Source organism: Corynebacterium sp. HMSC036D02 (assembly GCF_001836165.1).
Taxonomy (GTDB): Bacteria; Actinomycetota; Actinomycetes; order Mycobacteriales; family Mycobacteriaceae; genus Corynebacterium.
This window is the reverse complement of sequence record NZ_KV827677.1, coordinates 57,672-113,912: the sequence shown is the minus strand read 5'-3', so window position 1 is coordinate 113,912 and position 56,241 is coordinate 57,672. Positions and strand designations below refer to the sequence as shown.

54 protein-coding genes and 3 tRNA genes (2 of these 57 running past the window's edge) are annotated in these 56,241 nt (G+C 60.9%); 33 read left to right on the top strand and 24 right to left on the bottom strand.

What is annotated here, in order from left to right; all coding sequences use genetic code 11:
• Positions 1–199 carry the 5' portion of a transposase gene (locus tag HMPREF2743_RS13035; protein ID WP_371325906.1) on the bottom strand. It extends 221 nt beyond the left edge of the window, so 199 of the gene's 420 nt are visible here — the first part of the coding sequence; it begins with the start codon at positions 197–199; its stop codon lies beyond the left edge, outside the window.
• On the opposite strand from HMPREF2743_RS13035, the gene HMPREF2743_RS12940 reads away from it, so the two are divergent.
• The gene (locus HMPREF2743_RS12940) at positions 176–676 is read left to right on the top strand and encodes a hypothetical protein (RefSeq protein ID WP_070511642.1); all 501 of its coding nucleotides are present in this window, start codon (positions 176–178) and stop codon (positions 674–676) included. The two genes, HMPREF2743_RS13035 and HMPREF2743_RS12940, sit on opposite strands and share 24 nt — an antisense overlap.
• Positions 677–851: 175 nt before the next feature.
• Here HMPREF2743_RS12940 and HMPREF2743_RS06075 read toward each other — a convergent pair whose 3' ends face one another.
• From HMPREF2743_RS06075 to HMPREF2743_RS06065, 3 genes are read right to left on the bottom strand one after another with little or no spacing between them, the layout of a single operon-like run.
• Positions 852–2,120, bottom strand: a complete 1,269-nt coding sequence (locus HMPREF2743_RS06075; RefSeq protein ID WP_070818390.1) for a glycosyltransferase family 87 protein — start codon at positions 2,118–2,120, stop codon at positions 852–854.
• Positions 2,121–2,131: 11 nt separating this feature from the next.
• Positions 2,132–3,985 (bottom strand): dihydroxy-acid dehydratase, encoded by a 1,854-nt coding sequence (gene ilvD, locus HMPREF2743_RS06070; protein WP_070818389.1) that lies wholly within the window; start codon positions 3,983–3,985, stop codon positions 2,132–2,134.
• A 2-nt stretch (positions 3,986–3,987) separates the two neighbouring features.
• On the bottom strand, positions 3,988–4,521 hold the full coding sequence (locus tag HMPREF2743_RS06065; RefSeq protein ID WP_046648103.1) for a PH domain-containing protein: 534 nt from the start codon (positions 4,519–4,521) through the stop codon (positions 3,988–3,990).
• A 314-nt stretch (positions 4,522–4,835) separates the two neighbouring features.
• On the opposite strand from HMPREF2743_RS06065, the gene HMPREF2743_RS06060 reads away from it, so the two are divergent.
• The 10 genes from HMPREF2743_RS06060 (at position 4,836) to HMPREF2743_RS06015 (ending at position 17,356) form a co-directional block, all read left to right on the top strand.
• Positions 4,836–6,656 (top strand): acetolactate synthase large subunit, encoded by a 1,821-nt coding sequence (locus HMPREF2743_RS06060; RefSeq protein WP_070754709.1) that lies wholly within the window; start codon positions 4,836–4,838, stop codon positions 6,654–6,656.
• A 5-nt stretch (positions 6,657–6,661) separates the two neighbouring features.
• Positions 6,662–7,177 carry an acetolactate synthase small subunit gene (gene ilvN / locus HMPREF2743_RS06055; RefSeq protein ID WP_010186907.1) on the top strand — a complete coding sequence of 172 codons (516 nt, stop codon included), beginning with the start codon at positions 6,662–6,664 and terminating at the stop codon, positions 7,175–7,177.
• A 109-nt stretch (positions 7,178–7,286) separates the two neighbouring features.
• The gene (ilvC, locus tag HMPREF2743_RS06050; RefSeq protein WP_046648105.1) at positions 7,287–8,300 is read left to right on the top strand and encodes a ketol-acid reductoisomerase; all 1,014 of its coding nucleotides are present in this window, start codon (positions 7,287–7,289) and stop codon (positions 8,298–8,300) included.
• A gap of 132 nt (positions 8,301–8,432) precedes the next feature.
• Entirely contained in the window at positions 8,433–10,226 is a 1,794-nt protein-coding gene (locus tag HMPREF2743_RS06045) for a GmrSD restriction endonuclease domain-containing protein (protein ID WP_070744030.1), read from the top strand.
• 28 nt (positions 10,227–10,254) lie between these two features.
• A complete protein-coding gene (locus HMPREF2743_RS06040; protein WP_083321611.1) occupies positions 10,255–11,139 on the top strand; it encodes a hypothetical protein in 885 nt (294 codons plus the stop codon).
• 44 nt (positions 11,140–11,183) lie between these two features.
• Positions 11,184–12,770, top strand: coding sequence for a phosphoglycerate dehydrogenase (serA, locus tag HMPREF2743_RS06035; protein ID WP_070818388.1), 1,587 nt, complete (start codon positions 11,184–11,186; stop codon positions 12,768–12,770).
• 134 nt (positions 12,771–12,904) lie between these two features.
• On the top strand, positions 12,905–13,924 hold the full coding sequence (locus HMPREF2743_RS06030) for a 3-isopropylmalate dehydrogenase (RefSeq protein ID WP_070818387.1): 1,020 nt from the start codon (positions 12,905–12,907) through the stop codon (positions 13,922–13,924).
• A 17-nt stretch (positions 13,925–13,941) separates the two neighbouring features.
• A complete protein-coding gene (locus tag HMPREF2743_RS06025; protein WP_070818386.1) occupies positions 13,942–15,810 on the top strand; it encodes a DUF294 nucleotidyltransferase-like domain-containing protein in 1,869 nt (622 codons plus the stop codon).
• Complete coding sequence (locus tag HMPREF2743_RS06020) at positions 15,811–16,428, top strand: exonuclease domain-containing protein (RefSeq protein ID WP_070744037.1); 618 nt, start codon at positions 15,811–15,813, stop codon at positions 16,426–16,428.
• Between the two features lie 118 nt (positions 16,429–16,546).
• Positions 16,547–17,356, top strand: coding sequence for a fumarylacetoacetate hydrolase family protein (locus HMPREF2743_RS06015; protein ID WP_210383650.1), 810 nt, complete (start codon positions 16,547–16,549; stop codon positions 17,354–17,356).
• Between the two features lie 8 nt (positions 17,357–17,364).
• Here HMPREF2743_RS06015 and HMPREF2743_RS06010 read toward each other — a convergent pair whose 3' ends face one another.
• The 8 genes from HMPREF2743_RS06010 to HMPREF2743_RS05975 form a co-directional block, all read right to left on the bottom strand.
• Positions 17,365–18,468, bottom strand: coding sequence for an isochorismate synthase (locus HMPREF2743_RS06010; protein WP_070528591.1), 1,104 nt, complete (start codon positions 18,466–18,468; stop codon positions 17,365–17,367).
• An 83-nt stretch (positions 18,469–18,551) separates the two neighbouring features.
• Positions 18,552–19,895 carry a choice-of-anchor M domain-containing protein gene (locus HMPREF2743_RS06005; RefSeq protein ID WP_070528586.1) on the bottom strand — a complete coding sequence of 448 codons (1,344 nt, stop codon included), beginning with the start codon at positions 19,893–19,895 and terminating at the stop codon, positions 18,552–18,554.
• Positions 19,892–20,788 carry an anchored repeat-type ABC transporter permease subunit gene (locus tag HMPREF2743_RS06000; protein WP_070528583.1) on the bottom strand — a complete coding sequence of 299 codons (897 nt, stop codon included), beginning with the start codon at positions 20,786–20,788 and terminating at the stop codon, positions 19,892–19,894. Before HMPREF2743_RS06000 ends, HMPREF2743_RS06005 begins: the two co-directional genes overlap by 4 nt.
• Positions 20,785–21,513: an anchored repeat-type ABC transporter ATP-binding subunit gene (locus HMPREF2743_RS05995; protein WP_070528580.1), complete on the bottom strand. Its 729-nt coding sequence runs from the start codon at positions 21,511–21,513 to the stop codon at positions 20,785–20,787. Before HMPREF2743_RS05995 ends, HMPREF2743_RS06000 begins: the two co-directional genes overlap by 4 nt.
• Positions 21,506–22,405, bottom strand: a complete 900-nt coding sequence (locus HMPREF2743_RS05990; RefSeq protein WP_070818385.1) for a choice-of-anchor M domain-containing protein — start codon at positions 22,403–22,405, stop codon at positions 21,506–21,508. The genes HMPREF2743_RS05995 and HMPREF2743_RS05990 overlap by 8 nt, the downstream gene beginning before the upstream one ends.
• Positions 22,406–22,413: 8 nt before the next feature.
• Entirely contained in the window at positions 22,414–23,898 is a 1,485-nt protein-coding gene (locus HMPREF2743_RS05985) for an anchored repeat ABC transporter, substrate-binding protein (protein ID WP_070818384.1), read from the bottom strand.
• A complete protein-coding gene (locus HMPREF2743_RS05980) occupies positions 23,898–24,962 on the bottom strand; it encodes a choice-of-anchor M domain-containing protein (protein WP_246824469.1) in 1,065 nt (354 codons plus the stop codon). Before HMPREF2743_RS05980 ends, HMPREF2743_RS05985 begins: the two co-directional genes overlap by 1 nt.
• 54 nt (positions 24,963–25,016) lie before the next feature.
• Entirely contained in the window at positions 25,017–27,386 is a 2,370-nt protein-coding gene (locus tag HMPREF2743_RS05975; protein WP_070818382.1) for a choice-of-anchor M domain-containing protein, read from the bottom strand.
• A 162-nt stretch (positions 27,387–27,548) separates the two neighbouring features.
• On the opposite strand from HMPREF2743_RS05975, the gene gltX reads away from it, so the two are divergent.
• The 4 genes from gltX (at position 27,549) to HMPREF2743_RS05955 (ending at position 30,045) form a co-directional block, all read left to right on the top strand.
• The gene (gene gltX / locus HMPREF2743_RS05970; RefSeq protein WP_070818381.1) at positions 27,549–29,048 is read left to right on the top strand and encodes a glutamate--tRNA ligase; all 1,500 of its coding nucleotides are present in this window, start codon (positions 27,549–27,551) and stop codon (positions 29,046–29,048) included.
• A 174-nt stretch (positions 29,049–29,222) separates the two neighbouring features.
• A tRNA-Gln gene (locus tag HMPREF2743_RS05965) sits at positions 29,223–29,294 on the top strand.
• Positions 29,295–29,350: 56 nt separating this feature from the next.
• Positions 29,351–29,426 (top strand) — tRNA-Glu (locus HMPREF2743_RS05960).
• Positions 29,427–29,481: 55 nt separating this feature from the next.
• Entirely contained in the window at positions 29,482–30,045 is a 564-nt protein-coding gene (locus HMPREF2743_RS05955; RefSeq protein WP_070528560.1) for an RBBP9/YdeN family alpha/beta hydrolase, read from the top strand.
• Here the strand turns inward: HMPREF2743_RS05955 and HMPREF2743_RS05950 are convergent.
• Positions 30,040–30,369 (bottom strand): transcriptional regulator, encoded by a 330-nt coding sequence (locus HMPREF2743_RS05950; protein WP_070528553.1) that lies wholly within the window; start codon positions 30,367–30,369, stop codon positions 30,040–30,042. The genes HMPREF2743_RS05955 and HMPREF2743_RS05950 overlap by 6 nt on opposite strands.
• Positions 30,362–30,766 carry a hypothetical protein gene (locus HMPREF2743_RS05945; protein ID WP_070528551.1) on the bottom strand — a complete coding sequence of 135 codons (405 nt, stop codon included), beginning with the start codon at positions 30,764–30,766 and terminating at the stop codon, positions 30,362–30,364. Before HMPREF2743_RS05945 ends, HMPREF2743_RS05950 begins: the two co-directional genes overlap by 8 nt.
• Before the next feature lie 635 nt (positions 30,767–31,401).
• On the opposite strand from HMPREF2743_RS05945, the gene HMPREF2743_RS05940 reads away from it, so the two are divergent.
• A tRNA-Glu gene (locus HMPREF2743_RS05940) sits at positions 31,402–31,474 on the top strand.
• A gap of 76 nt (positions 31,475–31,550) precedes the next feature.
• Here HMPREF2743_RS05940 and HMPREF2743_RS05935 read toward each other — a convergent pair.
• On the bottom strand, positions 31,551–32,165 hold the full coding sequence (locus HMPREF2743_RS05935) for a hypothetical protein (protein ID WP_070528549.1): 615 nt from the start codon (positions 32,163–32,165) through the stop codon (positions 31,551–31,553).
• Positions 32,166–32,374: 209 nt separating this feature from the next.
• On the bottom strand, positions 32,375–32,665 hold the full coding sequence (locus tag HMPREF2743_RS12430; RefSeq protein ID WP_083299015.1) for a hypothetical protein: 291 nt from the start codon (positions 32,663–32,665) through the stop codon (positions 32,375–32,377).
• Positions 32,666–32,832: 167 nt separating this feature from the next.
• Here HMPREF2743_RS12430 and HMPREF2743_RS12425 point away from each other — a divergent pair, with 167 nt between their 5' ends.
• Positions 32,833–33,636, top strand: coding sequence for a chymotrypsin family serine protease (locus HMPREF2743_RS12425; RefSeq protein ID WP_083321610.1), 804 nt, complete (start codon positions 32,833–32,835; stop codon positions 33,634–33,636).
• A gap of 50 nt (positions 33,637–33,686) precedes the next feature.
• On the opposite strand, the gene HMPREF2743_RS05925 is transcribed toward HMPREF2743_RS12425, so the two are convergent.
• Positions 33,687–34,400 (bottom strand): IclR family transcriptional regulator, encoded by a 714-nt coding sequence (locus HMPREF2743_RS05925; RefSeq protein ID WP_070528547.1) that lies wholly within the window; start codon positions 34,398–34,400, stop codon positions 33,687–33,689.
• Positions 34,401–34,448: 48 nt separating this feature from the next.
• Here HMPREF2743_RS05925 and leuC point away from each other — a divergent pair, with 48 nt between their 5' ends.
• From leuC to HMPREF2743_RS05910, 3 genes are all read left to right on the top strand, one after another.
• Positions 34,449–35,891, top strand: coding sequence for a 3-isopropylmalate dehydratase large subunit (gene leuC / locus HMPREF2743_RS05920; protein ID WP_070528544.1), 1,443 nt, complete (start codon positions 34,449–34,451; stop codon positions 35,889–35,891).
• Positions 35,892–35,907: 16 nt separating this feature from the next.
• Entirely contained in the window at positions 35,908–36,498 is a 591-nt protein-coding gene (gene leuD, locus HMPREF2743_RS05915; RefSeq protein ID WP_070528542.1) for a 3-isopropylmalate dehydratase small subunit, read from the top strand.
• Between the two features lie 75 nt (positions 36,499–36,573).
• Positions 36,574–37,434 (top strand): hypothetical protein, encoded by an 861-nt coding sequence (locus HMPREF2743_RS05910; RefSeq protein ID WP_070818380.1) that lies wholly within the window; start codon positions 36,574–36,576, stop codon positions 37,432–37,434.
• A gap of 50 nt (positions 37,435–37,484) precedes the next feature.
• Here the strand turns inward: HMPREF2743_RS05910 and HMPREF2743_RS05905 are convergent, their stop codons facing one another.
• Positions 37,485–38,483: an NUDIX hydrolase gene (locus HMPREF2743_RS05905; protein WP_070818379.1), complete on the bottom strand. Its 999-nt coding sequence runs from the start codon at positions 38,481–38,483 to the stop codon at positions 37,485–37,487.
• Positions 38,484–38,631: 148 nt separating this feature from the next.
• Here HMPREF2743_RS05905 and HMPREF2743_RS05900 point away from each other — a divergent pair, with 148 nt between their 5' ends.
• Together HMPREF2743_RS05900 and HMPREF2743_RS05895 are read left to right on the top strand one after the other, a co-directional pair.
• Complete coding sequence (locus tag HMPREF2743_RS05900; protein ID WP_070818378.1) at positions 38,632–39,630, top strand: NAD(P)H-dependent glycerol-3-phosphate dehydrogenase; 999 nt, start codon at positions 38,632–38,634, stop codon at positions 39,628–39,630.
• Positions 39,631–39,651: 21 nt separating this feature from the next.
• Complete coding sequence (locus HMPREF2743_RS05895; protein WP_070818377.1) at positions 39,652–40,722, top strand: D-alanine--D-alanine ligase family protein; 1,071 nt, start codon at positions 39,652–39,654, stop codon at positions 40,720–40,722.
• Between the two features lie 52 nt (positions 40,723–40,774).
• Here the strand turns inward: HMPREF2743_RS05895 and HMPREF2743_RS05890 are convergent, their stop codons facing one another.
• Positions 40,775–41,689 (bottom strand): DUF3515 domain-containing protein, encoded by a 915-nt coding sequence (locus HMPREF2743_RS05890; protein WP_070818376.1) that lies wholly within the window; start codon positions 41,687–41,689, stop codon positions 40,775–40,777.
• Between the two features lie 92 nt (positions 41,690–41,781).
• On the opposite strand from HMPREF2743_RS05890, the gene HMPREF2743_RS05885 reads away from it, so the two are divergent.
• Genes HMPREF2743_RS05885 through HMPREF2743_RS05850 form a run of 8 tightly spaced genes read left to right on the top strand, consistent with a single transcriptional unit; the run spans position 41,782 to position 49,686 of the window.
• Positions 41,782–42,747: a thiamine-phosphate kinase gene (locus HMPREF2743_RS05885; RefSeq protein WP_141761399.1), complete on the top strand. Its 966-nt coding sequence runs from the start codon at positions 41,782–41,784 to the stop codon at positions 42,745–42,747.
• A 35-nt stretch (positions 42,748–42,782) separates the two neighbouring features.
• Positions 42,783–43,391, top strand: coding sequence for a uracil-DNA glycosylase (locus HMPREF2743_RS05880; RefSeq protein ID WP_246824471.1), 609 nt, complete (start codon positions 42,783–42,785; stop codon positions 43,389–43,391).
• A 10-nt stretch (positions 43,392–43,401) separates the two neighbouring features.
• Positions 43,402–44,820 (top strand): DAK2 domain-containing protein, encoded by a 1,419-nt coding sequence (locus HMPREF2743_RS05875; protein ID WP_070818374.1) that lies wholly within the window; start codon positions 43,402–43,404, stop codon positions 44,818–44,820.
• 3 nt (positions 44,821–44,823) lie between these two features.
• Positions 44,824–46,920: an ATP-dependent DNA helicase RecG gene (locus HMPREF2743_RS05870; protein ID WP_070818373.1), complete on the top strand. Its 2,097-nt coding sequence runs from the start codon at positions 44,824–44,826 to the stop codon at positions 46,918–46,920.
• A 42-nt stretch (positions 46,921–46,962) separates the two neighbouring features.
• Positions 46,963–47,565, top strand: a complete 603-nt coding sequence (rsmD, locus tag HMPREF2743_RS05865; protein WP_070818372.1) for a 16S rRNA (guanine(966)-N(2))-methyltransferase RsmD — start codon at positions 46,963–46,965, stop codon at positions 47,563–47,565.
• Positions 47,566–47,567: 2 nt separating this feature from the next.
• Entirely contained in the window at positions 47,568–48,044 is a 477-nt protein-coding gene (gene coaD / locus HMPREF2743_RS05860) for a pantetheine-phosphate adenylyltransferase (RefSeq protein ID WP_070818371.1), read from the top strand.
• Between the two features lie 6 nt (positions 48,045–48,050).
• Positions 48,051–48,806, top strand: coding sequence for a sulfite exporter TauE/SafE family protein (locus tag HMPREF2743_RS05855; RefSeq protein ID WP_070818370.1), 756 nt, complete (start codon positions 48,051–48,053; stop codon positions 48,804–48,806).
• A 25-nt stretch (positions 48,807–48,831) separates the two neighbouring features.
• Positions 48,832–49,686, top strand: coding sequence for a PPK2 family polyphosphate kinase (locus tag HMPREF2743_RS05850; protein ID WP_210383649.1), 855 nt, complete (start codon positions 48,832–48,834; stop codon positions 49,684–49,686).
• A 3-nt stretch (positions 49,687–49,689) separates the two neighbouring features.
• On the opposite strand, the gene HMPREF2743_RS05845 is transcribed toward HMPREF2743_RS05850, so the two are convergent.
• The 5 genes from HMPREF2743_RS05845 to HMPREF2743_RS05825 are packed head-to-tail and all read right to left on the bottom strand — an operon-like array spanning position 49,690 to position 53,205.
• Entirely contained in the window at positions 49,690–50,220 is a 531-nt protein-coding gene (locus tag HMPREF2743_RS05845; RefSeq protein ID WP_070528501.1) for a YbjN domain-containing protein, read from the bottom strand.
• On the bottom strand, positions 50,217–50,753 hold the full coding sequence (locus HMPREF2743_RS05840; RefSeq protein WP_070528499.1) for a hypothetical protein: 537 nt from the start codon (positions 50,751–50,753) through the stop codon (positions 50,217–50,219). Before HMPREF2743_RS05840 ends, HMPREF2743_RS05845 begins: the two co-directional genes overlap by 4 nt.
• Positions 50,750–51,271, bottom strand: coding sequence for a YbjN domain-containing protein (locus HMPREF2743_RS05835; protein WP_070818369.1), 522 nt, complete (start codon positions 51,269–51,271; stop codon positions 50,750–50,752). The genes HMPREF2743_RS05840 and HMPREF2743_RS05835 overlap by 4 nt, the downstream gene beginning before the upstream one ends.
• Positions 51,264–51,779: a YbjN domain-containing protein gene (locus tag HMPREF2743_RS05830; RefSeq protein ID WP_070818368.1), complete on the bottom strand. Its 516-nt coding sequence runs from the start codon at positions 51,777–51,779 to the stop codon at positions 51,264–51,266. The genes HMPREF2743_RS05835 and HMPREF2743_RS05830 overlap by 8 nt, the downstream gene beginning before the upstream one ends.
• A gap of 28 nt (positions 51,780–51,807) precedes the next feature.
• Entirely contained in the window at positions 51,808–53,205 is a 1,398-nt protein-coding gene (locus tag HMPREF2743_RS05825; protein ID WP_070528491.1) for a TIGR01777 family oxidoreductase, read from the bottom strand.
• Positions 53,206–53,365: 160 nt separating this feature from the next.
• Between HMPREF2743_RS05825 and pyrR the strand changes: the two genes are divergently transcribed.
• The 3 genes in view from pyrR to HMPREF2743_RS05810 are tightly spaced (at most 44 nt apart) and all read left to right on the top strand, a layout consistent with a single transcriptional unit that may run on beyond the window.
• The gene (pyrR, locus tag HMPREF2743_RS05820) at positions 53,366–53,956 is read left to right on the top strand and encodes a bifunctional pyr operon transcriptional regulator/uracil phosphoribosyltransferase PyrR (protein ID WP_070532978.1); all 591 of its coding nucleotides are present in this window, start codon (positions 53,366–53,368) and stop codon (positions 53,954–53,956) included.
• Complete coding sequence (locus HMPREF2743_RS05815) at positions 53,957–54,928, top strand: aspartate carbamoyltransferase catalytic subunit (protein ID WP_070818367.1); 972 nt, start codon at positions 53,957–53,959, stop codon at positions 54,926–54,928.
• Between the two features lie 44 nt (positions 54,929–54,972).
• Positions 54,973–56,241 carry the 5' portion of a dihydroorotase gene (locus HMPREF2743_RS05810; protein ID WP_070818366.1) on the top strand. The gene runs 90 nt beyond the window's last position, so the window shows 1,269 of its 1,359 coding nt (coding positions 1–1,269); it begins with the start codon at positions 54,973–54,975; its stop codon lies off the right edge, out of view.

Below are 56,241 nucleotides of genomic sequence, written 5' to 3'. Positions count from 1 at the left end.
TGACAAAGGCCCGCAACTGCGGGTTGGTATCGAGTTTACGGGGTTTAGGCCTGGCTAAACGGTCTACAGCCCGCTTTTGCGCCACGAGGGCATCGTAGCCATGCTCAGTCATCCCACGGGCGATTTCCCTGCTAATCGTCGACTGATTCCGGCCAAGGTGGGCTGCAATCTCACGGTGAGTAAGACCCTGATCAAGCAGATAGGCTATCGCTATTCGGTCATGGCGGATAAGACGCTTTCCGCGTCCTACCTTCGATTCGGATTCAGTGGGATGATCATTGAGTATCCAACGCTCATACATGCGATTATGGTGCCACGTTTTCACCGTGGCAGTGCAGCGATCAACAACCTGGCCGGCCTGTTTATAGCTTTTGCCAGCATCCACAAGTTTCAAAGCTTGGGCAATGCGATCCCGCTCGTGTTGTATGGCTCCACCGCGACTGGTATTGGCGAGTTCGATACCGTCTTGCGCAAGGTATCGGTAAGCGGTCTGTGGGAAACCTGTCTCTTTCAGTGCACTATGCGCAGACCGACCGCTTTCTACAATAGCAATGATCTTTTGGTATTGATCTTTGTACTTATCCTCATTCAGGCTCCGACGGCGCTTGCCACGGCTAAGGCCCTCAGCCTGGCGCCACACCTTCGCCGTAGCCTTCGAGCCCCCCCAACTCCTTGAGGATCACCGACATCGGACGCGCATCATGCAGATACGCCTGCACATACCGCTCACGTAGCTTTCTATCGCCTAACATCTACACAACCTCCTAGCTGTATAGATGCATTCACCACCTGAGCCCGCCGCAGGCGCGGCGAACAACTTTGGCAGAACAGGCAGTTTTGCGTTTCGGGGCTTAGTTGGTTTGGGCCGCAGCGAGCTCAGTATGTGGCTTGTCGGATTGAGTGCCTCGAGCCTTGAGGCAGATGGCGTAGAGAATCCAGCTGAGTAGTGCCAGCCACACGAAGTCATCGACCAAGAACTTCTGGTACAGCGGCATCGCGTGGACATCGATGCTGTCACCAAACCACCACTTCGGCGGAACGGTCAGCAGCATGCCCACCCAAGCGGCGAGTACAGCCAGCAGGCTGCCGGCGACCCAGGTGGAATTGCGCCAGGACCAGGCGCGGTAGACCAGAACCGGCACGATGAGCGACAGCCACACCCAGTGGTGCGACCACGAAACAGGCGAGATGAGCAGCATGATGGTGGCGGTGGTGAGGTGGGCATCGACAAGCAGGCTTCGCCGCATTTGCGCCAGGATGAGGGCTGAGCCAAGGCCGATGACTGCGAGCGCAGCCACAAGCCACAGCACGTTGATGAGCGTGCCGTGGTTGTCCATGGCCTCCTGGGAGGTGAAGAGGCGCTGGATGACGCCCTTGAGCGAGGAATTGGACTGATAGTCAGTAGCCACGCCGAAGTCTGCGCCCTTGCCCATATCGAGAAGCTTTGAACTGAAGAACTCGACAAAGGCCTGCCATCGGTAGGCCGCGGCCAACAGCGTCGCCACGACGGCGGAGGCGAAGGCTGTGAGGATCGGCTTCCACTCGCGGCGCAGCAGGAAGTAGAGCAGCATGGCCAAGGGGGTGATCTTGATGGCCGCCGCGAGTCCTATCAGCCAGCCTTGCGGAAGCTTGCGCTTGCGCGGGACCAGATCGAAGATGACCAGCGCCATGATGACGATGTTGATCTGTGCAAAACCGTTGTTGAGGCGGATGGGTTCAAAGAACATGGCCGCGGCCCACGCGATCGCCACGGTGGGCCACAGGTGCGGCACCTTGAGCGCGCGGAAGATCGTGTAGAGGCAGGCAAAGACCAGGGCGTCCGAGAGGACGATCATGATGTCGCCGGCGAGCGAATCGCTCATCCAGTCAAAGGCAGTCAGCGGCACCATGACCAGCGCCCCGAAGGGCGGGTAGATAAAGGGGAGCGCCAAGTCCCCGGCGTACATGGGCTCCGAGTAGACCGAGCGGCCCTCCATGAAGGCGCGCACGCCCTCTCGGTAAATGATCATGTCCACCGGGAAGTCCGTGTGGAGGACGTGGCGGATGACGCCCACCAGGCCAATGATGAGCCCGGCGGCGGTCAGGAGTGTGCGCCTTGCGGCGTTAGTGGCGAAATTCATCGCCCCATACTCTAATTGACGTAACTATCCACCACGCGCACCGCACCACGGTCAGCAGAGGTGGCCATGTTGGCGTAGGCGCGCAGGGCCTTGGTGACCGGGCGGTTGCGGTCCTTCGGCGTCCAGGGCTTCTCACGCTGCTCCTCGATGGCGCGGCGGCGTTCGAGAACGTCCTCGTCGACGTCGAGGGTGAGCTGGCGCTCGCGGATGTTGATGGTGATGGGGTCACCGTTTTCCACCAGGCCGATGAGACCGCCGTGGGCAGCCTCGGGGGAAATGTGGCCGATGGAAAGGCCGGAGGTGCCGCCGGAGAAGCGGCCATCAGTAATCAAGGCGCAGGCCTTGCCCAGGCCGGATCCCTTGAGGAAGGAGGTCGGGTGCAGCATCTCCTGCATGCCGGGACCGCCCGCGGGGCCCTCGTAGCGGATGACGATGACATCGCCGGGCTGGACTTCCTTCTTGAGGATGATGGAGACGGCCTCCTCCTGGGACTCCACCACGCGGGCCGGGCCGGTGAAGGTCCACAGCTCTTCCTCCACACCGGCGGCCTTGACGATGGCCCCGTTGGGGGCGAGGTTTCCGCGCAGGACAACCAGGCCGCCGTCGGAGGAGAAGGCATGCTCGGCGTCGTGGATGCAGCCATTGGCCGCGTCGGTGTCGAGCTCATCCCAGCGGTTGGACTGGCTGAATGGCTCGGTGGTGCGCACACCGCCGGGTGCGGCGTGGAAAAGTTCGAGAGCGGCCTCCGTGGCCTTGCCGCCGCGGATATCCCAATCATCAAGCCATTCCTCTGCGTTGTCGTAGAGCGCGGTGTGGACCTTGAGGTTCAAGTGGCCGGCGCGGCGCAGCTCGCCCAAGATGGCAGGGATGCCGCCGGCGCGGTGCACGTCCTCGATGTGGTAGGTGCCGTTGGGCGCCACCTTGGACAGGCAGGGCACGCGGTAGGAGATCTCGTTGATGTCCTCGAGCGTGAAGTCCACCTCGCCCTCCTGCGCGGCGGCCAGCGTGTGGAGGATGGTGTTGGTGGAACCACCCATAGCCATGTCCAAAGCCATGGCATTGCTGAAGGCTTCCTTGGTGGCGATGGAGCGCGGGAGGACAGCGTCATCTTCGTCGCCGTAGTAGCGCTGGCACATCTCGACGATGGTGCGGCCAGCCTGTTCGAAGAGATCGCGGCGGGCGCTGTGGGTAGCCAGCGTGGTGCCATTGCCTGGAAGGGCCAAACCGAGCGCCTCGGTGAGGCAGTTCATGGAGTTGGCGGTGAACATGCCGGAGCAGGAACCACAGGTGGGGCAGGCGGATTCCTCCACCTGAGCCAGGCCCTCATCGGAGACGGCATCGCTGGCCGACGCCGTGATGGCCGTAATCAGATCCGTCGGTGCGTGTGCTACACCGTCGACGACGACGGCCTTGCCGGCTTCCATCGGGCCGCCAGACACGAAGATGGTAGGGATGTTGAGACGCAGCGCGGCATTCAACATGCCCGGGGTGATCTTGTCGCAATTGGAGATGCACACCAAGGCGTCGGCAGTGTGCGCGTTGACCATGTACTCGATGGAATCGGAGATGATCTCCCGCGAGGGCAGGGAGTAGAGCATGCCGCTATGGCCCATGGCGATGCCATCGTCAACAGCGATGGTGTTGAATTCCTTGGGCACGCCGCCGGCTTCGCGCACGGCGTCGGCCACGATGTCGCCGACGTTTTTGAGGTGGACGTGGCCGGGAACGAACTGGGTAAAGGAGTTGGCGATGGCAACGATCGGCTTGCCAAAGTCGCTCTCCTTGGAGCCGGTAGCGCGCCACAGTGCGCGTGCACCGGATGCCTGGCGGCCAACGGTGGTGACTTTAGAGCGGAGAGGGTACATGGTTAATCCTTCAGTTCGGGGTGTTTCTTGAGGTACTCGGCGTATTCCTCCTTGGTAAGGAGGATTTGTTGGCCATCGCGGTGGACGATGACCACCTTGTCATCGGCGGCTTCGCGGCCAGCGGTCAGGGCGTCGGGGATGCGGCCGTTGGAAGCGGCGGCAAGGCGGGGGAGAGAGTTAAAAGTCACGCCCGGCAGGTTGAGGTTGTCGCCGCTGGTGGTGCGAGCGTAGGCCTTCGAGCGCTGGAATCCGATGCCTTTAAAGTCCTTCCACGCGATGTCCTTGGGGCCGCGGAAGCCATAAGTGATGTGGATGCCTTTCGCGTCCACGGTGGTGTGGGCCCGCAGGACCCACCAGATGGCCAACACCGGGAAGATGAGGATCCAGAAGAGGTATTTCGGGGCCCAGCCAATGCTGAGAAAAGCGATGGCGGCGAGGATGCCGATGCCGAGGAGGTGTTCGCGGGTGGGCTTGAACGTTTCGGCCGTGGGGTGTTCGGCGCGAGAAGATGCGTTCTGCGGGTGTGAGGACGTCATAGTGGGTCATCGTAATTGACAGCGTGGCGCGGTGGCGAACCGCCCCACCTGTGCAATCTCGCAAAATGAGAAAAAGATCCCAAAAATGGGGGTAAATGCCTGCGGTGGCGTTTCTATCAGTGTACAGTTTAGCCCATGATCATTATTCGACTTCACCTCGTAGTAGTCCCCGGGCGGCGCGAGCCGTAGCGAGTCCACTAGTGACGTCGACCAGCAAGCGCCCCCGTTACCTTCACACCCAGGAAGGACAGCGGGGGCGTTATTAGTTGGATGATCTCTCCGATATCCATCCCCACTGAAGGAGCACAACAACCGTGACAGCTTCCACTCCGCCACAGCGGGCGCCCGAGCGCATCACGGGCGCACACGCCATTGTCCGTACCCTCGAAGATTTGGGCACCGAGCTTGTCTTCGGCATTCCGGGCGGCGCCGTGCTTCCGCTGTACGACGCCCTCTTTGAATCCACGAAGCTGCGCCACGTGCTCACCCGCCACGAGCAGGGGGCCGGCCACGCCGCCGAAGGTTATGCCCAGGCATCCGGAAAGGTAGGCGTCATGATTGCCACCTCCGGTCCGGGTGCTACCAACCTGGTGACCCCGCTGGCGGACGCCAACCTGGACTCCGTGCCGGTCGTGGCCATCACCGGTCAGGTGGGCAGCTCCTTGCTGGGCACCGACGCCTTCCAGGAGGCCGATATCCGCGGTGTGACCATGCCGATTACGAAGCACAACTTCATCGTCACCAAGGCAGAGGACATCCCGGGAGCTATTGCTGCCGCGTTCCACCTGGCGTCCACCGGACGGCCGGGCCCGGTCCTCGTGGATATCCCGAAGGATGTCCAGAACGCCCTGATGGAGTACTCCGGCCCAGTCATGCCGGACCTGCCGGGGTATAAGCCCACCACGACCCCGCACCCGCGCCAGATCACGCAGGCTGTTCGGCGCATTGCTCGCGCGGAACGCCCAGTGCTCTATGTTGGCGGCGGCGTCATTAAGGCGGAGGCTTCCCGCGAGCTGCGCGAGTTTGCTGAGCTGACCGGCATCCCGGTGGTGACCACCCTCATGGCGCTCGGCGCCTTCCCGGATAACCACCCGCAGCACATGGGCATGCCCGGCATGCACGGCACGGTGCCGGCGGTGGCGGCGCTGCAGCGCGCGGATCTTATCATCGCCGTGGGCGCGCGCTTCGATGACCGCGTGACCGGTGATACCGATACCTTTGCTCCGCACGCCGAGGTCATCCACGCCGACATCGACCCGGCCGAGATCGGCAAGATCCGTGAGGTAGCTGTTCCCATCGTGGGTGATGCCCGCGAGGTGCTTCTGCGCCTGACCAAGGCTTATGCCAATGACGCGGAGTTGGACGCCCCGAACCTCGGTGACTGGATGGAGTACCTGGGAGATTTGCAGCGCCGCTACCCGCGCGGTTTCGAGCCGACGTCGGACGGGCTGCTCAATCCGCAGGAGGTCATCCAGCAGCTCAGCTCCATCGTGGGGCCGGAGGCTATCTACTGCGCGGGCGTCGGCCAGCACCAGATGTGGTCGGCACAGTTCCTCGACTTCGAGCACCCGCGCAGCTGGATCAACTCCGGCGGTGCCGGCACGATGGGCTACGCCGTACCCGCAGCGCTGGGCGCTAAGGCCGCATGCCCGGAGCGTGAGGTTTGGGCGATTGACGGCGATGGCTGCTTCCAGATGACCAACCAAGAGCTCACCACCGCCGCGGTGGAGGGATTCCCCATCAAGGTGGCTGTCATTAATAACGGAAACCTGGGCATGGTGCGCCAGTGGCAGACGCTCTTCTATGAGAACAAGTACTCCCATACCAAGCTGCGTGAGCACGATGAGTACGTCCCGGACTTCGTCAAGCTCAGCGAGGCCCTGGGGTGCGAGTCCATTCGCGTCACCACGGCAGAAGAGATTGGCCCCGCGATTGAGCGCGCGCGCTCAATCAATGACCGCCCGGTGGTCATTGATTTCATCGTGGGCCAGGATGCCCAGGTGTGGCCGATGATTGGTGGCGGCGCCTCCAATGAGGAAATTCAGTACGCCCTGGGCCTGCGCCCGCTGTTTGATGAAAACGAGTCCGCGGCCGAGGATCCGGCCGACATTCACGAATCCCTCGAGGAGGCCTAAGAACAATGGCTAAAGACGACATCACCCGACACATCCTGTCCGTGCGGGTCCAGGACATTGAGGGCATCATCTCCCGCGTGACCGGTATGTTTACCCGCCGCGGCTACAACCTCATCTCGCTGGTCTCCGCGCGGACCGAAACCGAGGGGATCAACCGCCTGACCATCGTTGTGGACGCCTCCGAGGTTGTCATCGAGCAGGTGACGAAGCAGCTCAACAAGATTGTTCCGGTGCTCAAGGTGGTGGAGCTGGAGGAAGAAAACACCATTGCCCGCGCCATCATGCTGGTCAAGGTGGCCGCGGATAACTCGAACCGCCCCCAGGTGGTCGACGCGGTGAACATCTTCCGCGCCCGCATCGTGGACGTATCGCCGGAGTCCGTGGTGGTGGAGGCCACCGGTACGCCGGGCAAGCTGCAGGCGCTTCTCGACGTCCTCGAGCCCTTCGGTATCCGTGAGCTGGTGCAGTCCGGAAACGTCGCGCTGGGTCGTGGCCCGAAGGCGATGGCACCGAGCAAATAAATAATCTCACATTGTGGGCATCTTGTCCCAAAATGTGATACAAATTCAGTAGACCACGTCACTATTCGCTGAGTAGTGACGACGAACCACAGAGAGAAGGAACAACAACATGGCTATTGAGACTCTGTACGATTCCGATGCCGACCTGTCCATCATCCAGGGCCGCAAGGTCGCCATCATTGGCTATGGCTCCCAGGGCCACGCCCACGCAATGAACCTGCGTGACTCTGGCGTTGAGGTGGCGATCGGCCTGCGCGAGGGTTCCAAGTCCCGCGAGAAGGCGGAAGAGGCTGGCTTTAAGGTCCTGAGCAACGCTGAGGCTTCCAAGTGGGCTGACGTCATCATGCTGCTAGCCCCGGATACATCCCAGGCGACCATCTTCACCGAGGACATTGAGCCGAACCTGGAGGACGGCAATGCTTTGTTCTTCGGCCACGGCCTCAACATTCACTTCGAACTGATCAAGCCGGCGGAGAACATCACCATCGGTATGGTTGCGCCGAAGGGCCCGGGCCACCTGGTCCGCCGACAGTTCGTCGACGGCAAGGGCGTGCCCTGCCTGATCGCTACCCAGCAGGATCCGAAGGGCGAGGGCCGCGAGCTGACCCTGTCTTATGCCGCGGCCATCGGCGGCGCCCGCGCCGGCGTTATCCCGACCACCTTCGAAGCCGAGACCGTCACCGACCTCTTCGGTGAGCAGGCCGTTCTGTGCGGTGGTACCGAGGAGCTCGTGAAAGTCGGTTTCGAGGTGCTGGTGGAAGCCGGTTACGAGCCGGAGATGGCCTACTTCGAGTGCCTGCACGAGTTGAAGCTCATCGTTGACCTCATGTTCGAGGGCGGCATCAAGAACATGAACTACTCGGTCTCCGATACCGCAGAGTTCGGTGGCTACATTTCTGGTCCGCGCGTCATCGACGCCGACACCAAGCAGCGCATGAAGGACATCCTGTCCGACATTCAGGATGGAACCTTCACCAAGCGCCTGATCGCCAACGTTGAGGGCGGCAACAAGGAGCTCGAGGAGCTGCGCGCCAGCTACAACGATCACGAGATCGAGAAGACTGGTGAGAAGCTGCGCGATCTCATGAGCTGGGTCAAGAACCCGCTGGATGCAACTGCATAAATCGCACTGGATCTGAGTAATCCCGCTGGCCACCGGCTGGCGGGATTTTTCATTACCCGGGGCTTGGTGCCCGCAATGTGATGTTCGCGCACAAACGGGCACGTTCCCACATTTGGCGGTAGGCTCGAGGCCATGGGTTTCTCTACGCCAAGTTATGACCTTAATGACCTTTTCGCTCGCATCGATCGCGGTGATATTCAGCTTCCAGATTTTCAGCGCTCCTATGCCTGGGATGAGGACCGCATCAGATCGCTGATCGTCACTGTGCTGCGCGGCTACCCACTCGGCGCGTTCATGGCCTTGGATACCCGCAACGAGGCTATGCGCTTTCGGCCGCGGCCGCTCGCGGGTGCGCCCAACACCGGGGTAAACCCGGGCCTGCTGTTGCTCGATGGCCAGCAGAGGCTGACCACTCTGTACCACTGCTTCCGTGGTGAGGGTTTTGTTGATACCACAGACTTCCGCTCCAAGAAGGTTTCCCGCAAGTACTTTGTGGACCTGCACAAAGCCACTTCTGAAGACATCATGCCGGATGAAGCAGTCTTCGCCATCAATCAGCACGGAGAGCTGCGCTCTCACTTCGCGCCGGACCTCGACGATTCTCTGAACAGCCGCGAGGCCGCGGTTCAAGCATGCTGCATTCCCGTCTCCGCGCTGCTGAGCGAGGAGGGCACCAGCATGCTCTTCGAGCTCGCCGCTGCCAACGATGGCGCCAACCGCGATGTCGTCGCTGCCTTCAATAACCGCATCCTGCGCCCGCTGTCCGGCTACACTGTGCCGATGATTCGCCTTTCCCGCGAAACGGCCAGCGCTGGTATCGGCTCCATCTTTGCCCAGGTGAACTCGGCCGGATTACAGATGGATGTCTTCGACCTCCTCACGGCAGTCTTTGCCTCCGAGGACCCGGACTTCCACTTGGCGGAGGACTGGGCAGGCGTCGAGAAGCAGCTACGTGCCTTCCCAGCGCTCGACGGCATCGGCCGCAATGAATTCCTCTCGGCAGTATCGCTGTTGGTGTCGGGGGAGAAGGGCAATGCCGGCGGCCAGCGCGAAGACATCCTGCAGCTCTCGCTCGCCGAATACCGCAAGGCTTCGCAGACCCTGGTGATTACTTTCCGCGAAGTCGCAGAGTTCCTGGCTGAGCGTTGCATACTTTCCCTTGAGCAGGTTCCTTATTCCGAGCAGATCATTCCGCTGGCGGTTATTCTGGCGCGTCTGGCTGAGAAGAAGGGCGTGCTGTCGAGTCAGGATGCCTGGGACCGCCTCAATCAGTGGTTCTGGAGCGGCGTCTTTGGTGAGCTCTACGGCTCCTCCGCCGTGAAGCTACGTGCAGCGCGCGATGTTGACGAGGTCACCGCGTGGGTCGCCGGCGACACCGAGGATGTTCCAAAGACCGTCCGAGATGCCTCCTTCCGCGAGTCCCGCCTGTTGTCGGTAGGGGAGCACGACGGGGTGTGGCACGGTCTGTATGCCCTGCTCATGGCTCGTGGCGCGAAGGACTGGCGTACGGGCCGTCCGTTTAGCCGCCATAGCTTTGAGGAGCTGCAGCCGGGCTTCTTCCCCGTCTTCCCGCTTCGCTGGTGTGAGCGTCACGGCGTCAGCGGCGTACTGGCAAACTCCGTGCTGAACCGCACTCCGATGGGCAAGCGCACCGAGGTTGTCATCGATGGGCATTCGCCCGAGCGCTACCTGCCGCGCGTGCAGTCGAAGTCGATCATGGAGGATGCTGAGTTTGATAGCGTGCTGGCCTCCCACGAACTGGAACCGGAGCTGTTGACCGCGAAGACTGTGCACCAGTTCTTTGCTGACCGCCGCGAGCGCTTCGTCGGCATTGTTGAATACGCGCTCAACAAAAAGGTAGTGCGTGACGTGGACGAGGCGAACCTCTCTGGTGGCGAGGAGGGGCCGCAGGCCTTTGCTCGTTAAGGTTCCATCTCCACGTGGGCTAAAGGTCGTGTCCTCGGCGGTGCTGCTGGGCATGACCGCTCTGGGGGTCGTGGGGTGCTCATCGCTGGGACGCGGTGAGCCCCTCTTGACTCAAGACATCACCGCTCTCCCTGAAGCAGAAATTGACCTGGCTCGGGCGAGTGAGGAAAACCGCCTGCGGCTCATTGATCCGCAATTCGCCAATGAAGTTACCGTTGTTGGGGATCGCTGGGGAATAGACTCGGCACGCTTATTCTTCAAGGAGAGTAATACGCTGATCCTGGCCGAGGAGACAGATGCTGCGGCCTTGCGGGCGGCGACGTTGAGTGTGTCGCAGCGCGTTCCCATGGTGACCTACGATGATTCGATTCGCCCGCAGATTTCACAACTGATCAATGACCTTGACGTTGATCAAATCCTCGTTATCGGCAACGTGCCGTGGGCTAGCCAGAACGGGCAACTCGAGGTTATCCACGACCCAGGAAACACCAAGGCGTTGGGGGAGTACACCGCTTTTCGTTTTGATTCCAAAGTGGTGGTGAACCGTGAGCGCATGGTTGATACCATCGCCCGCTTGGATTCCTCCACGAAAACGGAGCTCAAGGCCGCGTGGGAGCCGCTGCCGCAGCACCTTAGCAAGGAGAAGATGCCGGCGATTCCCGCGCAAGCGCGCCGTGATGCGCAAATGGCACCGGTTATCGTGGCGACGAAAGATAGTCCCTTGGCCAATGTGGTGAATGCCACCGCATATGGCGGTACGGTGTTCGTGATGGAGGACCAGGATCCGACAGCGACGAAGGCCGGCGCGGCGATTACAGCGGGGCTATCAGACGGGCCGATCGTGGCCCTCGGGCCGGAATTCGGTTCAGTGACAGAATTCACGCATAAAATCACTCAGGGCTGGAAAGAATAAACTACACTTCTCGGCATCTCCAATTCTGACTAGTAAAGGAAGTTATGTCGAAGCCGGTCGTTCTTATCGCCGATAAGCTTGCAGAATCCACCGTCGATGCTCTCGGGGACACCGTCGAGGTCCGTTGGGTAGATGGTCCAAATCGCGCGGAGCTGCTCGCCGCGGTGCCGGAGGCTGACGCCCTCCTCGTCCGCTCTGCCACGACCGTGGATGCGGAGGTGCTGGCCGCCGCGGAGAACCTCAAGATTGTGGGCCGCGCTGGTGTCGGTTTGGACAATGTTGATATCCCCGCTGCCACCGAGCGTGGCGTCATGGTTGTCAACGCTCCGACCTCCAACATCCACTCCGCTTGTGAGCAGGCCATCGCGCTGCTTCTGGCCACCGCCCGCCAAGTGCCGGCAGCGGATCAGTCCCTGCGCCAGGGTGAGTGGAAGCGTTCCTCCTTCAAGGGCGTCGAGATCTATGGCAAGACCATCGGCATCGTGGGCTTCGGCCACATCGGCCAGCTCTTCGCACAGCGCTTGCTGGCTTTTGAGACCACCGTCATCGCCTACGATCCTTATGCCAATCCGGCTCGCGCAGCGGCGCTGGGTGTAGAGCTGGTGAGCCTTGAAGAGCTCATGTCCCGCTCTGACTTTGTCACCATTCACCTGCCCAAGACGCCGGAGACCGCCGGCATGTTTGATGCTGAACTCTTGGCTAAGGCCAAGAAGGGGCAGATCATTATCAACGCTGCCCGCGGTGGCCTCGTGGATGAGGCAGCGCTGGCTGAGTCCATCAAGTCGGGCCACCACCGCGGCGCCGGTTTCGATGTTTATGCTTCCGAGCCCTGCACCGATTCCCCTCTCTTCGAGCTCCCGCAGGTAACCGTGTCCCCGCACCTGGGTGCTTCCACGGTAGAGGCACAGGACCGTGCAGGTACCGATGTGGCCGCTTCGGTCTTGAAGGCGCTGGCCGGTGAGTTTGTGGCCGACGCCGTCAACGTTGAAGGCGGCAAGGTCGGCGAGGAAGTATCCGGTTGGCTGGATCTGACCCGTAAGCTGGGCCTGGTGGCCGGCAACCTGCTGGATGCAGCGCCGGTTGCTGTTGAGGTCGAGGCCTGCGGTGAGCTGGCCAACGAGGATGTCTCGGCACTCGGACTGTCTGCTGTTCGTGGACTGTTTTCTGGTGTTGTCTCGGAGGCCGTTACCTTCGTCAATGCCATGAAGATCGCCGAAAGCCGCGGCGTGACCGTAGATGTTAAGACCAACGTGGAGTCGAAGGGCCACCGCTCCTCGGTGCGCGTGAAGGTCATCGGTCCTAATGGTCTGGTTTCCCAGCTCACCGGCGCCCTGACAGGTATCGATGGTGTGGAGAAGATTATCCGCATCAATGGCCGCGGCGTCGACATGCGCGCTACCGGCCGCAACCTCTTCTTCTCCTACAAGGATGCCCCGGGCGCACTGGGCACCGTGGGCACCAAGCTGGGCGCTGCAGGCATCAACATCGTGGCTGCCGCCCTGACCCAGGGCAAGGATGCCTCCGATGCTGTGCTCATCCTGCGCGTCGAACGTGAGGTGCCGGAGGAGCTGGTCGAGGAAATCAACGCGGCGCTGGGGGCTACCTGCCGCCAGCTCGTCCTGGATGCATAGTCCACGGCGTTGAACATTACGCAGCAGCCCCCGTGAAGGATCGTCCGCGGTTCTTCACGGGGGTTTGCCGTCGCCGGAGCCGAGAGAGTGGTACTCTCACAAGTATCCAATATGTGAGAAAGGAATCCCACAAAATGAAACTGGCAGTGATTGGCGGCGACGGCATTGGTCCCGAGGTAACCGCGGAGGCATTGAAGGTCCTGCGTGCGGTTCGTCAGGATGTCGAGGTTACGGACTATGACCTTGGTGCACGACGTTACCTGCGCAACGGGGAGCTGCTTACCGACGCCGACCTGGCATCCCTGCGTGAGCACGACGCCATCCTGCTCGGCGCCATTGGTGCACCCGGTGAGGTCCCGCCCGGTGTGCTTGAGCGCGGCTTGCTGCTGAAGATGCGTTTCGCCCTGGACCATCACGTCAACCTGCGCCCCTCCAAGCTGTACCCGACGTCCACCTCGCCGCTGGCGAACCCGGGCGATATCGATTTTGTCGTCGTCCGTGAAGGCACTGAGGGATTGTACTGCGGAAACGGCGGCACGCTGCGCGAAGGAACCGAGCACGAGGTGGCCTCGGAGGTTTCCCAGAACACTCGCTACGGCGTTGAGCGCGTGGTGCGGGATGCTTTCAAGCGTGCGATGTCCCGCCGCAAACACGTCACGTTGGTGCACAAGACCAACGTTTTGGTCAACGCCGGTGGGCTCTGGCAGCGCACCGTAAACGAGGTAGCTCAGGAATTCCCGGAGGTCACCGTGGATTACAACCACATCGATGCCGCAACCATCTACATGGTCACCGATCCCGCTCGCTACGACGTCATCGTGACCGATAACCTCTTTGGTGACATTCTGACTGACCTGGCCGGTGCTGTCACCGGTGGCATCGGTTTGGCCGCCTCCGGCAACATTGATGCCTCCGGGGCTAACCCCTCCATGTTTGAACCGGTTCACGGTTCCGCACCGGATATCGCGGGCAAGGGCATCGCGGATCCCACCGCGGCGATCCTGTCGGCGGCGATGTTGCTGCGCCACCTTGGTGACGAGGAGAACGCCGTGCGCATCGAAGAGGCCGTGGCCGCTGATGTTTCCGCCCGCAATGATGCACAGGCGCGTACCACTGAAATTGGTGATCGAATCGCCGCCGCGCTCAGTGCTTAGCGCTGTATGGTTGGCGCATGAGCGTCGAAATAGACGAGGTCACTAGCTTCCTCGCCCAGCATGAGCCCTTCTCCCGTCTGCCGGAGGAAGAGCTCACCGCACTGTCCTCTCAGCTGAGCATGATCTACCTGCGTCGCGGGGAGATTCCCATAAAGATGGGGGAAGAGAATGCTCATCTCCACATCATCCGCACCGGTGCGATTGATGTGGTGGGAGAGGAAGGCGTGTTACTGGACCGCCGCGAATCTGGCCTTACCTTTGGCTACTCCACATTGCAGGGAGAGCCGGTCTCTGCCTATGAGATGGTCGCGGTGGAGGATAGCCTCGTCTTTACTCTTGAGCAGGAGGCCTTTAGCCAACTCGCTGAGCGGAACCCTGACATCGCGCGTTTCTTTTCAGCGCAGTCCCGTCAGATCCGAGCAGCAGCGCGCGAGCTCACCGAATCCGCACCAACAGACGTGCTCCGCACGCCGCTGCGGGAGCTTATTCGGACCGACGTGGTCACCGCGCCAGCCGCAACCACCATCCGCGATGCTGCATTGCTGATGACAGAACATGGCGTTTCTTCCTTACTCGTCGTGGAACCGGGCCCAGAGTCAGATAAGCGGCTCACGGGAATACTGACCGACCGCGATCTGCGAACTCGGGTGCTCGCCGCCCAGCGCGACCCTGCCGAGCCAGTGGGGGAGATCATGACGCCTCAGCCCCTCAGGGTGTCGGCAGATGCCCCGGCCATGGAAGCCCTCTTGCACATGGCCGAGCGCGGCATCCACCATTTACCGGTGGTCAAAGAAGGGGCCTTACAGGGAATAGTTACGCAGTCGGACGTTACCCGGCTGCTGCACAACGATCCGGTCTACCTCGCTGCGGATCTTTCACGGCGCACGAGTGCCGCTGAGCTCAACGGTGCTTTTCTTGAGGCCATGCGCCTGGCCGGGCGCTTCGTGGAACGCGGCTCCACACCGGCGGAATCCTCGAGCCTGGTCACGCTTGCCGCCGATGCTGTGGCACGGCGCTTGTGCACGCTGGCGGAGGAAGAGCTTGGTCCTCCGCCTGTCGAGTATGCCTTCGTGGCCGTGGGCTCGCAGGGAAGGCGAGAGATGGCGCTGGCCTCAGACCAAGATAATGCGCTAGTCCTCGCGGATGATTTCGATGCCGCTGCGCATGGAGAGTATTTCGCGCGGCTTAGTTCCTTTGTATGCCAGGGCTTAGCCGACGCCGGGCAGATCCTGTGCCCTGGGGACATGATGGCCATGACCGCTCAGTGGCGGATGACGCGCTCCCAATGGATCGAAACCTTTCGCCGGTGGATTCGAGACCCTCAACCGGAGGCGCTGCTCAACGCGCAGATTTTCTTCGACTTCCGGGTGCTCTATGGAAGCGAGGCGCTGGGCCGGGACGTTCACACTGCTGCCGTAGAGATGGGTCAAGGGGCAACGCGCTTGCACGCCCACCTGGCTAGCTTGGCCGCGCGCCGTGAGCCGCCGCTGACTTTGTTTCGGGGGCTCGTGGTGGAGCGCGATGGTGACTACGCCAATACCCTCGACATCAAAAAGGGCGGAACAGCGGGCATCGTGCAGATGGCCCGGCTCTTCGCCTTGGCCTCCGGCTCCACGGTGGTGGATACGCGCCAACGCCTCAGGGAAGCAGCGGGTAATGCGGTGAGCCGCCAGGGTGCGCAGGAGCTTCTCGACGCGTTCGATTACCTGCGCTCCCTGTCCTTCCAACACCAGGCCCGCCAGCTGCGTGAAGGGCAGCAGCCGAACTACCACATCGACCCCAAGAGTTTGGGCCGCATGGAGCGAGAACACCTGCGCGATGCTTTCCGTGCCATCAAATCGATGCAGAATGCGTTGGCGACCAAGTATCCGGTGAGGAATATCTAAATGTGGAATCGCTGGAGCCGCCGAGCGGACTGGGGCGCGCCCGCACGCAGTACCCCGCTCGATGACCTGGGATTGCTCGCCGTGGACATGGAGACCACGAACCTTGACCCTCGCAGGGGAAAGATTGTCTCCATTGGCTGGGTGCCGGTCAACGGGGGAGCCATCGACTTATCTGGTGCCGGTTATACCGTGGTGCGCGGCGCGCAGGTGGCCGAGGACGCACATGTCCACCTGCTGACTCAGGAGGTCATTGACGCCGGCGAGGAGCTAAGTATCGCGGTGACGCAATTGCGCCAAGCTTCGCAGGGACGCGCGCTACTTGCGCATTTCGCGGCGTTGGAGGTGGGGTTCATTGAAGCTGCCTCCCGTGAGGTCTTTGGGGAGCGCCCGCGCCTGAGCGTGGTTGATACCTTTGCGCTTGAGCGGCGCCACATGGAGCGCATGGGAACCTACCCGCGCGGCGAGGATCTACGTCTGCCCCGCGTGCGGACGCGTTATGGCCTTCCACGTTATGGAAGCCACAATGCGCTCAGTGATGCCTTGGCCTGTGCCGAGTTATACCTTGCACAACGGGGACACACGCGGGCGGTGACCTTGGGGGACGTCGCCCAGCGCTAGGCCTGTGCGAAGGCGCTCATCGCGGAGCTTGATGCCCGTAGAAGCATTGCACTCTTTGCAACCTTTACCTAAGACCCCTGATCGCGAGTTAAAAATCCTTGCGAGTAGTATGGCCGTTATGCGTTTAGGACGAATTGCTCACACCGAAGGTATCTGTTTCGCCATCATCGATGGCCCCGCCGACGCCCCGCTTGACCAGCTGGTGGCCAAGGAAATTTCCGGCACACCGTTTACCCCACCGGAGCCGACTGGCCGCGAGTGGCCGCTGAGTGAGGTGCGCTTGCTGGCGCCGACTCTGCCCACCAAGGTCGTGGCTCTGGGCCGCAACTACGCCGACCACGTGGCGGAAGTCTTCAAGGAATCCGCGGAGCACCTGCCGCCGACGATCTTTATCAAGCCCTCCACCGCGGTCATTGGCCCCGGTGCACCCATCAAGATCCCGGAGTTCGCCACCAACGTCGAGTTCGAGGGCGAGCTCGCCGTGGTGATTTCTAAGGTATCGAAGAATATTGATCCGGAGAAGTGGCGCGATCACGTAGTTGGCTACACGATCTGTAACGATGTTTCTTCGCGCGACCTGCAGTTCCAGGATGGCCAGTGGGCACGTGCGAAGGGCATCGACACCTTCTGCCCGCTGGGCCCGTGGATTGAGACGGACTTGGACTGCATCAATCTCGATGACCAGAAGATTAACGCCTACCTCACTCACGAGGGCAAACGTGAGCAGAAGCAGGATTCCAATACGGATCAGATGATTGTGAAGATGGGTCACATCATCGCTGAGATCTCGCAGTCCTACACGCTGCTGCCGGGTGATGTCATCACGACGGGTTCCCCGGCTGGTACGGCGCCGATGGTGCCGGGCGATACCATCGAAATCGAGATCCCCGGCGTGGGTAGCCTGACCAACCCGATCGAGCGCGCTTAGACGCTGTTCTAAAGATTGAGCGCGCGCAAAATGGTGCGCAGCTTAGCCGTGGTTTCCTGAAGCTCGGCTGTCGGGTCGGAATCCACGACGATTCCGCCGCCTGCCCACGCGCGGGCGGAGAGGCCATCGCCGGCCACCTCGGCGCAGCGGATGGCCACCATGTATTCGCCGTCGCCGGAATCATCGCACCAGCCAACTGCGCCGGCGTAGAAACCGCGGTCGGTTTCAGCCGTTTCGATCAGCGCTTGTGCGGCCTCAGTGGGGGTGCCGCAAATAGCCGGGGTGGGGTAGACCAGCTCGGCCAGCTCGAGCGCAGTAATATTCGAATCCTTAAGGGTTCCCGCGATCGGCGTTCCCAGATGCCACATCTCATTGGTGGAGGTCAGCTGCGGGGACGTGGGAGCATCGAGGGTCTCGCACAGCGGCTGCAGAATGCGGCGGATGTGATCCACCACGAAGGCGTGCTCGCGCAGGTCCTTTGCGGAGTTGTGGAGGTCTTGGCCCGCTTTGATATCGCGTGCCTTATCTGCCTGGCGGGGCGCGGAGCCAGCCAGAGGGAAGGCCGTGACCGTCGAACCTTGTTTCTTAACCAGCACCTCTGGGGAGGAGCCGACGAACATTGCGCCAGGGCGTCCAGCCGGAGTGAGGTCGGCGATGAAGCCATCGCGGTGGGAAGATAAATCAATCAGCCGCGCGGCAACGAATAGCGGATCCACCGGGGCATTGAACTCGATGTCGACGGCGCGTGCAAGCACCACCTTATCCAGCTTGGAGGCCTCGATCGTGGCAATGGCCGCCTCGATGCGGCGCAGGTGCTCCTCCGGCTCCGGGTCAAACCCAGTCACGCGCGCGTTGAGCGTGCCGCTGCGGTAATAGGCGTGCGGTTCGAGCGGCCCGTCCTCGCGGATGATGCTGCGCGGCACGGTCAGCGCCGCGGGGTCACCCTTGTGGAAGGGCAGCGCGCCGACAACCATGGGCGCCGTGCCGGCACGCAGTGCAGATACGGCAGCGTCAACATCGCTGAAGGTGGCCACTGAGCCTTGGGTACGCACAGACCCCGTCGCGCGGGACAGGAGGAAGTCAGGGGCGGTAGAGGGTCTGTTTTCACACATAGGGAATAACTCTAGTTGTTTGCTGTGCTAGTGCCGAAACCAGATCCCCCCCCTCCGTACAGGCTGTGCGCATGGCTGTAGTGCTAGTCGCGCTTGCGCGGGCGGAAGAATTGCACGGCGATGAAAAGTCCAATTCCTAGCAGTAGGGCCAGGGATCCCATGCCGGCCAAAAAGCCCGCCCAGAAGCCCACCATCGGGGCTCCATAGCTCATAGCCTGGATGTTTCCGCCGTCAGCATACTGTTCTTGCACATCAGAAGCCGGACGCTGTGCCGCTGCTTCTTTCCTGGCATTCCGTTCGTGATTGGACGCGGTGCTGCGCGTCGAGTCCTTGGCGTCGGCGGCAGACGTGCTGCGCGACGTCCCACGCTGTGCTGAATCTCTCTGTCCTTGTGCAGTGTGGGCTGTAGCGTTGGGGGTCGGATTCCGGCCTTGCCCGGTCGCAGTGTTGGCTGCGCTTGGCTCTTTCGGCCCTGTTTCTTTCTCTGGTTTTGTTTCCTTCCGCGCGCTGGCCCGCGTGGAGCGCTCTGAGTTCTTTTCCTCCTTCGCCTTCTTCGCATCGGAGGGCTTCCCACCGTTGAAGAAGGTATCGGCCTCTTTGAAGGTCTTGTCCATCGTCTTATCTAGCTGCGCGATGGCCTTGGAGGTGTCATTAATGTCCTTGGCCAGCTGCTGGGGGCGGTTCTTCGGGCTTCCCGAGCCACCGCTGCCACCTTCGCCCGAGCCCCACTCCAGCTGGCAAAGTTCAGAGATATCTGCGCCACCAACCAAGAAAGGCACATCAATAGAGTGCTCGGAGCCATCGTTGAGGGTGAAGGTAAAAGTGGCAGCATAGGCACCCGGCTCGCTAAAGATGATCCCGGTGTGACTGTGGAAATGATCAGGATAATCCCACGTGATATCGGGGTTCTCGGAGTCAAAGAGCACGGTGGGGTTAGCACCCACGGTGTTCTGAAAGCCCACCATGCGCCCGCCTTCTGGGCCGCTGTGTAGCGTCAAGGATAAAGTGGCATCGGCCGCAGTGGCCTCATCGAGGTAGCTGGTGTTGAACCCCAACCAAGGGATATTCGGATCTTGGGTTTGGGGGATTTGCCAACCGCTCGATGGAATATCGCTCCCCGTTGATTCATTGAAAGCAGCGTTGCTGCCTACTTCTACGTAGAACTCCCCAGAGGCATAGTCCTTACCGGATTCATCATCGCGGGCTAAAAAGGTTAGGTCCCCCGAGTCACCGACCAAAGCGAGGTCTTGGTGTCCGCGGCTGAAGGCGTGGAGGGAGTCATCATCACAGGAAGTGCCGCTCGCCTGCTCGGCTGCGATGGCGGGCGGCGCAGCGTGAATGAGCGTCGGGGAGCTGAGCGCTAAAGCAGCGGATGCGGTCAAAGCGAGGGGACGGTAGTTCATACGTGTCATTGGGAGAATATTCATGCGGACAAGGTCTCCTTCGAGGTGTGTGATGTCGAGGTGGATGCGGAAGCGCGGCGGGAGTGCATAAGAGGGGAGAGCACCCACGCCACGAGGAAGCACGCGGTGAGGAGTAGAACGATGGTGGCACCGGCGGGAAGGTCGATGGCCCATGCCAGGTAGATTCCGAAGAAGCTACCCAAGGAGCCGATCGCCGCAGCTGCGAGCATCATCGAGCCCAGCGAGTCACAGAGCAGGCGGGCAGTCGCGGCCGGGGTGATAAGCAGAGCGAGGACGAGGACGTTGCCGATGGTGCCCACGGAGATAACCACTGCGCCCGTAACACAGAGGTAGAGCACGATGTCCAGAGCAAAGACGGGAAGACCCATCGCGCGGGCGGTTTCCTTGTCCAAGCAGGTAGCGGTGAGCTGGGGTCCAAGGAGAAGAACCGTGGCCACGATGAGCACCGTGACGGTGAACGCGGTGTAAAGGTCCGCGCGGGAGACACCCGTGAGCGAGCCGAAGAGAAAGCTAGTGAGCGAGGCTGTGTAGCCGTCTACTCGGGAGATGATCACCATGCCGAGGGCAAACGCGGCGGCGAAGAAGATTCCGATGACGGAATCCTCGCGCACCGTGCGCCGCTGGGAGAAGCATGCGATGAGCACCGCCACGGTGCAGCCCGCCACGGCGCCGCCCAGCAACACTGAGCCCTGGAGCACGAAGGCAATGGCCAGCCCTGGGAAGACCGCGTGGGAAACAGCATCACCGATGAAAGACATGCCCCGCAGCACGACATAGCATCCCACCACACCGCACACGATGGCGGCGAGGATAGAAATTCCCACCGCACGCGCCAGGAAGTCCAAGTGTGGGTTGGTGACATCCTGGAAGAACTCGAAAAGCGAGATGTCGATCATGCGGCCACCCCAATCGCAGAAAGCAGTGGAGAAGAAGCTGAGACCCCGAACGTGTCGCTCCAGGGCTGCGCGGTCATGCGCAACGCTTCCGCTGGACCATCCGCGATGATTCCACGGTTAAACAGCACGAGCCGCGAGCAGGAATGCGCGGCCTCCGAGAGGTTGTGCGTGGACATGACAACACTGGTGCCATCGGCGGTGAGTTTGTCAAAGAGAAGTAGAAGCTCTTCGGTGTTGGGGGCGTCGAGGCCGGTAAATGGTTCGTCGAGAAGCAGCACTTCAGGCTCGCAGGCTAAGGCCCGGGCGATGAGTACACGCTGACGTTGGCCACCGGACAGCTGCGCGATGGGGCGCCGCGCAAATTCCTCCAAGTTGGTTAACTCGATGGCGCGGCGGGCGGCTTGTTTATCGGCACGTCCCGGACGGCGGAACCAGCCCACCAGTCCGGTGCGTCCGCTGAGCACAGCTTTGGACACGCTGATGGGGAAGTCCCATTCCACGTCGTGACGCTGAGGGACATAACCCAGCGAGGTGCCCACGTCGATGGTCCCGGTGAAGGGGACGAGCCCCAAGATGGCGCGCATCAGCGTGGTTTTACCCGCGCCGTTGGGGCCGAGGAGCCCGATGAATTCGCCAGGGTGTACGGACAGGCTGGCGGCGTCGATGACCCTGCGGCCGGAGAGCGAAACGGACAGGTCCTTGACTGAAATGAGGGGACTAGTCACGTTGGCCGCCCTTTGCACGCACGACGGCGATAATGGCACCGATAAGGACGAGGATGCCCACGCCGGCCAGCGCCCAGATCCATACCGGCACGGTTGCCGATGCAGAGCTTGAATCGGCAGAGGATTCAGCGTTTGAATCCCATTCTGTTGCCTGAGCTTGTGCGACATCCGTGTCATCGCCTACAGCAAAGGTCAACGTAGCCTCGGCGGCTACCTCGCTGCCGGCGCTTTCACCCGCGCCTTCGCCGCTCATGCGGACCCGCACCTGGTGGATGCCGGGCTCGGTGAACACCCAATTGGCATGGGTATGCGTGCCCAAGTCGACCCAGAAGCCTTCTGAGTCCCCGGTGGCGGTGGACCACAGCAACTGCGGTTCCTCGAAGCCGCCGTTCTGCAAGAAGAGGGAGAACTCACCCGGGCCTTGGTGTCCCAGGAACTCCATAGTGACTCCTCTCTCAACGTTCTCCTCGAGGGAAGGAGCCTGGGTATTCCAACCTAGCCACGGCACATCAGCCTGTTCCGTTTGTGGAACGACCCATACTTGCGAACCGGGCTCGGCACCGACGAAGGAGAAAGCCTTGTCCTCCGGCAGGGGCAACAGGGCGTTGTCGCCCACCTGGAAGACCACATCGTCGGGTTGACGCCACACGGGCGTTTCAGCTGAATCATCACGGGCGAGGAATTCTGCTTGCCCTTCATTAAGCAGCAGGCCCAGGTCGACGTGACCGTGATCGATAGCGGCAGCAGTTCCTGGTGCCGCCACTTCTTCGTCAGAGCTGACAACCTGAGCCAGATCCCCGGCCCAGGCGGCGGAGGGCGCGAAGGCCAGCGCCACGGCGCTCAGTGCTGCTGCAAGCGGCATAGTGAAAGTTCGGAGGGTGCGATTAGACATGAGATTCCTTATGTTGTGCTGCTAAGGCAGCGGTTGAGTGAGTGTGCGTTGAAACGCATGAGTTCGAGATACGTCGGTACGGCGTCATCGAGGGTGTCGCCGTAAATGGGACACACCGCCACCCCGAGGGATTCGGCGGCTTCCCGGATGACATCCGCGCTGGCTTGTTGGGTCGGCTCCACGAACACCGCGGGAAGCTGGAGGTTCTCCAAGGTGCGGCGCAGCGCGATGACATCGCGCGGCGAGGGCTCGATGGCCGGGTTGGGAGTAACAAAGCCCGCAATATCAATGCCATAGCCTTGTTCCAGGTAGGCATAGCCGTGGTGGGGTGTGACGAGGTGGCGGTTGCGCTCTGGAATAGCGGAGATGAGCTGATTAACCTCGTCGTCGACGCCCCGCAGTTGTGCGATGTAGTCCTGTGCGCGGGCACGGTAGTCCGCGCCGTGCGAGGGATCTGTTTGCGCAAGTTGCTCAGCGATGACCTCAGTAAAGCTGATGACATTGGCGGCGTTATGCCACAGATGTGGGTCTACTTCGCCGTGAATGTGCTTGCCCAAGACAGCTTGCGGCAGGAGATAGGTCTCATCCCCGGGCCGGCCCAAGAAGCGGTAGGAGGGATCCGGCGGTATCTGCTGCAGAGCGGTGTTCGGGATGCTGAGCACCGTGGTGCTCGGATCGAAGCGCTCGCCTTGATCCTCCAAGTCGAGCTTTCCTGTAGCCATGTCCGCGGTGATATCCACGTGACCTGCATCGAGCGCGCGCATCCCCTCAGGTGCGCTCACGCCCACCGCCACCGTGAACTCCTGCGGGGAGCTGTCTGTTGCGTCGAACTTCAGCCGGTACACACCTGGCTTGCTAAAAGCCCAGGAGACGTGCGTGTGGGCATTAGCCGGCAGCGTCGTGGAATCGTTGTGCTGGTCAATCCCGTCAGCGCTGTTAAAGAGCGGCTCAGGGGTACCGAACGTTGAGACCACGTAGGCCGCGACATCGCCGGGTCCTTCCACATCGAGCAGGCGCATGTCGACGCTCGTGGTACCTGGGGCCGCGTTACGCACGCGCAATCCCAACCACACCGCATCGAGGGCAACGTTTTCTACCAAGGGGACGAGCTTCGCGCCGCGTGTAGATGCTTGGTCCGCCACTTCGGTGACGGGCACATCCGAGGACTCCCGCAAGGACTTCAGCAGGTTTTGCGGCTCGAGGAGAAAACCATTGGACAGCAACACGTCGGCGTTGGCGATATCGCGCACTGAGCGCAGGCTCGGCTCAAAGGTATGTGGATCCTTTCCCGCAGGAATCAGCGTGGTCACTGTGGCATCCTCACCGGCTACGTGCTTGGCGACGTCCCCCAGTATCGGCGTCGTCGCCACCACCTTCACCTTCCCATCGTCTCCGTTGGTGGAGCTCGCGCAGCCACTCAACATGGATGTGCCGAGAAAGATGGCGGAAAGGAGCGCGGTGTATTGCGTCCGAGTGCGAACCTTCCGTGGCATTAGTCGCGGCCCTTCAAAAGCGCGAGGCGCGCTAGCGCCAACCCCAGCACGAGCATGCCTAAGCCCAGGATTCCGATGCCCCACGGCAGCAGGTTTTGCCCGCTGTCGTAGTAGCCGGCCGCAGCGACGGTGTCCACATTCTCCCCGTCCGCGGCCCCGGTGGAGCGGTGAGAAGGCTTGCGCTCTTTCCTTTCTCCGCGCTCTTTACGCTCCTTGCTGCTTGCCTGTTGCTTCGCGTTCCTGGTTCCGGCTGCGCGGGTACCTCCGCCAGCGTTTCCACCTCCCGAGCGTGCCCCGGAGGCAGAGGATGCCGGTTGCTCAGGGGAGGCGTCGCCCAGCTCTGCCTCGTGGTGGTCTTCGGTGCCGTCATCACCATTAACGGTGGCGGGTTCCTCGTCCCCGGACTCCTGCGGCGCGGCGTCACCATCTCCGACATCCCAGGTATAGGTGACCTGATTACTCGTATCGCCGTTGGATTCCGCCTGGACAGTCATGGTGTAGATACCCGGTTCACTAAAAGCCCAGTTAACGTGGCGATGCGCCGGGTAAGCCTGGTTGATGACATCACCAGACACGAGGTCGAGCTCGCCGGCATCGGTGACCGGCTGGATATCGCCGAAGCCAGCCGTTTCGAAGATAAAGACGTCACCAGGACCGGTGACCTCGACGAATTCGAAGTTAACGTCTTTATAGCCAGCCGATTGCGCCGCCTGGGTATCCCATCCCGGCCACAGCAGCGAGCTGTCCTGGGTTTGGGGAAGGTAATACGTGGGCATACCGATGCCGTCGATGCGCTCGGTCGCCTCGCTCCATGCTTCTTCTGCGACTTTGAGGATGACATCGTTGCCGGGCCGGACGACGCCACTGCCGGTGACGTCCTCCTTCATCGACAAGGTCAGTTGACCGCCTGGCGCGGAGACATAAAAGGCATCGACGTGTCCGGAATCGATGAGCTCGCTATCAGCTCGCGCTGACGCCGGGGAGCCAAGGACGGCTACACACAATGTCGCGACAATGGTGAACACGGCGGCGCTGGTTTTCAGCAGTGCACTGTTCTGGCGCACGTTCAGGCTCTGAGCAGTGCGTGGTGATGTGGAGGGCAATCCAGTGTGTCCTTTCTAGCGGGGAAGCAGGCCAGTGAACCGCGCCGCAATTTGGTCGCGGTGATCGTTGTAGAAGTTGAGGAAACCTTGGAAGATGATGGCCAAGACAACCGGGAGCACGAGCCCCCACAGGCTTTCGAGCTTGGGAAGAGAGGACGTCTTGCCTTTCTGGCCACCAGGCTGGTTATCGCCTGGTTTCTTATCGCCTGGCTTATCTCCGGGCTTTTCCTCACCTGGCTTCGGGGTGTCTTCGCCTTCGTTTCCGTCCTTCGAGTTCGCACAGTCTTTGATTGCGGCATCACCCGCTGCGACGGTGAGCGTTTGGGGCGCAGAGGAGATGTCCTTGCCCTCTGTGGTGGTGGCCGAATAGGTGACCTCGAGCTTGTAGATGCCCGGCTTGGTAAACGCCCAATTGGTGTGGGTGTGCGAAGCAAAAGTGGTCTCGATGGAGTAATCACCCTCCGCGGTATTGATCAGCGGGGTGAACACCTTGCCCAAGCCTTCGGCAGTGAAAAGGCCTACCTGCGCACCCTCTGGCATCTCCACGGGCTTGATGTTGAGCGTGACTTTGCCGTCTTTATAGTCCTTGTAGTTGAGGGCCTGAGTGTTATAGCCCGGCCAGATGATGCTTTGCTCCTGGGTCTGCGGGAGGAGGAAGAACTTTTCCTTGCCTAGGTAATCGAAGTCCTTGCCTTTAAGTGCGGCGGGGCGGGAGCGCAGCGCGTTGTCGTGCACCGCGAGGACGACGTCATCGAGCGGGCGCTGCACAGTTTTCTTGTCCACGAGGGCCGTTTCATCCTTCAAGCGGGTGAGAAACTCATCGCCGTCACGGGTAACCGCAACGTCGACGTGGCCGCGGTCAAGCACTACCTTGTCAGCACAGGTACCAGTGTGTTCTCCCGCGTCCGGTTTCGGGCCGTTATCCGGGGCTGGCGCAGGAGCCTGAGCCCCAGTACCGAGTCTGCCCATGCCCTCGTACTTTTGCCCGAAGGCGAAATTGTCGGTCAGCGTGATGCTGCCGGACTCTTGCGTGATGCTCGGGTGCGGAAGAATATCGAGGCGCACGGTATTGCCGTTGAAGTTTGCATCGGCGCCGACGACAAATTCCGCGCGGCCGCGGGTGATCGTGCCGTCGAAACCGGTGTCCGGAAGCGAGCTTCCCTTGCTAAAGAAGCCGCCGTGCACGTAGCCTTCCAGGTTCTTATCGGTTGCCTCCACGATGATGCGGGTGGCGTCCTCGCCCTCCGGAACAGCGCGCGCGGCCAGTCCCGTGTCAGATAGCGAAACCTCTTCTCCAGAGAAGAGCTGGCGGGGGTTTGTGGTCTCGGTCCAGGACTCTGCGGACGTCTTCGAGGTGGTGGAAAGCTCAGCGTTCTCAGAGTAGGCAAGCTCCTCGCTCACCCAGCGCGGGCTGCCGTCCTCTGGGGTGTACACAGCTTGGATTGTTGAGTCCTCGGGCCCTAAGAATTCATCGAAGTGTGCCTTGCCATCTTTCACGGCTAGATCGGTGAGGAAGTAGCCGTCGATCAGCAGCGTAAGCGTGCCGTCGCTGCCGCTAGAGAAATCGATGGAGGAAAGGCGCTCATCCCCGTCCTTGTCCCCGGATTTCTTGGGCGTGATGCTCAGGCGGTAGTCCTTCTGGCTGGCATCGCCTGAGGAAGCCTGGTCAAAGCGCTCTTTGAGGGAAGGCGTTTTCTCATCAGCGGGACGCTGCCCGCCGACTTGGATCGAGGTGGTCGTGGGCTCGGAGGTAATCAACGAACCATCCTTGCCCCGCGCGCTCGTTTGATAGGTGAGCTCATAGCGTCCAGGCTTGGAAAAGACCGTGTAGTTGTGGGTATGCGTGCCGCTGGTCAGCCATGCGGAATGCGGAGCGCCCTCGGTGGTCCCAAAGAAACGCTGCAGGCCGCCGGGGCCAGGATAATAGCCAAACATCTCGACCTCACCGGGGCCGTCAACGCTGAGGAGGTCCAAGGACGCGATGTTGTCGCGGAAGTCGCCAACAGGCAGTTCTGTGTCCGCGCCAAAGCCCATCCAGACCGGGTCCAGGCTTCCTTGGACACTGGCCGGCGCCATGTAATACGTTTCGCCCGGCTTTCCCACAAAAGCGAGCGCGGGGTCCTCTGGCACCGTGAACTGGTATTGGTTGGTGCCGTTCTGGTTCCATCCTTTGCCTACCCAGGTCACGGTATCGGCTAGTTCGTGGTTGGAGTCCGCTGAATGGCTCTTGAGGTGGAGGGAATTGTCCTCCCAAAAGGTTTTGGGGGAATCAATATGTGTCTGAGTGGCTACGTGTTTGCCGTCGTCGGGCCCAGCGACGGCGGTAGCGGGGGAGAAGAGAAGCGTGGCGCAGGTTAAAAGCGCCATATAGCGAGTTCGAGCCACAGTCTGGCACCTTTCTTCAGTTCTTTGACGAGAGTTTCACTATAGGTAATGGAACTCAGTCCCGTTAAGCTTGCGCAGAAAGTCCAGTTCACGCTTAGTGGAAAAGGGGTTCAATTACCCCCAAGTGGGGCGGCCAGTGCGGCGATGCGGCGCTGAACTACGATGGGGGACATGACTAAACCGACATCCGACGTCCGCGTCCGTTTCTGCCCTTCGCCTACCGGCACGCCCCACGTGGGCATGGTCCGCACGGCTCTGTTCAACTGGGCTTATGCCCGCCACACTGGCGGTACGCTGATCTTCCGCATCGAGGACACCGATGCTGCCCGTGACTCCGAGGAGTCCTACCAGGCCATCATCGACTCCCTGAACTGGCTTGGCCTCGGCTGGGATGAAGGAGTCAACGTCGGCGGCCCGGACGAGCCTTACCGCCAGTCGCAGCGCATGGACATCTACGCCGACGTCCTGCAGAAGCTGAAGGATGGCGGCTACGTCTATCCGGCCTACTCCACCAACGAAGAGGTGCAGGAGCGCCACAAGGCAGCCGGCCGCGACCCGCAGCTGGGCTACGACAACTTCGACCGCGACCTCACCCAGGAGCAGATCGACGCTTTCGAGGCGGAGGGCCGCAAGCCGGTCTGGCGCCTGCGCATGCCGGACAAGGATTGGTCCTGGACCGACCTGGTGCGCGGCGAGATGACCTTCAAATCGGAGACCCAGCCCGACTACGTCGTGGCGCGCTCGAACGGTGCGCCGCTCTATACCCTGGTTAATCCGGTCGACGATGCGCTCATGGGAGTTACCCACGTCCTGCGCGGAGAGGACCTCCTGTCTTCCACGCCGCGCCAGCTCGCCCTCTACGAGGCGCTCGTAGAGCTCGACATTGCCAAGAAGACGCCTGAGTTTGGCCACTTGCCCTTCGTGATGGGTGAGGGGAACAAGAAGCTTTCCAAGCGTGACCCACAGTCCAACCTGTTCAATCACCGCGACAACGGCATCATCCCGGAGGGCATGCTCAACTACCTGTCGCTGTTGGGCTGGTCCCTGTCCGCGGACCAGGACATCTTCTCTGTCGACGAGCTCATCGCCAACTTCGACGTCCACGACGTGTTGGGCAACCCAGCTCGCTTCGACCAGAAGAAGCTCGAGGCCATCAATGCCGACCACATTCGCTTGCTGGAGCCAGCAGACTTTGCTCAGCGCCTGCGCGACTACCTGACTGAGTACACCGACTTCCCGGCAGACTATCCCGAGGAGAAGTTCGCTTTCGCTGCAGATCTGGTGCAGACACGCATTAAGACGCTGTCCGACGCCTATGGCCTCATGTCCTTCCTGACCACGCCGGACGCTGAGCTGGAGCTAGATGAGAAGGCGGCCCGGAAGAACCTCAAGGAGGATGCGGTTCAGCCGCTGGAGGTTTCCATCGCCAAGCTGGAGGAGCTCGGGGAGTGGAAGACGGAGGAGATTGAGAAGGTTCTCTCCGCCGCGCTTATCGACGACCTCGGCCTCAAGCCCCGCAAGGCTTACGGCGCCCTGCGCGTTGCGATCTCGGGCCAGCAGGTCTCGCCGCCGCTGTTTGAGTCCATGGAGCTGCTGGGCAAGGAGTCCACTTTGGCCCGCCTCAAGGCTGCGAGTGCTCTCACGCCGTGGAGCGCTGAGTAGATCCATTAAGTAGTCTCACATGGCTGTCATTTCGGGGCGTTAGGGTTCATTCCTAACGCCCCGGAAATGTATCCTGAACTTGCGATTTGTGTGTATCGGTAGCGCTGGATATAGTAATAAACCGTTGCAGCGAGCAGCGAGGGGTTAAAGCCCTGAGCTAGTTAACAGCAATAATGGCCTATGGTGTAATTGGCAACACTACGGTTTCTGGTACCGTCATTCTAGGTTCGAGTCCTGGTAGGCCAGCAGTGATAGCGATTTAACGCAGTAACTCGCGTCAAACAATGTTGTCACAGTTCTAAGCCCCGTTCGTCTAGCGGCCTAGGACGCCGGCCTCTCACGCCGGTAACACGGGTTCAAATCCCGTACGGGGTACCACTTAAAGGGTGGCAAGCACATGGGCTTACCACTCTTTTTCTTATAATTGGCGACCATGCACTTCTACATTGTTCATGGATACCAAGCCAGCCCTGACAGTCACTGGTTCCCGTGGCTAGAACGCCTGTTGACCGCCGACGGCCACACAGTTCACACCATCGCGCTGCCGGAACCGAACGAACCGAAGCTCGATGAGTGGGTCGAGGCGATTCGCAACGATATTGAGCGTCCAAACGCTAATACCTGCATCATCACGCATAGCCTAGGCGGCACCGCGCTGCTGCACTATCTCACGGCATTGGATGGCGAGTGGGAGCTTCCTGGGCTGTTCATTGTCTCTGGGTTTGTGAAGAAGCTTCGTGTCATCCCGGAGCTTGACGAATTTATTGGCCAGGCCCACGTCGACGTGCCTGCTGTCAAACCCCACATCGCTCACACAGAGGTCTTCGTGTCCACTAACGACGTCCTGGTTGACCCCGCCCTCACGCAGCAGCTTGCCGACGCCCTCTCGGCCATTCCCATCACCATCCACGGTGGGGGACATTTCCTCGAGAGTGACGGTTATACCGAGTTTCCACAGCTGGGGGACCGCATCACGCAGTGGCTGCGCAGTCTATAGTCTCTCAGTCATCGCTTTGAGCGCTTCCACGTGCTGCACGTAAGCCCGTGTGCCCGTCTCAGTAAGCGCGACCCACACGGCGTCCTTGGCGCGGGTAGAGCCGTACTCTCGGGTGCGGCTAATGTAGCCGCGGTCTTCGAGGTGCTTTAGCTGCTTGGACAGCGTATCGGCGGTCAGCTCGGTCAACTCGGCGAGCTTGCTGTACTTCATTTGCCGGCCGTCGGTGGCACCGGCGGAGTAGAGCGTCGCACAGATTCTGAGGCGATTAATCGGGTGGATAACTGGATCCAGCTCAGGAGATTGATTGGGGGCTTCCTTAGGCATTGGGGCCCTTTATGGCCGCGTTGCGGTTTTCGTAGAGCATCCAAGCCGTTGCTGCCGAAACAATGACCCCGCTGGTGATCATCCATGGCCATGTATCAGGTGTCGGCGTGGTGGACATGATCATGGCGACGGGGAGCAGTACGCGTGACCACGTGGCGCGATCGTTCCTCGGCCCCATGTTGGGATTGGGGCGAACAAAAGGGTTCGCGATTTTGTCCTTGAGGAGGAAGCCGAGAATGAACGTCGGTATCAGGATTGCGAGTGTGTACCACCAGGACAGCTTGGATAGCGCAAGACTGCTACCGATGCCGAGTGCTACAAGTGCTACTGCCCACCAGCCCTGCGTCCAGGTGGTGCGTTGCTGAATCTCTTCAATGACTTTTAGGTCGCTGTCCATGATGTGCCTCCTTTGTTTGCATCTAGTGCAAGTGTAATGATTGCACAGGTAGCAAGTAAAGGGGTGTGGTACTCGGATCATTTGAGTGGTCTGGTTTTACCCCATACCGGTTTCAATCCTCGGCGAGGTAGACGGGAGGGGCACTGGAGTACCAGGGGGTGAACCAGTACTCAATTGGCCTAAGTCCTACCGGTATGCCTTTTCTGGCCATACACTGTAGGTACAACGCATTCCCGACAGAAAGGAGAGCGGATGGCGGAAGTTGAAAATCATCACTATCGCCGACGCAACCCTAGCAGATAATACAAGGCGGCATCGCCATAATCCACAACTTCTTAAAGCCAACACTCGAGCGAAGTAGGAGGCTTGCATCACATGCTGTTAGTGCACGTGTCCTCCCGAACCTCCAGCGATGTCTAACGAGTGCTCCGGCCCCTGCAGCCAACGGCACGCCGGCGGAATAACCACTGATTCGATCCGCACCTAGGCCTTGAGAGTCGAAGTTTACATCGCGGCCATAAATGGCAACGAGGTTCGGGATTTTATCTGTGTAAAAAGGTCCTTTACCTGCCGATTTGTGCAATCTTTTGGAGATCCTATAGTGTTTAGCAAGTCCGCAACGGACAGCTAAACGAGCCCCGTTCGTCTAGCGGCCTAGGACGCCGGCCTCTCACGCCGGTAACACGGGTTCAAATCCCGTACGGGGTACAAATAAAGAGGGCGACAAGCAATATAGCTTGCCGCCCTCTTTTGTGATCGGGATACGGGGTTAGCGGCCTGGGCTCTAGACAATTAGGACTTCAGCGTTATTGCCGCCCGTGCAGCGAATGACCTCGTGCTCATCGATGTTGCACGTCAGCGAGTAGTTCTGCTGTGTGACCGAGCTGTTGACGGTTACCTGTGCGGGGATATAGGCGCGGAGGTCATCTTGGGAGCTTGGGGCTAAAGTCATCAAGCGCCCGGCTGTGGAGCGCGCAAAATCGCAACTAGTGTTTGCGCCGGCCATGACGAAGGCAATGTTATAGCCATCGCCCATCTGGCACACCGTGGCGGGTGTGCCGTGAACGTTGACTGATGCACCGTTGGCCTCGCCTTGGGGAAGCTGTCCGGAAAGGCTGTTGTAGGTGGCCATCTTTGCAGCCTGAGCGGTCTGGTGTTGGCCTGCGCCTGGTTTGGCTCCCTGCACACCTTGCGCTTGAGTATCCGGCTGTTGAGCCTGGCCCGCAGGCTGATCGGTTGCGGTGCCCGGCAACGTCGGCTCGGGGCCGGCTGGGGCTCCTTCATCGGCGGAGTCAGGGACGTGAAGTTCGGCGTCGTCATTGAGCGGCTGAAAGGCCGGGTATGTGTTCTCGAAAGTTGGCTCACCCGATATTTCGCCTGGGGTTGAGGGCGCTGCCATGTCGGACGATGTAGAGCATCCAACGGTTAAAACACCAGCGGTGGCTATGGCCGCAAAAGCTGCGACGGGACGGAGGGCGCGCGTGGAAATCATAAGACCCACCCTAACGGGATGTACCGAGATTCGCTGGAGAAAACGGGGAGAGCTGCCCAGGCCCGGCAGCGTAAGCGCGGGCTAGGCAGCTGAGAAAAATGGAATCCGGAGCGCTCTTAGTGGCAATCCCAGTGGCCATCATGTGCTGCGTGGCGGTGGCCATCGTGGAGGTAGTCCACGTGATCGCCGTGAGGGATGGCTACGTGGCCGCAGCCTTCGCCGTGCTCGTGGTCGTGGCCCTCGTGAACGGTGTGCTCGGATGCCTCGCACTCGTCCCAGTGGCCTTCATGCTCGCGGTGGATGTGGCCATCGTGCGCGTAGTCGGTGTGATCGCCGTGCGGGAATGCCACGTGGCCGCAGCCTTCGCCGTGGGTGTGCGTGTGCTCGTCGTGAATGGTGTGGGTCATGACTCCTCCTTGAAAGGCTGGGGATTTTCAATCAATTTTCAGTAGCTGACAACCTCAGTAAAGCTTGTTTTCAATTCAGTTTCAATAGTGGGGGTGCTTGGGGGTGTTAGCGGAGTGATGTGAGGTGCGTGAAGTGCACATGGGGCAAAACAGGCTAAAGTAAACTCATGTTGAAAAAGTCTTCTCAGCGCCGTGTTTCGCGCTTTGTGTTCAGCCTTGCCTCGGTGGCTGGCGCGTGCTCCCTGGCTCTTGCTCTCGCTGCCCCTGCAACAGCCGCAGAAGGTGTGCCGGTCAGACAAGGGCAAAAGATTGCTGCGGCTGATGGCTCCTTGTGTACTGTTGGTTATGTCGAAGCTAATCGAGCGTGGACTTCGGCGCACTGCGGTCTGAATGGCGAGCAGATGTATAACGAAGCGGGTCAGCACCTGGGTACGCTACGTTGGTTCAAGCCTTCCGGAGCTGCAGGGCATGACTTGGCCTATATTCAATTCGCTGGCGGAACCTATTCGGCAGGAAACCCCCTCACAGGGGATGGCATGACGCCGGTTCCTGGTGAAGGTGCAACAGTGTGCTTCGACGGGCAGGCTGCGTCCCGCCAGTGTGGTACTGCCGTCCGAGGGCCGGGTCTTTTCCCGGGGATGAACTATGCGGTCGACGTCTCGCTGGCACCAGGGGATAGCGGTGGAGCAGTCTCCGTTCCAGGGCAGCCGGGCGTAGTGGGAATTTACCAGGGTATTACCCAGACCAACCGGAATGGCCGGACAGTGACTTTCTCAAACTATGCACGGATGCCGCATGCAGATGAATTAGCGCGCCTGCCGCACCAGGGATGGGTACCGCGCCGCCCTAATCGGGAGCCAGGAAACCCGGTCCGAGTGGTTCAGGAAAAGGGAGAGGCATTGTCCTCGACAAGCAGCACGGGTCCAGAAGGGCTGCGTGGTCTCGCAATGTATTTTGGGCTGAGTATCTAGGTAGCTAGGTATCTATGCATACGGCAATGAGGGTTTGGCTACTGGCGTGCCTAGTGGTTGCCGTTGCGTGGTGCGCCGTGGGAAAGTGCGGCGCTGAGACGGTTGGCAGCGCCCACCAGTACGTCCGCAAACTTTTCAGCTGGAGAGGGGTGGAAGCGCTCGGCTGAACCGGAGATGGAGAGAACAGCGATGAAATTTCCGGCGCCGTCGAAGACGGGGGCGGAGACGGAGGCGAGGTTGGACTCGCGTTCTTCGATGGATTCGGAGTAGCCGTTAGTGCGCGCGAGTTCGACGTCGTGCTCGCTAAAGATGGCATCGGGAACGTGGACATCGGCAAAAGCCGCGAAAATACGCGCTGCCGAGCCGGAGGTCAGGGGAAGTTGGCGACCCACGGGTACCACGTTGTGGAGTCCAATTTCCGGCTCACGCGTGGCGATGCATGTACGGGTGGTGCCGGAGAGTTCGTAAAGCTGGACGGATTCGCCTGTGGCGTCAAGAAGCTCCTCCATAATCGGGCCGGCGGTTTCGATGATCCGATCCCTGTTGCCGGGAAGGGCAGGGCCCGCGCCCCACTTTCCATCCGGGGTGCGGGTAAGAATTCGGTGCGCCTCGAGCGCTGTGGCGAGACGGTGAGCGGTTGCTCGAGGCAGGCCGGTGGTCTCACAAAGCTCGTTGAGTGTAGAAGGTTGGTTGGTCGCGGCCATCATGATGGCTACGGCGCGATCCAATACCTTAATTCCTGATACTGCGCTATACTCTCCCATATAATGAAATCTACGTCCCATTAATTGAGATTTCAAGTGGAGAGGTACATGACTGAGAAACTGACACTCGCAGAGAAGGTATGGCGCGACCATGTCGTGCGCAAGGGAGAGAACGGCGAGCCCGATCTTCTTTATATTGATTTCCAGCTCCTGCATGAAGTTACCAGCCCGCAGGCCTTCGACGGTCTTCGCCTGGCCGGACGCACGATGCGCCACCCGGAGCTGCACCTGGCTACTGAAGACCATAATGTTCCGACGGTGGGAATTAAGACCGGCAACCTTTTAGAAATCAAAGATGAGGTCTCTCGCACGCAGGTGTCCACGCTGCGCAAGAACTGTGAGGAGTTCGGCGTGCGTCTGCATTCGATGGGTGATGCTCAGCAAGGCATCGTTCACACCGTAGGCCCGCAGCTGGGAATTACCCAGCCCGGCATGACCATTGTGTGCGGTGACTCGCACACGTCGACGCACGGTGCCTTCGGCTCTATTGCTATGGGTATCGGTACCTCTGAGGTGGAGCACGTCATGGCCACCCAGACGCTTTCGCTCAAGCCCTTTAAGACGATGGCCATTGAGGTTAGCGGTGAGCTGGCGGAAGGCGTTTCCGCCAAGGACTTGATTCTGGCGATCATTGCCAAGATTGGCACCGGCGGCGGCCAGGGCCACATCATCGAATACCGTGGTGAGGCCATTCGCAAAATGTCGATGGAAGCCCGCATGACCATCTGCAACATGTCCATCGAAGCTGGCGCCCGCGCCGGCATGGTGGCTCCGGATGAGACCACTTTTGAATACGTCAAGGGCCGTGAATTCGCACCGCAAGGAGAAGACTGGGATGCGGCCGTCGAGTACTGGAAGACTCTGCCGACCGACGAGGGCGCCGAGTTCGATACCGTCGTAGAGATCGACGGCTCCGCACTCACGCCTTTCGTGACTTGGGGTACTAACCCGGGGCAGGGCCTGCCGCTGAGCGCTACGGTGCCCGACCCGGAGGAGTGCGGTGACGATGGAGAAAAGGCCTCCGTCGAAAAGGCATTGTCCTACATGGATCTAAAGCCCGGCACGCCGCTGCGCGATATCCAGATCGACACGGTCTTCCTTGGATCGTGCACGAACGCACGCATTGAGGATCTGCGTGCAGCCGCCGAGGTGGTCAAGGGGCGCAGCATCGCGGCGGATACCCGCATGATGGTGGTTCCGTCCTCGGCCGTGGTCAAGGCTCAGGCTGAGGAAGAAGGGCTGGACAAAATCTTCACCGACTTCGGCGCCGAATGGCGCACTGCTGGCTGCTCGATGTGCCTGGGCATGAACCCGGACCAGTTGAAGCCGGGGGAGAGGTCGGCGTCGACAAGCAACCGCAACTTTGAGGGCCGTCAGGGCCCTGGCGGCCGCACCCACCTGGTGTCCCCGGCCGTCGCCGCGGCAACCGCAGTTCTGGGGCACTTGGCCGCACCTGCAGATATTGACGATTCCGCCGTTGCCGGCGCTTAAGGAAAGGGAGAAGAAAATGGAGAAGTTTATTACTCACACTGGCGTCGGCGTTCCGCTGCGTGTCTCCAATGTGGACACCGACCAGATCATCCCAGCGCGCTACCTGAAGTCCGTGAAGCGCACGGGGTTTGCAGACGGCCTGTTCTCCAATTGGCGCAGTGATAAAAACTTTGTGCTCAACCAGGAACCGTTTAGGGAGGGCTCTGTGCTTTTCGCGGGCCCGGACTTTGGTACCGGTTCTTCCCGTGAGCACGCGGTATGGGCGCTTGCTGAGTACGGATTCAAGGCGGTGTTTTCTTCTCGCTTCGCCGATATTTTCCGCGGCAACTCTGGCAAGGCCGGCCTGCTGACGGGGCTCATGGAACAAGAAGACATTGAGCTCATCTGGAAACAGTTGGAGGCAGGGGAGACCGAAACCACCGTCGACTTGGAGGCGTGCACGGTCACCGTGGGCGGCAATAGCTATACCTTCGATATCGATGACTACACCCGTTGGCGCCTTATGGAGGGGCTGGATGATATCGGCCTGACCCTGCGCAATGAGACGGATATCGATGCCTTTGAATCCACGCGTCCGGGATTCAAGCCGCGCGTCATCACGCCCTAACGGACGTGTCGCCAGCGGGGTAGCATTCCCCGCTTCCTGTGGCGCCGGACACACCGCCCCGTTAACATCCTCAGCATGAGCAACCCTTACCAAGGCTTTAGCGGAGACAACGGTAATCAATTCGGCGGCACCACCGGGTACGGCAGCTATGACTACCACGACGCCACCGGTTATGGCTATCAACAGTCAGGGGGTTTCGGCTACCAGCAGACCGGCGCTGTGCCTGGTAATCCATCCGGCGGGGCGGGTGCGCAGCCCATCGACGCCATGGATATCGTGGGCCAATCTTTCAAAGGCTACCTGAAGCAGCCTGTGCCAGGGATGCTGGCCATGCTGGTGCATTTCATCATCACTTTTGCTCTTCTCCTTGTGCCGAGTACCGTTGTAGGCGGCATCTTTGCAGCAATGGAAGAAAGCGGCACGGATATTGAGCCTTTGGTGCCTACCGTGGGGATCCCTCTCATGGTTGTCATGGGGCTAGCCGCCTTCGCTTATCTTTTCTGGCTGATGGCGAACCTCTTTAATGGTTCCCGGAAGATCGCTGATGGGGAGAAGGTCACCTTCCGCGACTACTTTAGGTTTGCCCAGCTGAGTGGTTGCGCCGGCGTCTATGCTTGCTTCTTTATTTTGGCAATGCTCGGAACAATTGCGGGCGGCTTCCCCGGACTGATTCTCTTTGCGCTTCTGTGGCCAGCGCCCGTGATCAAGGCTGATAACCCCGAAAAGCCTCTCATGGACTGCTTCCGAGAGGCCCTTGACCTGGTCATGGAGAACCTAGGGCAGTCGCTGCTCTTTATCTTGGTCTGCTCCCTCATCACGAGCCTGCTTGTCTTTATTCCCATCGTCGGCTTCATTGCCGCCTATCCGATCTGGGCGCTAGGGATGGTCCTTTTCACTCGCGCTATGCAGCGCCGCCCTGCAGCGCGATGGGAATAAGGCAGCAGGGCGGCGTAGAAACTCTCTAAGAGACGTGGGCGATGCCGTGCTTAACGCACAGGAAGCGGGCTCGCTAGGTAGTCCGCCCCGGTAAGCTCACCGTCGTTGAAGGAAAGAACCCATACCGATGCTTTCTTGAACTTGAGTTCTTCGATTGGCGCCTTAAGGAATTTCGGCGCGTAGGATTCGAGGATTCCCGGAATGGTCAGGCCTTGGCTCACGATGACCGGAACGCCGCCGCCGTCGACAACGCGTTGGAAGGCAGCGCGTGCGTCCTCAGGTGATTCAGCAAAGACATCATCGCCGAATGCTTTGTTCACGGCTATGTCCATGCCGAGTTCGTCCGCCAGCGGGGCAGCGGTGTGCTGGCAGCGCTGCGGCGGTGCACTGTAGATGGCGGTCGGGTGGAAAGGCGTGAGCATCGGCACGAGCATCTCCGCTTGGCGGCGGCCCTTCTTATCCAGCGGGCGCAGGTCATCGTCGCCCTCCCAGGTGCGGCGCTGGTGTGCGCGTGCATGGCGCACGTACAGGACGCGGGTCGTTGGAGCGAGGCGGAGACGTTTCTTAGCTTTTGCTAAAACCTGGGCATCCACGTCGTAGGAGAGCAGCGCTTTGGCCTCGTCGATCTTCATCCAACGCAGCTCATCAGTCTCCTGATTGGGGGTGTACTCGCCGTCGAGCACCCGCGCTAGCCAGTAGTAAACCACCTTCGTGCGGCCTTGCACGGGGTAAGCCACCTTGCCGATGAGCTTTCCTAGGCGCACGCTATAGCCGGTTTCCTCGAGGATCTCGCGCGCGGCAGTGGTGGGGAGGGATTCACCCGGATCGACCTTGCCCTTGGGCAGCGACCAATCGTCATAGTGCGGGCGGTGGATAAGCGCAATCTCCGGATCGTGCGGGTCACCACGCCAGAGAACCGCGCCGGCGGCAAGCGTCGTGCGCTTGAATTCATCTGCCGGATCGACGGGGATCTCCTGGTGGCGTCCGGAAATGAAGACTTCCGAGCGAATGTCTTTGTCCGTTTCATGCATGTTCTTTGCCTTGGGCATGCTGCTCCTTTTGCGCCGGTAGCTTTCAACCTTCTCCATCTTCCTCCACTCGCTGTCGCGATGCAGTCTTACGCGCCGAGCGTGCAGGAATGCTAGGCGTGCTTTAATGGGAAAAGCCGATGCAGAGGATTCTAGAGTGAGGTGGCACATGGCAAACGTGGCAGTAATGGGGGCGGGCTCGTGGGGAACCACGCTGGCGAAAGTCTTCGCCGACGCTGGAAATGGCGTCCGTTTGTGGGCGCGCCGCGAGGAGCTGGCGAACGCTATCAACACGCGCCACGAGAATCCCGATTACCTCCCAGAGCTTTTACTTCCGGAGTCCATTAAGGCAACCACCGAGCCGGCGACTGCACTGGAAGCCGCAGACATCGTCATCTTTGGCGTTCCTTCCCAGACGCTTCGCGGAAACCTGGAAAAGTGGGCGCCACTGTTGCCGGAAGAAGCGACCTTGGTATCAATCTCTAAAGGCGTGGAGAAGGCCACTCTCAACTTAATGAGCGAGGTCATTGCGGATGCCGCCGGCGTCTCCTCCGACCGTATCGCGGTCCTCTCTGGGCCCAACCTGGCCAAGGAGGTGGCTCAGGAACAGCCAGCAGCCACGGTGATTGCCTGCAGTGACGCTGCCCGTGCCGAGGCCGTCCAGCATGCTGCCGCAGCACCGTATTTTCGTCCCTATACCAACACCGATGTCATCGGCGCGGAGATCGGCGGCGCCTGCAAGAACGTGATTGCACTGGCTTGCGGCATGGCTGCGGGCAAAGGACTGGGCAATAACACGATGGCCACCATTATCACGCGCGGGCTCGCAGAGATTACCCGTCTCGGCGTGAAGCTGGGAGCGGACCCGTTCACCTTCTCTGGACTAGCTGGAATGGGTGACCTTGTGGCGACGTGCAGCTCGACGCTGTCTCGCAACCGCACCTTTGGTTACCGCCTGGGCCAGGGCGGCACTCTGGAGGAAGCTACAGCCGCCACCAATGGTCAGGTGGCGGAAGGTGTTATTTCTTCCGATTCCATCTTTAGGTTGGCGCAGCGCGCGGGCGTGGAGATGCCGATTACCCAAGCGGTCTACGGTGTGTGTCACCGCGGCGTGACTGTCGACGACATGATTGTCGCTCTGATGGGTCGCACCAAGAAAGCGGAGTAAAGCCGAGTAAAGTTGCTCGGTATGACTGAAGCGAAACCAGTGCGCGTAGCCGTTGTGTACGGCGGTCGCAGCTCCGAGCATTCCGTGTCGTGCATTTCCGCCGGTGCAATCATGGAGCACCTAGATCCGGAGAAGTATGAGGTCGTGCCCATCGGCATCACGCGGGAAGGTACCTGGACGCAGGGCAACCGCGCGGGACTCGGCATTGTTGACGGGCGCCTACCCGAGGTAGAGCTGCACGATGAGCTGGCGCTTTCCCTCAATCCCGCAACGCGCGGGCGCATTCACAATGTCACCCGCCATGAGCACTACACCGAGGTGGATGTCATCGTTCCGGTTCTGCACGGCCCCTACGGGGAAGACGGCACGGTGCAGGGCCTCTTTGAGCTTTCCGGCATCCCCTACGTCGGTGCAGGCGTATTGGCTTCGGCCGTGGGCATGGACAAGGAGTTCACCAAGAAGCTTCTGGTCGCGGAAGGTCTTCCGGTAGCGCCCCAAGTAGTACTGACCGGTGAAGCCACGCTTGACGACGCCCAAAAGGAACGCCTTGGCCTGCCCGTCTTTGTGAAGCCGGCGCGTGGTGGTTCCTCTATCGGCGTTTCCAAGGTTTCTGCCTGGGAAGACTTCGACGCAGCGTTGGCCCTGGCTTATGAGTCCGATGACAAGGTTCTCGTCGAACCGGAGATCAGCGGTGCCGAGGTGGAGGTGGGTGTTCTCGAACGTCCAGACGGCAGCCTCCAGGCTTCTGTGCCAGCCAAGCTCTTGGGTACCACGGAGTCTGAGGAAGGCTTCTATGACTTCGACGCCAAGTACATCGACGAGGGCGTCTCGGCAGCGATTCCGGCTCCGTTGAGTGAGGAGATGACCACCGAGCTTCGCCAGCGGGCAATTGAGGCTTTCCGGGCGCTGGGCGCTGCGGGCCTATCCCGTGTGGACTTCTTCGTCAGCGGTGATTCTTACTGCATCAACGAGGTAAATACCTTCCCTGGCTTTACCCCAATTTCGATGTACCCGCAGGTGTTCGCCGCCGTGGGCGTGGACTATGCCGAGCTGCTCGATATCCTCATCCAGACCGCCCTCGCGCGCGCCTAGTTCCCCAGCCGAGTGCAAAGACCAGGCGCTGAATGCGGAAGCTGTGCTGCTCCTATTGGGAAGGGGTGGCTTTAACGAGGGCGTCGCTCAGGCGCACCAGTGCGGAGTTCGCCGCCTCTTGTGGGGCGGATAGTGCGAGATCTTCCGCCCGGCCGAGCGCGAACCACGTGCCGGCCGTGGTGCCCTCTGCCAGGGTAGTGTCCTCGAACCACGGGACGTCGTTGACCTGCTGGAGCTGAACACCCGCGCGGTAGTTTTCTGGGGCGCCCACGCCGCAGCGCGCGACGATCTCCTCTTGGCCCGGCGCGCTGTACACCCAGGTGTTCTTATCGCCCACATCCGTGCGGCGCGTATAGCCTTCCGCAAGTGTTTCCGGCAGCGCCTTTTCTAGCGCGGGACACATGGAATCCGGTCCTGCCTTCAGCTTCGACAGCGGCGCTGGGTTGGCTTTCTGAGCCTTCTTTTCTAGTTGCTTGAAGGCTTCTTCTAGCCCCTCGGGAGCTTCATCTTGGGCGTCCTCCGAGGAGGTTGTCACCGCGATGGCGGGGGTGTGCTTCGTGCTGTACCACGTCGTGAGGTTGGATCCGGGGGTGGCGTCGATGACTTGGAGCCACGATTCGCCGTCAGATTCGACGGTGTGGGAGTAGTCGGTAAATTGCTGCGGCAAGTCAACACCACAGCGCAGCGTTACTTTGTCTTCCGAGCTCTGTGCCCACGCGGCGGCGCCCGCCGGGGCAGGATCGACGAGGTCGACGCGCGGGTACCCCATGAGCTTGTCCGGCAGCGCATCGACGACAGCGGCGCACTCGGGGGAGTCCGCCTCCTCAGAAGGAGTGGGAGGCAGCGCCACCGGCTGTTGCGCGGCGCTGGTGAAGACGTATTTGGCCCCAAAAATCACCGCGAAGACCATCGCGATGGAGATCCCGAGTGAGATGTAAATAGCGGTGCGGTTAAATTGGGTATCCATAGGGGCTTATCCTATCGCTGATAGCCCTAGAAGAACGAACGTGGACTACGCGCGCACGAGTGGTGCGTGGCCCGCGCAAGGAAAAGGAGTCCGTGACGGTGGGTTTGTCTCATACCCTCGATCAAGCCGGTGAACGGCACGTTATCCATGAGATTGTCACTGCAGCCCCGAGCGCGCTCAACGGCGACGATGCGGCGGTGCTCTACCCGGCGGCACCCAATTCCCGCACTGTGGCGGCCACGGACATGATGGTGGAAGGCCGGCATTTTAGGCGGGACTGGTCTACCGCCGCGGAAATCGGGCAGAAAGCCATCGTGCGCAACTTCGCGGATATTGAAGCAATGGGCGCGCGTCCTACAGCGGCATTGCTGGCGATTGCCGCCCCGGGGGATACCCTGGTGGACTTCGTGAGGGGGATTGCGCAGGGTATTGCTGAGCGCTGCGCGGTGTACAACGCTGAGCTCGTCGGGGGCGACCTAACCCGCAGCGATAGCTTGGTTATTAACGTCACCGCGATGGGTTCTTTGGGCGGAAGCGGAGCACCTCTGACTTTGGATGGTGCGCGTGCAGGACAGAAGCTGGTAGCACACGGCAAGATTGGGTATTCCGGGGCGGGTCTGGCCCTGTTGCAACGCTATGGCCGCGCACTACCGCCAGAGCTAGAGGAGTTCTGGCCGCTGGTCGACGCCCACTGTGCTCCCACCCTCGCCCCGGGGCGCGGAGTCATCGCTCGGGCAACGGGCTCGACGGCGATGACGGATAATTCCGATGGCCTCGTGCGCGATGTAGGACATCTGGCTGGGCGTTCCGGGGTGCGCATCGACCTCGACCGCGACGCGATTGCTCCCGATCCGCTGCTGGCAGCTGCCGGCGCGGTGCTCGATATTGATCCTTGGGAATGGGTCTTGGCTGGCGGCGAGGACCATACGCTGTTGGCCACCACATTTAAGGCCGCTCCCTCTGGTTTCCGCGAAATCGGCCGCGTACTGCGCGGCACCGGAGTGTTCATTGATGGAGAGGAGCCACGCTATAGCGAGGGCTGGGAGGGATTCGCGTGAGCCACATCGATACCTCTCACATTCACTACTCGTGGATGCTGCACATCCGACAAGCTCTGGAGGAGAATCTCCCAGGCATCGAGCGCGCGATTGGCGCAGAGTTCCTGCCGCCTGCCGAGGATGTATTCGCTGCTCTGTCCATGCCCCTCGAGGAGGTGCGGGTGCTCATCGTGGGCCAGGATCCCTATCCCACGCCTGGGCATGCCATGGGCTTGTCCTTCTCCACGCGGCCGGGCGTGCCGGCACCGCGTTCGCTGAAGAATATCTACGCCGAGCTTGGCGACGACCTCGGCATCCCCGGCCGCGCGGACGGCGACTTGCGGGCTTGGTTTGACCAGGGCGTGCTGTTGCTCAACCGGGTACTCACTGTGGTCCCGGGCCAGGCGGGTTCGCACCGCCGTCTCGGGTGGGAGGCGATTACCGAGGCCGCTATCAGGGCGCTGGCGGGGCGCGATATCGTTGCCATCCTGTGGGGGCGCGATGCCCAGGCCTGCCAAGCCTTCCTGCCAGGGACGGAATGCATTACTTCCCCGCATCCTTCGCCACTGTCAGCGCGGCGTGGGTTCTTCGGATCGCGTCCCTTCTCCCGCGCAAACGCGGCCTTAGAGGCCCGTGGCGTCCCCGCGGTGGACTGGCGCTTGTAAACTAGCCAGCATGTCATATCCCGCCGAGTTGGATGCTCGTGGTCTGCACGAGTGGGCCGCACGAACCGTGGAGGAGCTGCAGCGCCGCCGCGCTGAGATCAATGCCCTCAACGTTTTCCCGGTGCCCGATTCGGACACGGGATCCAACATGGCGCACACCATGGAGTCCGCCTTGGCGGAGGCCGATAAGGGTGAGGCGGACGTGGCTGAAGCCTTGGCCATCGGCTCGGTGCGCGGCGCGCGCGGCAATTCGGGGATGGTGCTCTCCCAAGTGCTGCGTGGGGTTGCCGATGCCACAACGGATTCGCGGGTGGACGGTGCGGTACTTGCTGATGCTTTGACCCTGGCTGTCACTTTGGTGGATCGCGCGCTTGCCGCACCGGTGGAAGGAACGATTATTACCGTGCTGCGCGCCTCGGCCACCGCCGCCAATCAGGCTGCCGAGCAGCCAGGGGCCGAGCTCCACGGCATCTTGTTAGCAGCGGTCGAGGCCGCACGGAAGGCCCTTGCTGAGACCCCCTCGCAGCTACCGGCGCTGCGCGAAGCCGGCGTTGTGGATGCTGGCGGAACCGGCTTCGTAATTTTGCTCGAGTGCTTGCTCGCTCAGGTCACAGGGCACGCCCCCGCCAGCCAACCACTGACGAGGACGGTGCCTCTTCACTCCGAGGAGTCTGCGGCGCGGGAACAGCAGGCAGGAGAAGCGCTCGCAGAGATCGAAGCCATCTTCTTCTTTGAGGGCAACCTGAGCGACATTGAAGAGGCCTTGGCTCCGCTGGGCAATAGTCTCGTCATTGCACGGGCCACGGAAACCTCCGCCAGCGTGCACATCCATAGCGTTGAGGCGGGGGCCGTGATCGAAAAGGCTTATGCTCTGGGAAAGGTCAGCAACCTGCGGCTTGAAGCGCTACCGCAGGCGGGTCAGGCGGCCACCTGCGAAGATTCTACTGGTGGCGGGGGAGCGCAGCGGCGTATCTTTGCCGCGGTTCCTGAAGGGGCTGCGCGGGAGCTTTTTGAGAAGGCGGGGGCGGACGTCGTCAAGCCCGGCGAAGGAATGCAGAGCGCCGGTGAGGGAGATCTTTTCTTGCCCAATGGCTGCGGCGGTGACCCAGGCAAGGCTACTGTCATTCCGACCGATTCCCTGGTGGCCGGGCTGGCGGCGCTCTCGGTTTATGCGCCGAGTTCTGCGCACACTGACGACGTGCTCGCCGCTATGAAGGACGCTGCCGGCTCCATGCGGGTGGCTTATCCAGATAGAGAAAGCGTGGCTGGGATTCTAGCAGCATGCCGTACTCAGCTGGGCTATGGCGGCGAGCAGATCACGGTGCTGACTGGCCTTGAGCTAGATGAAGAGGAGTTAGCCCGTAAACTGGGGGTTGAGGTCGTCGTTCTGCGCGTGCCTGGACTGCGCACTGAGATTGGGGTGGAGTAGGCCATGTTGGGCTGGCAGGATGACCGGGCACTGACGGAAATCTTGGCAAAGAAGGATGCCGCGGCTTTCAAGCGCGCCTTCGGATACACCACGTGCGGGGAGCTGCTTAGCCACTATCCGCGCGATTACATCCGCCACAATAAGGACGTGGGCCTCGGCGGTGCTGAGGATGGTGATCACGTCACCATCACTGGCGTTATCGAGGATCTCCGCGTTAAGCACACCTCTAAAGCCATGGTGTTTATCCTCTACATGGATAGCGGAGTCCAGGCCTCCTTTTTCAATGCACACTACGTGCAACGCGTGCTTGGGCGAGGCATGCGCGTCATGCTCTCCGGCAAGTTGAAATACTTCCGGGGATACCCCAGCTTGCAGCACCCCGATTTTCTCATCCTCGATCCCGGCCGTTATCAGGAATCCCTGCTGGATAGCACCACTGGGCAGGGGACAGGTTCGCTGAAGAAGCTCTCCCAGTTCGGCTCATTGGAGACATTCCTGCAGCGCGAATGGATTCCCGTGTACCCGGCTAGCGGAAAGGTGACGTCGTGGTACATCATGGGCGCTATCCACAAAGTGCTCGAGCACACCCCGCCGATCCCGGAGCCGCTGGACTACCGGATGATGGTGACGCTGGATCAAGCCGTGCGCGAGATCCATGAACCGGGTGACAATGGTCCGGAGCGCGCCATCCAGCGGCTTAAGTACAACGAAGCCTTATCGGTTGGCCTAGTTATGGCCTTGCAGCAGCGCGATGTTAAGGCGCGTACGGCAACCCCAATGCCGGCGATTCTGGAAGGCTTCCGCGATGAGCTGCTCAGCGGGCTACCCTTCGCTCTGACCGACGGTCAACGACGAGTCATTGGCGAGATCGACGCAGATCTGTGCGGCACCGCGCCCATGATGCGGCTGTTGCAAGGCGAGGTCGGTTCGGGCAAGACGCTCGTTGCCACGTGTGCCATGTTGCAGGCGGTTGATGCTGGAAAACAAGCTGCACTGCTCGCCCCGACGGAGGTTCTGGCGGCGCAGCATGGGGCGTCGATTAGCGCCAGCGTTCCCGAAGGAGTCACTGTCACGGTCTTGACAGGTTCGATGAAGACAGCGGAGAAACGCAAGGCTTTGTTGGAGATTGTCTCTGGCGAGGCCGATATCGTGATTGGCACCCACGCCATCATCCAGGACAGCGTTGAATTCTTCGATTTGAGCCTGGTCATCGTCGATGAGCAGCACCGCTTCGGCGTCGAACAGCGCGATAGCCTGCGCACCAAGACTCGGGAGGGGACCAGTCCGCACCTATTGGTGATGACTGCGACACCTATCCCGCGCACGATTGCCATGACGGTGTTCGGTGATTTGGCAGTCTCGACGCTCAAGGAGCTGCCGGGTGGACGCAAACCTATCTTGTCCGCAGTGGTTCCCGAATGGAAGCCGGAGTGGGTACGCCGTGCCATCGAGCGCATCCGTGAAGAGGTGGACAAGGGGCACCAGGCCTATATCGTCTGCCCACGGATTGAAGGAGAGGGCGGCGTGGAAACCATGTCAGTCCAACTGCGTAACCTTCCTTTACGCGGACTGCGGGTGGAAATGCTCCATGGCAAAATGCCCGATAAGGACCAAGTAATGGAGAGCTTCGCGCGCGGGGAGATTGACGTCCTCGTGGCCACCACAGTCATTGAGGTCGGCGTCGATGTTCCCAATGCCACCGTCATGCTGATCCGAGAATCGGAGAACTTTGGAGTCTCGCAGCTGCACCAGTTGCGCGGGCGCGTGGGACGCGGCGGCAATGAATCGGTGTGCTTGCTGCACACGACGGCTGAGCCTGATAGCAAGTCTTTCCGGCGCATCAAAGCTATCGCGGATACGCCCTCTGGTTTTGACCTAGCTGAGCTCGACCTACAGCAGCGCCATGAGGGCGATATCCTGGGCACACTGCAATCCGGAACGAAACGCACCCTGAAGTTGCTGGACCTTATCAATGATCGGGATATCGTTGAGCGCACGCATGCTGATGCCGCCGCATTGGTCGAGCGCAACCCCGAATTAGCGGAACAGCTAACGGACAACCTGAGCGCAGATGAACAGGGATTTTTGGAGAAAAACTAGGGTAGTCACCGCGGGAAACTGAGGGAAGATAGGGTAGAAGCCATGACCAGAATCATCGCCGGAGAAGCCCGCGGGCGCACCATCAAGGTGCCCGAAGCTGGGACGAGGCCCACGTCCGACCGTGCCCGCGAGGGCCTGTTCTCATCGTTGAATGTGCGTTGGGGGTTCATTGATTCCCGCGTGCTGGATCTGTTTGCTGGCTCCGGTGCCTTAGGCCTGGAGGCAGCTAGCCGTGGCGCCGAGGAAGTCGTTCTCGTGGAGAATAATGCCGCGGCCGTGAAGGTCATTCGCCACAATATTGGGGTGGTGAAGCACCCGCGCGTTGAGGTACGCGAGATGAAGGCTTCGTCCTACCTCGCCACCGCACCGCGCGGCTACTTCGACATGGTGCTCGCGGACCCACCTTATGAGTTCGATGATGTGGATGGGCTTCTCGCCGCTATTGAGCCGGTCTTGGATGATGACGCGATAGTCGTCATTGAGCGCCACGTGGATTCGCCGCACACACAGTGGCCAGATGGTTTTGAGCCCACCGGTCAGAAACTTAAGAAGCGGACCTTTGGCATCGCGCGTTTTGATATGGCGATTTATCACCGCAGTGCGGATAGCTCGAAGACCGATACCACCGGAACCCTGGAGGACTAGCCATGCCTACTCACGCCGTATGTCCCGGCTCTTTCGATCCCATTACGCTGGGACACGTCGACGTTTTTAATCGCGCCAGTGAACTCTTTGACAAGGTCACGGTGCTGGTGACGGGAAACCCCGACAAGCCTTCCGGGCTGTTTAGCGTGGAAGAACGCGTGGATCTGATTCGCCGTACCGTCGCCCCGGAAATCGAGGTGGATTGGTGGGGCGGGTTGCTCGTGGACTACACCAGCGCGCATGGCATAGACACGATTGTGAAGGGCCTGCGCTCCTCCTTGGACTACGAGTACGAGCTGCCGATGGCGCAGATGAACCGGCGCCTTTCCGGAATCGATACGGTCTTCTTGCTAACAGATGAGAAATACGGCTATATCTCTTCCTCGCTGTGCAAACAGGTGGCGCAGTACGGCGGCGATGTTAAGGGTATGTTCCCAGACCACGTAGCAGCCGCGGTCATGGAACGCTACCGCGGCTAAGGGGACATGTCTGTACTGGCAATACCCCTCGTTGTCCTCCTTACCGTCATCGCGGGCTCCTGCCTGCAGCGAGTCTCAGGCATGGGGCTGGGCCTCATTGGTGGGCCCATCCTGACGCTCTTCCTCGGGCCAGTCGAAGGCATCATGGTGATCAACGTCTTGGCCTGTCTCAATGCCATCCTCACGACCTATTCGATGCGTGAAAATGTGGACTGGGGAAAGTGGCTGCGCATCGGCCCTTTCATGGTCCTCGGCTCCATCCCAGCGGCGCTGCTCATCGCCCGTATTGATATCGCGGCATTGTTGGTGCTGGTCGGGGCCGCCCTATTGATTGCGCTGACCGTGGTGGTCTTTGGGCGCAAGTTCGTCCCGCAGATGAACGGTACGGGCCCGGCCATCTCCGCGGGCATCGTGGGAGGGTTCACCAATACGCTCGCGGGCGTAGCTGGCCCGGTCATCACGGTCTATGCGCAGGCCGCTCGGTGGCCCAAACAGGTACTCGCGCCAACCCTGCAGCCCTGCTTCTTCATTGGCGGTTTGTCGTCGGTATTGACCAAGTTCTTCCTGGGTTCCGGCGGTTTCGAGGGTTTGCACTGGCTGGTGTGGCCCTGTGGGGTAATTGGCATGTGCGTGGGCATTCTCCTAGGAAAGAAGATTGCCGGGCGCGTCTCTCGGGACAAGGCCCATAAGCTATCACTGTGGCTGGCCAGCCTAGGAGCGCTCAGCGCATTGCTGCGAGGCCTTTTCACCCTGGGTGCTTAAACAGCGTCTCGGTATGGTGGAGTCCATGGCGAAATTCAAGATTGAGGACGCGCTCGCCCTGCGCGCGGGCAAGAATTTTCAGATTGACTCGGTTGATGCTTCGGCAACGCCGGGCTTCGACGGCGATAAGGCGGCGCTCGACGCCCGCTTCTCCAAGTACGATGACGAGCTCTATGAGCTGCAGGAGCGACTTTTTGCCAACGGCCGCAGCTATGGTGAGGACGCCCCAGCGGTGCTCATCGTCCTGCAGGGCATGGATACCTCGGGCAAAGGCGGGGCTATCCGTCACGTATTGAGCACCTTCGACCCGCAAGGAACCACGACTGTGGGCTTCGGTAAACCTACCGAAGAGGAGCTAGAGCATGACTTCCTGTGGCGTATCCGCAAACACGACCCGCAGCCGGGACAAATCGTGGCCTTCGACCGCTCCCACTATGAGGATGTCCTCATTCAGCGCGTGCACGAGTGGGTGGATGAAGAAGAGGTGGATCGGCGCATCGAGGCCATCCGCGACTATGAGCTGGAACTAACAGCCAAGGGAGTCAAGGTCATCAAAATCTTCCTTCACCTGTCCAAGGAGGCCCAGAAGGAGAATTTGCTCGAGCGCACGGATCGGGAAGACAAGTTCTGGAAGTATGACCCTTCCGATGTGGAGGAACGAGCCTATTGGGATGACTACATGGCGGCCTATCAGGATGCTATTCAACGTACTGACGAAAACTACGCACCCTGGTACGTCATCCCCACCGATAACAAGAAATATGCCCGGATGGCGCTGAAGTTCCTCATCGTGGATCTCCTGCGCCACCTCGACCTGGAATGGCCGGCGCCCGACTTTGATCCGGAAGTCGAGCGCCAGCGCATTAAGGACGCTGACTAAGAGCTAGTCGCTCTCTGTACCATCGACGTCGCTGGCCAGCTCACGGGCGGCGGCGTTAAACGCGTCCAGAACAGACAGCAGCGCTTCTTGCGCATTGATGATGCCGAGGTTGAGTGCGTGAAAGAGCTGGTCCTCGTTCAGACCAGCAGTGGTGACGAAGCATGCATCACCGCGCAGCTCAACCTCATCCTCAGACAGCCCGACGAGCGCGCGCCCATCGAACGCGCCCGCATTGAACTCGTTGCAGAGGACATGGAAGATGGGGAGCATGTCAGCGTCGAGCTGTGTGGACAGTACGCTCTCGATGCGCACGAGGCCCTCCTCCACGGTGATGACCCAGTCAAGGTCGTTAAGGCGGGCAACTACGCTTGTCGCGTCCTCAGGATGCGCGGTGGCCGCCATATCCAGCTCGGCGCCGTTGAGCACGCTCAACACGCGGTCCCGGTCGACGGCTGGCAGCGGTGATCCGGAGAGAATGTCGAAAGGATCGGAACTGGCGGTTGTGTTCTGGTTCTGGTTCCAGTCCTGGCTCATGGTTGCTCCTCCTTGTCCCAGGTGACAGCCAGCGGGAAGCGCTGCGCCACGATGTCGAAGATCTCAGCGAAGCTGGCCAGTGAACTCAGCAGGAAATGACCGAGCTGAGCCAAGGAGAGGCCTTCACCCACAGCCATGGCACGGTTGGCGCCTAGGTGAATCTCCGCGTTACCCTTCGCATCCTCTTCTACGAGGAAGTTCAGGGTGGGCGCAACGCTGGCCCAGTTCAACTCCGCCACCACGGCGGCCACCTCCGGCTCGAGGTGTGCCGGAAGAATGCCCTCCCACGAGGCGAAGGCGCTGAGTACCTCGCCTTCAGGGTCGAGCTCACAGTGCACTGCGATATGGGGAACACCGGTCTGCAGCACGCGGCGCGCGGATTCGGCGCTGTCGGCGGCAGCGGCAGCGCCAGCGTCAGCGTCGTCTTCTGGCTCTGGGGTTGCCTCGATGAGTGCATAGTCGGCGTCGATAAGCTCGCACAACTGCGCCAACCTGTCTATGGTGACCGGCTCAACCACGTGGAGATCGGTCACTGCTGCTCACCCTGAGCGCCCTCGGCACCCTCGCCCGCCTGCGCGGCAGACTCGGAACCGAGCTTGGCCATTTCTTCGGCAGCGGCGACCATGGCGTTCTGGGCGTTGATGACGCCGTCCACGGAGGCGCGTAGGGCGGCTGCGAGTTGTTCATCGGTCATACCGGCCGCGCAAGGAATGTCAGCCTCGGTGCGTACGAGGAGCATGCCGTCGAAGTCCGCGATCACTGCGCGGGCACCCACGGCCACGGAGTTAATCTGGTTGGCTGCCAGGAAAAGGCCTGCGTCAGCTTTGGCGTAGTTGACGTCCGTTGGTACATCGCAACGCACGATGGCGACGCTCTCCAGCACGGCGAACATGCACGGCAGACCGTTGAGGTTTGCTGTAGCGGCGTCGTCGCGACCGGTGACCGGCTCGAGTTCGATGTCGAAGGTCTTCATTGCCTCGATGATGCGGTCGAGGGTGACCTCTGGTAGTGCGTGCGGATCCTCGGCGGTAGGCGTTGTCGGATTAGTCATGGTTGTGCTCCTTCCAGGTGACGAGCTGCGGGTACTGCTGTTCAATCCACTCGAAGGACTGCAACACGGCATCCAGGGTGGACATGACGAACGCGCCGAGCTGGTTGCGGGATGCACCATGCGTCACGTCCAGATCACGCGCACCCGAGACCGCCAAAGCGTTGTCTGGTGCCTCGAAGAAGCGGAACGTCGGCGTGAAGTGGTCCTGGTTCCAGGCATTGATGTGCATGAGCAACGCAGGGCCTTCGGAGGCGGGGACAGAGCCGCGCCATACGGAATCGACGATGAGGGAGGAACCAACCAGCTGGAAGGCTATGGCGGCGTTGGAGAAGCCGGTGCGCAAAAGGTTGACCGTCTGGCCGTCCTGGGTCTTCTGCTCTTCGATGCGGTATTCCAGGCCCTCTGACTCAAAGATTTCCGCTATGCGCTCGAGGCTGACTTCGTCGATGGGTGTGTCAGGCTCCAGCTGGCGCTGCTGCGCGTCATCATGATTAGTGGTGTCCGTCAATTCTTCTACTCACTTCGCTACATTTTTCTTAATCTTTTCCGGCCCCGACACTACCGGAGCCGTCTTCCTCGGGTGCGCAGGTGGGGGCCTCGAAGAGTTTTTCACCGCCGAGCTCATGGGCGAGCGCTGGAGCGATGTCGGGGTAGCGGAAGGTATGGCTCAGCGCTTCCGCGCGGGTGGGCAGAACCTTTTGGTTGGCCAGCGCCAGCTCACGTGCCCCTTCCTTACCCAGCAGCAGCGCCGGACCGACACTGGGAATGGGGATGACGGTCGGCCTATGAAGGAGTGAGCCGAGGGCATCCACATAATCGCGATTGAGCTCCGGGTTGGGAGAGACTGCGTTGATGGCACCGCTCCAGGCAGGGTCGAGCGCGGCGCGGACGAACATATCTGAGAGATCATCCTGCGCGACCCAGCTATTCCACATGTTGCCCTTGCCAAATGAGCCGCCCAGTCCGGTAGAAAACAGCGCCCGCAGCAGCGGCAGGATTCCCGCGTTGGCTGATTGCACGATCCCGGTGCGCAGGTTCACCACTCGTTTTCCGGCTTCACGTGCCGGCGCGCAGGCATCCTCCCACGCCGCCACGACATCGGCCAGAAAGCCCTCACCGCGCTCCGAGTCTTCGGTCAGTACTTCATCGCCCCGGTCCGGACCGTAGATGCCGATCGCGGAGGCGCAGACCATCGCGGTCACAGAGGATGTTTCGGCCGCCAGCTGCGCCAGCAGGTGAGTAGGGCCTACACGTGAATCCCGAATAGCTTCTTTGTGCGCGGTATTAAAACGCCCGAAAATCGGCTCACCGGCCAGGTGGATGAGGATATCAACGCCGTCCAGCAAGTTTTTGGCGGGCAAAGTAGGCCGCCACAGGCGCTCGCCGGCTCCCGGGTTAGAGCGCACGAGCGGAATGACGGTGTGGCCCAACGTGCCGAGCTGTGCGGCCACAGCCGTGCCTATCGTGCCGTGCGTACCGGTTATTGCGATTGTGCGGGGCTCGGCGTTGAGAGCACCCAGCCGCTGAGCAAAGCGAAAGTCCTCAATAAGCTGTTGCTGCCGGTACGCAAAAATCGATTCCACTGGCCCCGTGGGGATGCGGGTATCCACCTTGTCGGTGATGAGCGTGCCCTCTGAGTGGTCCTCAAAGAAGTGTTCGTGGCGCCAATTGGCCAGCGAACGGAAGGGGGCGTTGATACAGACATCAGCGAAGGAACGCCGCGGTTGATACCTACTCAAATCGTGCCGGGCGACCCATTTTAGGCCGCCAGGAAACCCCAAGATAGAAGTCCCATCAGCTAATGACTCGGCCTGCCGCAGGGGAGTCATGAAACCGAAAGGCGCGGTGAGGCGCGCGAGCGCTCCCGGACGGGTGTGCCATTGCCAAACCTCATCACGCGGGGCTGGAACAACGTGCTGGGTAGTAAAACTCACTGTCTAGGGACCTGCCTCAAAAGATTCGGGGTGCGAGGGCGTACACAGCACGCCGGAAGAGTGCTATGGTTAGTGCTGGCTTTCAAGCATAGACAAGTCCTATTAACCATTGTCCGACATCCTTTAAAGACCGCACCGTGAGGCGGGGAAGGAGGTCACGATGAGTGAAACCGGCACCCACGCGGAGTCCAACGAGCTGCTGAGCTCGAAAGACGTCGCGCGTACTGTCGCACGCATCGCGCACCAGATCATTGAGAAAACGGCGCTTGATTCGAGTGAATCTCCTCGAGTCCTGCTCTTAGGCATTCCCTCTGGTGGCGTGCCTTTGGCTCAGCGCCTCGCTGAAAAAATTGAGGAATTCTCCGGGGTGGAGGTTCCTTGGGGCTCCCTTGACATCACGTTGTACCGCGACGATCTTTATGCCCGCCCGCACCGGGCATTGCAGCCCACCACAGTCCCAGCCGGTGGCATCAACGGCGCCACCGTGATCCTTGTCGACGACGTCCTGTACTCCGGCCGCACCATCCGCGCCGCGCTGGACGCCTTGGCCGATATCGGGCGCCCCGACATCATCCAACTTGCCGTCCTCGTGGACCGCGGGCACCGCCAGGTGCCCATCCGTGCTGATTACGTGGGCAAGAACATCCCCACCGCACGCGACGAGGACGTCACCGTGTACAACGCCGATATCGATGGCCGCGATGCCGTCGTTCTTACCCGCTTCACTGCACAGCCCGGCAAGGAGGCATAAATGAAGCACCTCATTAATATCGCCGACCACAGCGCCGAGGAGATCCTCGGGCTGATGGATGAGGCCGACCGTTTCCGGGAAGCCCTCGAAGGCCGCGAAGTCAAGAAACTGCCCACTCTGCGCGGGCGCACCGTTTTCACCTTGTTCTATGAAAACTCCACCCGTACACGTTCTTCTTTCGAGACGGCGGGTAAGTGGATGTCGGCAGATGTCATCAACCTCTCTGCCTCGACGTCCTCGGTCAAGAAGGGTGAGTCCCTCAAGGACACCGGGTTGACCTTGGCCTCCATTGGTGCCGATGCCATCATCATGCGCCACCCTTCTTCGGGCGCGGCGCAGCAGCTCGCCGGCTGGGTGGCGCCCGAAGGGCAGGGGCCGAGCGTCATCAACGCCGGCGATGGCTCTCACCAGCACCCCACGCAGGCGCTTCTCGACGCCGTCACGATGCGCCAGCGCCTGCACCTGGGCGCGGATCGTTGCGCCGCAGGCACCGGTTTCGAGGGACTGAACGTCACCATCGTTGGTGATTGCCTGCACTCCCGCGTCGTGCGCTCCAACGTGGAACTATTGTCCACCCTGGGAGCCGACGTCACGCTCGTCGCCCCGCCGACGCTGCTGCCCTTCGGCGTCGACACTTGGCCGGTGCGCGTCTCCCATGACTTCGACTCCGAGGTGGCCAAGGCCGATGTCGTCATGATGCTGCGCGTCCAAGCAGAGCGTATGAACGGCGGCTTCTTCCCCTCGCACCGCGAGTATGCGGCTCTTTACGGGATGTCCAAGGACCGCGCTGCTGCTATGAAGAAGCACGCCATCATCATGCACCCGGGCCCCATGGTCCGCGGCATGGAAATCAACTACGCGGTGGCTGACTATGACAACACCGCGGTGCTCCAGCAGGTCCACAACGGTGTCCACGTGCGCATGGCCACCCTCTTTACGCTGCTCACCAACGGCGAGAACGCCGGTATCTAAATCGAGTTATCTCACATACCAACGAGGAGAGCTTTTCAGAAACCATGACTACTTATCCAGACACCGGCGTGCTCTCGGCTCCTGCGGCGGGCACCTTGCTCATCACCAACGTCCGCCCTTATGGCGAAGGCGAGCCCACTAGCCTTCTGATCAAGGATGGCGTCATCGAGGCGATCGGCGCCGCCGATATCAACCCAGCGGAAGGCGTCGACCGCACCATCGACGGGGGCGGCAACGTGCTGCTGCCGGGCCTGGTGGACATGCACGTCCACCTGCGTGAGCCGGGCCGCGAGGACACCGAGACCATCGAGACCGGTTCGCGGGCCGCCGCCAAGGGCGGGTTTACTGCGGTTTTCACCATGGCGAATACCTCTCCGGTCACGGATCAGCCGATCATCGCGGAGTGCGTTTGGGCCAAGGGCCAGGCGCGCGGTTTGTGCGACGTCCATCCGGTTGGCTCCATCACGAAGGGCTTGGAGGGTAAAACGCTGACCGAGTTCGGCATGATGGCCCGCTCGGATGCCAAGGTGCGCATGTTCTCCGACGACGGCAAGTGCGTCCAAGACCCGCAGCTCATGCGCCGTGCCTTGGAATATGCCAAGGGGCTTGACGTCTTGCTGGCCCAGCACGCAGAAGATCACCGCATGACCGAAGGCGCGAGCGCCCACGAGGGCGAGGTTGCAGCCCGCCTAGGCTTGCGTGGCTGGCCGCGTGTGGCCGAGGAATCCATCGTCGCCCGCGATGCACTGCTCGCGCGTGACTACGGCAACCGCATGCACATCTGCCACGCTTCGACGAAGGGCACCGTCGAGCTGCTCAAGTGGGCCAAGGAACAGGGCATCCCGCTGACTGCAGAGGTGACCCCGCACCACCTGCTGTTGACCGATGACAAGCTGGTGACCTACGACGGCGTCTTCCGCGTCAACCCACCGCTGCGGGAGGAATCCGACACCCTGGCCCTGCGCCAAGCATTGCTTGACGGGCTTATCGACGTCGTAGCGACCGACCACGCGCCGCACGGCAGCGAAGACAAGTGCGTCGAGTTCGAGCACGCTAAGCCGGGCATGCTGGGCCTGGAATCCTCCCTGGCGGTCATCGCCAAGCTCTTCGTCGCCACCGGCCTGGCTGACTGGCGCTTCGTCGCCCGCGTCATGTCGGAGCGTCCGGCAGAGATTACTCGCTTGCCTGGTCATGGCCGCCCGATTGCGGTAGGCGAGCCAGCCAACCTCACCATCGTTGATCCCGAGCACGAGTGGGTATCGGATTCCACGCGCCTGGCGTCGAAGTCGGAGAATAACCCCTATGAGGGGGAG

Coding starts and splice junctions, on each gene's coding strand:
- HMPREF2743_RS05815 (WP_070818367.1), top strand. CDS start 53,957: ATGAAGCACCTCATTAATATCGCCGACCACAGCGCCGAGGAGATCCTC.
- HMPREF2743_RS05945 (WP_070528551.1), bottom strand. CDS start 30,766: ATGGACAGCGACCTAAAAGTCATTGAAGAGATTCAGCAACGCACCACC.
- HMPREF2743_RS06010 (WP_070528591.1), bottom strand. CDS start 18,468: ATGTGTGAAAACAGACCCTCTACCGCCCCTGACTTCCTCCTGTCCCGC.
- HMPREF2743_RS05910 (WP_070818380.1), top strand. CDS start 36,574: ATGAGCAACCCTTACCAAGGCTTTAGCGGAGACAACGGTAATCAATTC.
- HMPREF2743_RS05870 (WP_070818373.1), top strand. CDS start 44,824: ATGTTGGGCTGGCAGGATGACCGGGCACTGACGGAAATCTTGGCAAAG.
- leuD (WP_070528542.1), top strand. CDS start 35,908: ATGGAGAAGTTTATTACTCACACTGGCGTCGGCGTTCCGCTGCGTGTC.
- HMPREF2743_RS05850 (WP_210383649.1), top strand. CDS start 48,832: ATGGCGAAATTCAAGATTGAGGACGCGCTCGCCCTGCGCGCGGGCAAG.
- HMPREF2743_RS05875 (WP_070818374.1), top strand. CDS start 43,402: ATGTCATATCCCGCCGAGTTGGATGCTCGTGGTCTGCACGAGTGGGCC.
- HMPREF2743_RS05835 (WP_070818369.1), bottom strand. CDS start 51,271: ATGACTAATCCGACAACGCCTACCGCCGAGGATCCGCACGCACTACCA.
- HMPREF2743_RS05900 (WP_070818378.1), top strand. CDS start 38,632: ATGGCAAACGTGGCAGTAATGGGGGCGGGCTCGTGGGGAACCACGCTG.
- HMPREF2743_RS05895 (WP_070818377.1), top strand. CDS start 39,652: ATGACTGAAGCGAAACCAGTGCGCGTAGCCGTTGTGTACGGCGGTCGC.
- HMPREF2743_RS06005 (WP_070528586.1), bottom strand. CDS start 19,895: ATGAATATTCTCCCAATGACACGTATGAACTACCGTCCCCTCGCTTTG.
- HMPREF2743_RS06015 (WP_210383650.1), top strand. CDS start 16,547: ATGCGTTTAGGACGAATTGCTCACACCGAAGGTATCTGTTTCGCCATC.
- HMPREF2743_RS05880 (WP_246824471.1), top strand. CDS start 42,783: ATGCTGCACATCCGACAAGCTCTGGAGGAGAATCTCCCAGGCATCGAG.
- HMPREF2743_RS05925 (WP_070528547.1), bottom strand. CDS start 34,400: ATGGGAGAGTATAGCGCAGTATCAGGAATTAAGGTATTGGATCGCGCC.
- HMPREF2743_RS12425 (WP_083321610.1), top strand. CDS start 32,833: ATGTTGAAAAAGTCTTCTCAGCGCCGTGTTTCGCGCTTTGTGTTCAGC.
- serA (WP_070818388.1), top strand. CDS start 11,184: ATGTCGAAGCCGGTCGTTCTTATCGCCGATAAGCTTGCAGAATCCACC.
- HMPREF2743_RS05845 (WP_070528501.1), bottom strand. CDS start 50,220: ATGAGCCAGGACTGGAACCAGAACCAGAACACAACCGCCAGTTCCGAT.
- HMPREF2743_RS06045 (WP_070744030.1), top strand. CDS start 8,433: ATGGGTTTCTCTACGCCAAGTTATGACCTTAATGACCTTTTCGCTCGC.
- HMPREF2743_RS05955 (WP_070528560.1), top strand. CDS start 29,482: ATGCACTTCTACATTGTTCATGGATACCAAGCCAGCCCTGACAGTCAC.
- HMPREF2743_RS05990 (WP_070818385.1), bottom strand. CDS start 22,405: ATGTCTAATCGCACCCTCCGAACTTTCACTATGCCGCTTGCAGCAGCA.
- HMPREF2743_RS05905 (WP_070818379.1), bottom strand. CDS start 38,483: ATGCCCAAGGCAAAGAACATGCATGAAACGGACAAAGACATTCGCTCG.
- HMPREF2743_RS05985 (WP_070818384.1), bottom strand. CDS start 23,898: ATGCCACGGAAGGTTCGCACTCGGACGCAATACACCGCGCTCCTTTCC.
- HMPREF2743_RS05935 (WP_070528549.1), bottom strand. CDS start 32,165: ATGGCAGCGCCCTCAACCCCAGGCGAAATATCGGGTGAGCCAACTTTC.
- HMPREF2743_RS12430 (WP_083299015.1), bottom strand. CDS start 32,665: ATGACCCACACCATTCACGACGAGCACACGCACACCCACGGCGAAGGC.
- HMPREF2743_RS06065 (WP_046648103.1), bottom strand. CDS start 4,521: ATGACGTCCTCACACCCGCAGAACGCATCTTCTCGCGCCGAACACCCC.
- gltX (WP_070818381.1), top strand. CDS start 27,549: ATGGGGGACATGACTAAACCGACATCCGACGTCCGCGTCCGTTTCTGC.
- HMPREF2743_RS06075 (WP_070818390.1), bottom strand. CDS start 2,120: ATGAATTTCGCCACTAACGCCGCAAGGCGCACACTCCTGACCGCCGCC.
- ilvN (WP_010186907.1), top strand. CDS start 6,662: ATGGCTAAAGACGACATCACCCGACACATCCTGTCCGTGCGGGTCCAG.
- ilvC (WP_046648105.1), top strand. CDS start 7,287: ATGGCTATTGAGACTCTGTACGATTCCGATGCCGACCTGTCCATCATC.
- pyrR (WP_070532978.1), top strand. CDS start 53,366: ATGAGTGAAACCGGCACCCACGCGGAGTCCAACGAGCTGCTGAGCTCG.
- coaD (WP_070818371.1), top strand. CDS start 47,568: ATGCCTACTCACGCCGTATGTCCCGGCTCTTTCGATCCCATTACGCTG.
- HMPREF2743_RS06030 (WP_070818387.1), top strand. CDS start 12,905: ATGAAACTGGCAGTGATTGGCGGCGACGGCATTGGTCCCGAGGTAACC.
- HMPREF2743_RS05855 (WP_070818370.1), top strand. CDS start 48,051: ATGTCTGTACTGGCAATACCCCTCGTTGTCCTCCTTACCGTCATCGCG.
- HMPREF2743_RS06025 (WP_070818386.1), top strand. CDS start 13,942: ATGAGCGTCGAAATAGACGAGGTCACTAGCTTCCTCGCCCAGCATGAG.
- HMPREF2743_RS06020 (WP_070744037.1), top strand. CDS start 15,811: ATGTGGAATCGCTGGAGCCGCCGAGCGGACTGGGGCGCGCCCGCACGC.
- rsmD (WP_070818372.1), top strand. CDS start 46,963: ATGACCAGAATCATCGCCGGAGAAGCCCGCGGGCGCACCATCAAGGTG.
- HMPREF2743_RS05950 (WP_070528553.1), bottom strand. CDS start 30,369: ATGCCTAAGGAAGCCCCCAATCAATCTCCTGAGCTGGATCCAGTTATC.
- ilvD (WP_070818389.1), bottom strand. CDS start 3,985: ATGTACCCTCTCCGCTCTAAAGTCACCACCGTTGGCCGCCAGGCATCC.
- HMPREF2743_RS05890 (WP_070818376.1), bottom strand. CDS start 41,689: ATGGATACCCAATTTAACCGCACCGCTATTTACATCTCACTCGGGATC.
- leuC (WP_070528544.1), top strand. CDS start 34,449: ATGACTGAGAAACTGACACTCGCAGAGAAGGTATGGCGCGACCATGTC.
- HMPREF2743_RS06000 (WP_070528583.1), bottom strand. CDS start 20,788: ATGATCGACATCTCGCTTTTCGAGTTCTTCCAGGATGTCACCAACCCA.